This is a genomic window from Pseudomonas sp. SWRI179 (assembly GCF_014268705.1).
GTDB lineage: Bacteria > Pseudomonadota > Gammaproteobacteria > Pseudomonadales > Pseudomonadaceae > Aquipseudomonas > Aquipseudomonas zanjanensis.
The window spans coordinates 1-43,578 of the sequence record NZ_JABWRA010000054.1 but is presented as its reverse complement, the minus strand read 5'-3'; the positions used below and the strand labels follow the sequence as shown (position 1 = coordinate 43,578).

46 protein-coding genes and 1 pseudogene are annotated in these 43,578 nt (G+C 60.5%); 17 read left to right on the top strand and 30 right to left on the bottom strand.

The annotated features are described in order from the left end of the window. From HU767_RS29100 to HU767_RS24215, 5 genes and pseudogenes are all read left to right on the top strand, one after another. Positions 1-547: pseudogene (locus tag HU767_RS29100) on the top strand (type IV secretion protein Rhs); the annotation flags it as partial. Between the two features lie 11 nt (positions 548-558). Further along, on the top strand, positions 559-981 hold the full coding sequence (locus HU767_RS24230) for a hypothetical protein (protein WP_186710142.1): 423 nt from the start codon (positions 559-561) through the stop codon (positions 979-981). Positions 982-1,311: 330 nt separating this feature from the next. Continuing rightward, positions 1,312-1,563, top strand: coding sequence for a hypothetical protein (locus HU767_RS24225; protein ID WP_186730653.1), 252 nt, complete (start codon positions 1,312-1,314; stop codon positions 1,561-1,563). Further along, the gene (locus HU767_RS24220; protein ID WP_186730652.1) at positions 1,541-1,957 is read left to right on the top strand and encodes a hypothetical protein; all 417 of its coding nucleotides are present in this window, start codon (positions 1,541-1,543) and stop codon (positions 1,955-1,957) included. The genes HU767_RS24225 and HU767_RS24220 overlap by 23 nt, the downstream gene beginning before the upstream one ends. Before the next feature lie 102 nt (positions 1,958-2,059). Further along, the gene (locus HU767_RS24215) at positions 2,060-2,302 is read left to right on the top strand and encodes a contact-dependent growth inhibition system immunity protein (protein WP_186730651.1); all 243 of its coding nucleotides are present in this window, start codon (positions 2,060-2,062) and stop codon (positions 2,300-2,302) included. Positions 2,303-2,579: 277 nt separating this feature from the next. On the opposite strand, the gene HU767_RS24210 is transcribed toward HU767_RS24215, so the two are convergent. Next, positions 2,580-4,367, bottom strand: a complete 1,788-nt coding sequence (locus HU767_RS24210) for a bifunctional diguanylate cyclase/phosphodiesterase (protein WP_186730650.1) — start codon at positions 4,365-4,367, stop codon at positions 2,580-2,582. Positions 4,368-4,485: 118 nt separating this feature from the next. After that, entirely contained in the window at positions 4,486-6,564 is a 2,079-nt protein-coding gene (locus HU767_RS24205) for a carboxy terminal-processing peptidase (protein ID WP_186710148.1), read from the bottom strand. A 139-nt stretch (positions 6,565-6,703) separates the two neighbouring features. On the opposite strand from HU767_RS24205, the gene HU767_RS24200 reads away from it, so the two are divergent. The 3 genes from HU767_RS24200 to HU767_RS24190 all read left to right on the top strand — a co-directional run bounded on the left by HU767_RS24200 (position 6,704) and on the right by HU767_RS24190 (position 9,429). Next, positions 6,704-7,666, top strand: a complete 963-nt coding sequence (locus HU767_RS24200) for a zinc-binding dehydrogenase (protein WP_186730649.1) — start codon at positions 6,704-6,706, stop codon at positions 7,664-7,666. A 336-nt stretch (positions 7,667-8,002) separates the two neighbouring features. Beyond that, the gene (locus HU767_RS24195) at positions 8,003-8,638 is read left to right on the top strand and encodes a DUF1326 domain-containing protein (RefSeq protein WP_186710137.1); all 636 of its coding nucleotides are present in this window, start codon (positions 8,003-8,005) and stop codon (positions 8,636-8,638) included. 2 nt (positions 8,639-8,640) lie between these two features. Continuing rightward, positions 8,641-9,429: a DUF2182 domain-containing protein gene (locus HU767_RS24190; protein WP_186730648.1), complete on the top strand. Its 789-nt coding sequence runs from the start codon at positions 8,641-8,643 to the stop codon at positions 9,427-9,429. Between the two features lie 218 nt (positions 9,430-9,647). On the opposite strand, the gene HU767_RS24185 is transcribed toward HU767_RS24190, so the two are convergent. From HU767_RS24185 to HU767_RS24160, 6 genes are all read right to left on the bottom strand, one after another. Next, positions 9,648-10,301, bottom strand: a complete 654-nt coding sequence (locus tag HU767_RS24185; protein WP_186710133.1) for an HAD family hydrolase — start codon at positions 10,299-10,301, stop codon at positions 9,648-9,650. A gap of 45 nt (positions 10,302-10,346) precedes the next feature. Beyond that, entirely contained in the window at positions 10,347-11,336 is a 990-nt protein-coding gene (locus HU767_RS24180) for an ABC transporter ATP-binding protein (RefSeq protein WP_186710131.1), read from the bottom strand. Then, positions 11,333-12,133 (bottom strand): ABC transporter permease, encoded by an 801-nt coding sequence (locus HU767_RS24175; RefSeq protein WP_186710129.1) that lies wholly within the window; start codon positions 12,131-12,133, stop codon positions 11,333-11,335. The genes HU767_RS24180 and HU767_RS24175 overlap by 4 nt, the downstream gene beginning before the upstream one ends. Further along, a complete protein-coding gene (locus HU767_RS24170; RefSeq protein ID WP_186710146.1) occupies positions 12,120-12,956 on the bottom strand; it encodes an ABC transporter permease subunit in 837 nt (278 codons plus the stop codon). Before HU767_RS24170 ends, HU767_RS24175 begins: the two co-directional genes overlap by 14 nt. Positions 12,957-12,961: 5 nt before the next feature. Further along, complete coding sequence (locus HU767_RS24165) at positions 12,962-13,768, bottom strand: alkaline phosphatase family protein (RefSeq protein ID WP_186710126.1); 807 nt, start codon at positions 13,766-13,768, stop codon at positions 12,962-12,964. Positions 13,769-13,953: 185 nt separating this feature from the next. After that, the gene (locus HU767_RS24160; protein WP_186710124.1) at positions 13,954-15,021 is read right to left on the bottom strand and encodes an extracellular solute-binding protein; all 1,068 of its coding nucleotides are present in this window, start codon (positions 15,019-15,021) and stop codon (positions 13,954-13,956) included. A 349-nt stretch (positions 15,022-15,370) separates the two neighbouring features. Between HU767_RS24160 and HU767_RS24155 the strand changes: the two genes are divergently transcribed. Continuing rightward, positions 15,371-16,102 (top strand): UTRA domain-containing protein, encoded by a 732-nt coding sequence (locus tag HU767_RS24155; RefSeq protein WP_186710122.1) that lies wholly within the window; start codon positions 15,371-15,373, stop codon positions 16,100-16,102. A gap of 22 nt (positions 16,103-16,124) precedes the next feature. On the opposite strand, the gene HU767_RS24150 is transcribed toward HU767_RS24155, so the two are convergent. The 6 genes from HU767_RS24150 to minC form a co-directional block, all read right to left on the bottom strand. Further along, positions 16,125-16,307 carry a hypothetical protein gene (locus HU767_RS24150; protein ID WP_186730647.1) on the bottom strand — a complete coding sequence of 61 codons (183 nt, stop codon included), beginning with the start codon at positions 16,305-16,307 and terminating at the stop codon, positions 16,125-16,127. Positions 16,308-16,570: 263 nt separating this feature from the next. After that, the gene (locus HU767_RS24145) at positions 16,571-17,860 is read right to left on the bottom strand and encodes a M18 family aminopeptidase (RefSeq protein ID WP_072406529.1); all 1,290 of its coding nucleotides are present in this window, start codon (positions 17,858-17,860) and stop codon (positions 16,571-16,573) included. A gap of 207 nt (positions 17,861-18,067) precedes the next feature. After that, positions 18,068-18,703 (bottom strand): RluA family pseudouridine synthase, encoded by a 636-nt coding sequence (locus HU767_RS24140; protein WP_018612476.1) that lies wholly within the window; start codon positions 18,701-18,703, stop codon positions 18,068-18,070. A 105-nt stretch (positions 18,704-18,808) separates the two neighbouring features. Then, the gene (gene minE, locus HU767_RS24135; protein WP_003179111.1) at positions 18,809-19,063 is read right to left on the bottom strand and encodes a cell division topological specificity factor MinE; all 255 of its coding nucleotides are present in this window, start codon (positions 19,061-19,063) and stop codon (positions 18,809-18,811) included. Then, positions 19,063-19,875: a septum site-determining protein MinD gene (gene minD, locus HU767_RS24130; RefSeq protein ID WP_003179114.1), complete on the bottom strand. Its 813-nt coding sequence runs from the start codon at positions 19,873-19,875 to the stop codon at positions 19,063-19,065. The genes minE and minD overlap by 1 nt, the downstream gene beginning before the upstream one ends. Before the next feature lie 200 nt (positions 19,876-20,075). Continuing rightward, entirely contained in the window at positions 20,076-20,813 is a 738-nt protein-coding gene (minC, locus tag HU767_RS24125; RefSeq protein WP_186730646.1) for a septum site-determining protein MinC, read from the bottom strand. A gap of 118 nt (positions 20,814-20,931) precedes the next feature. Between minC and HU767_RS24120 the strand changes: the two genes are divergently transcribed. Both HU767_RS24120 and HU767_RS24115 read left to right on the top strand, forming a co-directional pair. Continuing rightward, positions 20,932-21,864 carry a lipid A biosynthesis lauroyl acyltransferase gene (locus HU767_RS24120; protein WP_186710116.1) on the top strand — a complete coding sequence of 311 codons (933 nt, stop codon included), beginning with the start codon at positions 20,932-20,934 and terminating at the stop codon, positions 21,862-21,864. A 36-nt stretch (positions 21,865-21,900) separates the two neighbouring features. Continuing rightward, positions 21,901-23,055: a patatin-like phospholipase family protein gene (locus HU767_RS24115; RefSeq protein WP_186710114.1), complete on the top strand. Its 1,155-nt coding sequence runs from the start codon at positions 21,901-21,903 to the stop codon at positions 23,053-23,055. A gap of 213 nt (positions 23,056-23,268) precedes the next feature. On the opposite strand, the gene HU767_RS24110 is transcribed toward HU767_RS24115, so the two are convergent. The 6 genes from HU767_RS24110 to puuE all read right to left on the bottom strand — a co-directional run bounded on the left by HU767_RS24110 (position 23,269) and on the right by puuE (position 29,027). Next, positions 23,269-24,054, bottom strand: a complete 786-nt coding sequence (locus HU767_RS24110) for an outer membrane protein OmpK (protein WP_186710111.1) — start codon at positions 24,052-24,054, stop codon at positions 23,269-23,271. A 492-nt stretch (positions 24,055-24,546) separates the two neighbouring features. Further along, positions 24,547-25,848, bottom strand: coding sequence for a urate hydroxylase PuuD (locus HU767_RS24105; RefSeq protein WP_186730645.1), 1,302 nt, complete (start codon positions 25,846-25,848; stop codon positions 24,547-24,549). A 51-nt stretch (positions 25,849-25,899) separates the two neighbouring features. Beyond that, positions 25,900-26,403, bottom strand: a complete 504-nt coding sequence (locus HU767_RS24100) for an ureidoglycolate lyase (protein ID WP_186730644.1) — start codon at positions 26,401-26,403, stop codon at positions 25,900-25,902. Between the two features lie 121 nt (positions 26,404-26,524). Continuing rightward, entirely contained in the window at positions 26,525-27,520 is a 996-nt protein-coding gene (gene alc, locus HU767_RS24095; RefSeq protein WP_186730643.1) for an allantoicase, read from the bottom strand. 68 nt (positions 27,521-27,588) lie between these two features. After that, positions 27,589-28,104: a 2-oxo-4-hydroxy-4-carboxy-5-ureidoimidazoline decarboxylase gene (uraD, locus tag HU767_RS24090; protein WP_039594512.1), complete on the bottom strand. Its 516-nt coding sequence runs from the start codon at positions 28,102-28,104 to the stop codon at positions 27,589-27,591. Then, on the bottom strand, positions 28,101-29,027 hold the full coding sequence (gene puuE / locus HU767_RS24085; protein ID WP_186710100.1) for an allantoinase PuuE: 927 nt from the start codon (positions 29,025-29,027) through the stop codon (positions 28,101-28,103). The genes uraD and puuE overlap by 4 nt, the downstream gene beginning before the upstream one ends. 413 nt (positions 29,028-29,440) lie before the next feature. On the opposite strand from puuE, the gene uraH reads away from it, so the two are divergent. Then, positions 29,441-29,794, top strand: coding sequence for a hydroxyisourate hydrolase (gene uraH, locus HU767_RS24080; RefSeq protein ID WP_186730642.1), 354 nt, complete (start codon positions 29,441-29,443; stop codon positions 29,792-29,794). 195 nt (positions 29,795-29,989) lie between these two features. Here uraH and HU767_RS24075 read toward each other — a convergent pair whose 3' ends face one another. The 3 genes from HU767_RS24075 to HU767_RS24065 all read right to left on the bottom strand — a co-directional run bounded on the left by HU767_RS24075 (position 29,990) and on the right by HU767_RS24065 (position 32,800). After that, on the bottom strand, positions 29,990-30,616 hold the full coding sequence (locus tag HU767_RS24075) for a LysE family translocator (protein ID WP_186710089.1): 627 nt from the start codon (positions 30,614-30,616) through the stop codon (positions 29,990-29,992). 62 nt (positions 30,617-30,678) lie between these two features. Then, the gene (locus tag HU767_RS24070; RefSeq protein ID WP_186730641.1) at positions 30,679-32,028 is read right to left on the bottom strand and encodes an NCS2 family permease; all 1,350 of its coding nucleotides are present in this window, start codon (positions 32,026-32,028) and stop codon (positions 30,679-30,681) included. A 334-nt stretch (positions 32,029-32,362) separates the two neighbouring features. Further along, the gene (locus tag HU767_RS24065; RefSeq protein WP_186710087.1) at positions 32,363-32,800 is read right to left on the bottom strand and encodes a MarR family transcriptional regulator; all 438 of its coding nucleotides are present in this window, start codon (positions 32,798-32,800) and stop codon (positions 32,363-32,365) included. Positions 32,801-32,880: 80 nt separating this feature from the next. Here HU767_RS24065 and HU767_RS24060 point away from each other — a divergent pair, with 80 nt between their 5' ends. Beyond that, positions 32,881-34,047 (top strand): PLP-dependent aminotransferase family protein, encoded by a 1,167-nt coding sequence (locus HU767_RS24060; protein ID WP_186730640.1) that lies wholly within the window; start codon positions 32,881-32,883, stop codon positions 34,045-34,047. A gap of 144 nt (positions 34,048-34,191) precedes the next feature. Here the strand turns inward: HU767_RS24060 and HU767_RS24055 are convergent, their stop codons facing one another. The 5 genes from HU767_RS24055 to HU767_RS24035 form a co-directional block, all read right to left on the bottom strand. After that, positions 34,192-34,563, bottom strand: a complete 372-nt coding sequence (locus HU767_RS24055; RefSeq protein WP_186710078.1) for a glutathione S-transferase N-terminal domain-containing protein — start codon at positions 34,561-34,563, stop codon at positions 34,192-34,194. A 104-nt stretch (positions 34,564-34,667) separates the two neighbouring features. Further along, positions 34,668-35,213 carry a GTP cyclohydrolase I FolE gene (gene folE / locus HU767_RS24050; protein WP_003204506.1) on the bottom strand — a complete coding sequence of 182 codons (546 nt, stop codon included), beginning with the start codon at positions 35,211-35,213 and terminating at the stop codon, positions 34,668-34,670. A gap of 77 nt (positions 35,214-35,290) precedes the next feature. Beyond that, a complete protein-coding gene (locus HU767_RS24045; protein ID WP_025214971.1) occupies positions 35,291-35,848 on the bottom strand; it encodes a Smr/MutS family protein in 558 nt (185 codons plus the stop codon). Between the two features lie 73 nt (positions 35,849-35,921). Beyond that, positions 35,922-36,242, bottom strand: a complete 321-nt coding sequence (locus tag HU767_RS24040) for a hypothetical protein (RefSeq protein ID WP_186710076.1) — start codon at positions 36,240-36,242, stop codon at positions 35,922-35,924. A gap of 130 nt (positions 36,243-36,372) precedes the next feature. After that, a complete protein-coding gene (locus HU767_RS24035; RefSeq protein WP_014339619.1) occupies positions 36,373-36,963 on the bottom strand; it encodes a cysteine hydrolase family protein in 591 nt (196 codons plus the stop codon). 254 nt (positions 36,964-37,217) lie between these two features. Here HU767_RS24035 and prmB point away from each other — a divergent pair, with 254 nt between their 5' ends. Further along, positions 37,218-38,126 (top strand): 50S ribosomal protein L3 N(5)-glutamine methyltransferase, encoded by a 909-nt coding sequence (gene prmB, locus HU767_RS24030; RefSeq protein WP_186710074.1) that lies wholly within the window; start codon positions 37,218-37,220, stop codon positions 38,124-38,126. 171 nt (positions 38,127-38,297) lie between these two features. On the opposite strand, the gene HU767_RS24025 is transcribed toward prmB, so the two are convergent. Together HU767_RS24025 and HU767_RS24020 are read right to left on the bottom strand one after the other, a co-directional pair. Then, entirely contained in the window at positions 38,298-39,086 is a 789-nt protein-coding gene (locus HU767_RS24025; protein WP_186730639.1) for a hypothetical protein, read from the bottom strand. A gap of 106 nt (positions 39,087-39,192) precedes the next feature. After that, entirely contained in the window at positions 39,193-40,158 is a 966-nt protein-coding gene (locus HU767_RS24020) for an alpha/beta fold hydrolase (protein WP_186730655.1), read from the bottom strand. Between the two features lie 143 nt (positions 40,159-40,301). Between HU767_RS24020 and aroC the strand changes: the two genes are divergently transcribed. From aroC to HU767_RS24005, 3 genes are read left to right on the top strand one after another with little or no spacing between them, the layout of a single operon-like run. Continuing rightward, positions 40,302-41,393 (top strand): chorismate synthase, encoded by a 1,092-nt coding sequence (aroC, locus tag HU767_RS24015; RefSeq protein WP_186710070.1) that lies wholly within the window; start codon positions 40,302-40,304, stop codon positions 41,391-41,393. Positions 41,394-41,427: 34 nt separating this feature from the next. Then, a complete protein-coding gene (locus HU767_RS24010) occupies positions 41,428-42,573 on the top strand; it encodes an MFS transporter (RefSeq protein WP_186730638.1) in 1,146 nt (381 codons plus the stop codon). Positions 42,574-42,607: 34 nt separating this feature from the next. Further along, positions 42,608-43,153, top strand: coding sequence for an acireductone dioxygenase (locus HU767_RS24005; protein ID WP_186730637.1), 546 nt, complete (start codon positions 42,608-42,610; stop codon positions 43,151-43,153). Positions 43,154-43,578: the final 425 nt, after the last annotated feature.

The window sequence follows — 43,578 nt, the reverse complement described above, 5'->3', positions numbered from 1 at the left end:
GGTGGATCCGTTGGGGTTGGTGGATTGTCCGGGGAAGGGTGGGTGTAGGCCGGCGGTTGGGGATCAGGATCCGGCGGCGAAGGTTGGGGTGGATGAGGGGGAGCCGGCGCTGCCCAAGCCGACCGCCGCTGAGTTGGCCGAAAAAGAAGTCAGGCGTCTAGATCGGGAGCAAGGCATGCATATGGTCAGTAAACATAGCCCTGCGGTTTCAGATCAGGTGTGGAAGAGGCGGGCAATTGACGGTACAGATCCCTTAACTGGTAGGACCCCTCCGCATAGGAAGGGGAATCCAAGTTCAAGGTTTAATAGCTGGGAGTTACAGCTAAAGGCCTATGAGTTAGCTATTGCAAAGAAAAATAGCGGGCATGAACTGCTGGTGGATAAAAATGGAAGCAAATATCTACGGGCAGATCTACCGGGTGCGGGGAAAGGATACATTCCAAACTCCAAAGATCCAAGCGATCCAAAACTGGTTGACATGAACCGTATAGAAATGAAATTTGATCGGGATACCGAAATTCCATTTACACTGTATCCAATAAAATAGGAAGTAATAAAGTGATCGATCCAAGCACCGGCCAGCCATATATACCCACGCCTGCGTATTTTTTGGGTTGTTTTGATATATATGATCGGGAAGAAACGCTAGGGGAAGAACTTGAAAAATATGACCCCAACAGCCCAGCGGACCGAGAGATATTAATCTTAAACTACTCGCTGTCTAAAAAATGGAAAATAACGTACAGGCAAAAATTTGCATTGTATAAAAGTTTAGAAGAAGCGTTGCAAGACAGCGATTATGATTTTCAGGCTTTACTAGAACACGATTGTCAGGAGTGCTCATCGCTACCCAACGGGTGGGACACAATGGACAATCCAAGAGTTTTTTTTGAAGATATATATAGACTGGCGAGTGAGCTGTGGGCGGATGATCTCCGTAAGGCGGAATCCGAGGATAGGTCTACTTGGTATTATGTATAGCTGAATTGACGAAAAGAGCTTTGGAGATTGGCGACACTTTCAATGATTTGTTTGAAGATATGGATACATATTTTGATCAAGAAATTCATGATCAGCGACACTTTATGGAAATATTGCTGAGCTGCCTCAAGCGCTATCAGTCATAGAATGCTCCAGAATCCTGAACTCATAGAGAAATTGCATTTGAGAAAGTCCAGAAGATACGGCTCGTATACACCTAATGGAAGTTCAACAGAAAGCCGTGCCGAAAACGTAAAGTCCCCCAAGCCGAGGCAGTGGTACGCTAACTGTAGTACAAAGTTCAATAGTTTTCGAATACAGCATCAAGCCATGAATGAAGCGCTGACCCGTGAAGCAAGAGGTCTCCCTCGTTTTACTGGCGAAGACAAAAGAGGGAATCCAGTCGTGCGTATGTATTTGCCAAAGGTTGGGCAAGGATACATACCAAACGTACATGACAGGGGAAATCCAATATTTCAAAGCGAAATTAATGTATTCGAAGTCAGATTCGATTACGAAACGCTACGTCCGGTCACCGCTTATCCCGTAGGAGGTTTTGATGTTGATGCATCCGTTTCTTGATCGTCCCTATGATCCTCAGATCGGACATTTTCTCGGCGGCTTCGAGATATATGATTGCGAAGAGACTCTGGGTGAGGAATTATCGCAGTATGATCTCGAGTGTGCCGAAGATCGGAAAAAGCTGATTTATAAGTACGTGGTTCATCGTTTTAGAAATTTAAGCTATCGTCACAAATTTTTATTTTTTTGTGTGCTCGCAATTGCACTCGACGATCCGGAGTATGACTTTGGTGAGGTGTTCGAACACGAAGTGGTTTCACATTCAGCCCTTCCGCCGGGATGGGATGAAATGGAAGATTTCAGAGTTTTCTTTGACGATGTCTATAAGTATTTAGCAGAAGCGTGGGACGAGGATCTTCATAAGGCCAGCCAGGAAGATCCAGCAACCTGGTAGTTCCCGGAAGCGGAACGTCCCTTGCGACATTCCCACGCAGGAGCGTGGGAACGATCAACAAAATCCAATGGGGATTTTTTTGCTAACACGTTTCCCGGAAATATGAATAAAGAACTTCCTGAACTACATGATTTTTTTGGGGCCTATTTTCATCAGGATTGGTCAGCCGAGCATGAGTCCGCAGAGCGAGTCCTCGAAGCCTTTCTAGCAGATTCGGACGTCGAGGTACTGAGAACCGTTCAGCAAGAACTCAGTGCCCTACTTGGAAAAAAGAAAAATGAATTGGAGTTGAGAGAGTATTTATTGAAAGAGCTAAGTTGCTATTACAGTTATTGGAATACATGAGGTGTCGGCGAGGTGTGGTTACGGCATATTGCGAGCAGTCTAAAAATTAGAATCGATAGTCTTTGCTGAGCTATGGCTAATCAATACACCACCAAACCGCTTTCGTGGCGAGGGAGCTTGCTCCCGCTGGGCTGCGAAGCAGCCCTAAAAACAACCCACTCGGTCAGTCAGGCACACCGAGGCGTCGGTCAGAAGAGGGGGCTGCTGCGCAGCCCAGCGGGAGCAAGCTCCCTCGCCACAGGGGTAGCGCCAGGCGTTGGGCCAATGCGGGACTCACTTACACCGACAACCCCAACTCCACCACAACCTCCCGCTCAGCCAAACCCTCCACCAAATACACACTCCCTCCCAAAATCTCCTTGGCATGGTGCTTGGCCTGCGAAGCCAATTCCGCCAACTGGCTGGCATCCAACTCCCCACAAGCCTCGGCACGCAAGTGCACCACGCCAATCGACAATGACAGCAACGCAAACTCCTGCCGAATCCCCTGCCGATTCAACGCCGTAAAACATCCCGCCTCCAAATGCTCGGGGCGGTAGAAGCGGCGGCAGTGGGTTTGGAAGTCGCTGAGCAGCTGGTCCAGGCGCTTGCGCCAGTCGTCCGGTCCGAGGACCAGCAGGAAGTCGTCGCCGCCGATGTGGCCGACGAAGTCGCGGCTGGGGTCGATGCGTTCGTTCAGGCATTGGGCCAGGCACAGCAGGACTTCGTCGCCGCGGCCGTAGCCGTAGATGTCGTTGAAGGGTTTGAAACTGTCGATGTCCACGTAGCAGATCACCGATTCCTGCCGTTGTTGCAGCAGGCGCGTGAGGCATTGCTGGATCGGCACGTTGCCCGGCAGCAGGGTCAGTGGGTTGGCGTAGCGGGCCTGTTGGATTTTCAGTTCGGTGATGAGCTTGAGCACGTCGATCACCCGGCCCAGGCCCAGGTAGCCACCGTTGAGGGTGATGATGAAATCTTCTTCGATGCGTTGCCGGGCGCGGCTGGTGATCAGGCGGCTGACTTGTTGCAGCGACTGGTTCAACTCCACCGCCAGGAAGTCATCGCTCATCAGCCGACTGATGGGCTTGCGGGCGAACAGGTCGGTGGCAAAGGGCTTGAGCAAGGCGTCCGAGAGTGAATGGCGATGGACGATGCCACAGGGCTGGTTCTGATTGTCCAGCACCGCCAGGGAGTTGAGATTGGCCTGGCGCCGGAACGCTTCCAGCACGGAGGCTGTCGGCGTGTCGTGCGCCACCGCCGGCTGTTCGTTGAGCAGCGCACTGAGGTCGTTGACCTCATCATTCAGCGCCACCACGCCGCTGTCCTGCCGGGGCATCAGTGCCCTGGCATCGCGCGACGGTTGTTCCTGTGGCCGGGCCAGCAGATAGCCCTGGACCAGGTCGACGCCCATTTCGATCAGCACCGCCAGCTCTTCCGGCAGTTCGATGCCCTCGGCAATCACCTGGGCGCGGGAAGCCCGGGCGATTTTCAGGATCGAGCCGACGAACTCGCGCTTGAGGGCGTCCTGATGAATGCCGTCGATGAAGTGCCGGTCGATCTTCACATAGTCGGGGCGCAATTCGGACCACAGCCGCAGACTCGAATAACCGGCACCGAGGTCGTCCAAGGCAATCGAGAAACCCATCGCCCGGTAATGATGCAGGGCGGTTTGCAAGAGCTGGAAGTCATCGATGGGGGTCTGTTCGGTCAGTTCGATCACCACCTGGCTGGGGGCGATGCCGAAGTCTTGCAGCAATTGCAGCGTGCGTCCCGTCTGGTGCGCGGATTCCAGCAGGGATTCGGGCGAAACGTTGAGAAACAGCTTGCCCGGCAGCTTTTGCTCATTGAAGCGTTGGCAGGCGCTGCGGCGGCAGGCCAGTTCCAGCTCGCTAAGGCGTCCGGCTTGGCGCGCTACCGAAAGCAATGCGATAGGGGAGTGCAGCGGGCTGTTGGAAGGGCCGCGGGTCAAGGCTTCATAGCCCACGATGCGCCGTTCGGAAAGGCAGATGATCGGTTGGAACAGGCTGTGCAAACCGCTTTGAGCCAGGATCGAACTCAAGGCACTCAGCTGTTCTGTCGTGGTCATGGCAATCTCTGGCGATAAAAAAAGGACCGGGTGCGGGGCACCCAGTCCTGTATTTCACGACAGACTGATGTCAGTTTGATGACACTCCGACGAGCATCACCATTAAATGGCCATCATCTTAGTGCTTGGCGATCGCCGTGTTGAGTTTCAGGTAATCCAGCAGGATCCGCCCGGTCTCGCTCAGGTAGGCGTCGTCTTCCGGCTTGGTTTTCTCCGGCTCGGTGATCAGGTCTTCGTCCTCTTTCTTCAGCTCTTTGAGCGGTTCTTCGCCCTTGGCCTTGCGACGCAGGTTTTCCATGGCCAGTTGCTTGGCCTCGATGTCGGCATGCTGCGCCCGACGGTCGGCTTCGTTGAGGGTGACGGTTTTTTCCATCATCAATTTCTGCGCCAGGGCCAGCTTGTCGCGGATAAACACGAACTCCGCGTCCTGGGACGAACGTGCGTCATGGTCCGACTTGAGTTGGGCCAGGAACGGCTTGAACGGGTCCACGGCCGGTTTGATCGCCGGCCGGATGGTGTCCCATGGCATGGCTTCGGGCAGGGCGCTTTCACCGATTTCCTTGGTGTCGATGATCGACGGGTAATCGATGTCAGGCAGCACGCCCTGGTGCTGGGTGCTCTGGCCGGACACCCGGTAGAACTTCGCCAGGGTCAGCTTCAGTTCGCCGTGGTTGAGCGGCTGGATGGTCTGCACGGTGCCTTTGCCGAAGGTCTGGCCACCGATGATCAACGCACGGTGATAGTCCTGCATGGCGCCGGCGAAAATCTCCGAGGCCGACGCCGACAGGCGGTTGACCAGCAAGGCCATCGGCCCCTTGTAGAACGCGCCCGGATTTTCATCTTCCAGCACATCCACTCGGCCATCGGCGTTGCGCACGAGCACGGTCGGGCCCTTGTCGATGAACAGGCTGGTCAGTTCGGTGGCTTCCTGCAGGGAGCCGCCGCCGTTGTTGCGCAAGTCGATGACCACGCCGTCGACTTTTTCCTTTTGCAGTTCGGTCAGCAGTTTCTTGACGTCGCGGGTGGTGCTCTTGTAGTTCGGATCCCCGGCGCGGAAGGCCTTGAAGTCCAGGTAGAAAGCCGGGATCTCGATGATGCCGAGCTTGTAGTCCTTGCCGTCCTGCTTGAGGTTGAGGACCGATTTCTTCGCCGCCTGTTCTTCCAGCTTCACCGCTTCGCGGGTGATGGCCACGATCTTGCTGGTCTGGTCGTTCGGCGCATTGCTGGCCGGGATGACTTCCAGGCGCACCACCGAGCCTTTCGGGCCACGGATCAGCTTGACCACTTCGTCCAGGCGCCAGCCGACCACGTCGACCATTTCCTTGTTGCCTTGGGCGACGCCGATGATCTTGTCCGCCGGGCTGACCTGCTTGGTCTTGTCCGCCGGGCCTGCCGGAACAAGGCGCACGATTTTCACCTGGTCGTTGTCGCTCTGCAGCACCGCACCGATGCCTTCCAGGGACAGGCTCATGTTGATGTCGAAGTTTTCCGCGTTATCTGGCGACAGATAATTGGTGTGCGGGTCGTAGGACATGGCGAAGGTATTGATGTACGCCTGGAAAATATCCTCGGCGCGGGTCTGGTCCAGGCGCGCCAACTGGTTCTTGTAGCGCTTGGTCAGGGTTTCCTGGATCTGCTTGGAGTCCTTGCCGGCGATCTTCATGCGCAGCACTTCGTCCTTGACGCGCTTGCGCCACAGGTCATCGAGTTCGGCCGTGCTTTTGAGCCAAGGGGCGTCCTTGCGGTCGACCTGCAAGGTTTCCTTGGCATTGAAGTCGATTTTGTCGACGCCTTTGTTCAGTTCGGCCAGGGTGTAGTCCAGGCGCGCCTTCACGCGGTCCAGGTAACGCTTGTAGATGGTGAACCCGGCGTTCAGGTCGCCGCTCTTGAGGAAGTCGTCGAACTGGGTTTTCCACTTGTCGAATTCAGCGATGTCGCTGGCCAGGAAGTAACTGCGCGATGGATCGAGCAGCTTCAAGTAGCTGTCGTAGATGATGACCGAGCGCGCGTCATCGAGCGGTGGCTTGCTGTAGTGATGGCGCTTGAGCAATTCGACGACGTTAAGGCTGGCAATCACTTCGTCGCGATCGGGCTGAAGCTTGTCCCAGCTGTTGGCTGCGAACGTATCGTTCGACAACGGTAACAGGCCGAGGCCAATGACGAGCGCGAGGGCGGTGCTGGGGAACAGGTGCTTCATGCTGATTCGACGCAGGGACAATTGATAACGCATATTAGGCCGTCTTTGAAGTCGCCGGTTCCATGTGGCCCGGGCGCATAATGCAAGAAAGCCCGGCGTTGAAGCAGCGGGCCCAGTCGAGACTCACTATGGAGGCACCGTGAAAGCATTGCAAGGCGTTGAAGGCCAAGTGGTATGGGCTGATGAGCCAAGTCCGGCATGTGATGTCGGGCAAGTTCGCATCCGTGTGGCGGCCGCCGGCCTGAATCGGGCCGATTTGTTGCAAAAAGCCGGACTTTACCCGCCGCCACCCGGCGCCAGCCAAGTATTGGGGTTGGAGTGTTCGGGGGTGATCAGCGAGGTGGGGCCGGGCTCGTCCTGGCAGGTGGGCGACCGCGTCTGCGCGTTGCTGGCCGGCGGCGGGATGGCCGAGGAAGTAGTCGTCGATGGCCGGCATGTGTTGCCGGTGCCGGAGGGCTTGTCATTGGCTGAAGCGGCCGCGCTGCCTGAGGTCTACAGCACCGCGTGGCTGAATCTGTTCCAGTTGGCGGCGCTCAAACCGGGCGAGAAAGTGCTGCTGCACGCCGGCGCCAGCGGCGTTGGTTCGGCCGCTATCCAGCTGTGCAAGGCCTTTGGCAACCCGTGCTGGGTCAGTGTCGGTTCGGCCGAACGGCTGGCCTATTGCGAGGCCCTGGGCGCCCAGGGCGGTGTAATTCGCACCGATGGCCTGGAGAGTCTGAACGACCTCGGTCCCTTCGATGTGATCCTCGATCCGGTGGGCGGCAGCTACGCCAAACTCAACGTGAAACTTTTGTCAGTTGACGGTCGCTGGGTGTTGATCGGCCTGATGGGCGGGCGCTCGACCGAGCTTGATCTGGCCCAGGTGCTGGGCAAGCGTATCCAACTGCTCGGCTCGACCTTGCGCAGCCGCGACGAGCAGTTCAAGGCCGACCTGATCAGCGAACTGGGGCAACACGTGTGGCCGCTGTTTGCCGACAAACGCCTGAGCCCGCAACTGGCCCGGACCTTTGCGATCAAGGATGCCGAGGCGGCGTTTGCCGAGCTGGCAACCAACAGGGTGTCCGGGAAATTGGTGCTGCTGATCGATGAAAGCCTGAGCTGATTCCCGAAGCTGGATGCGAACTTGTGGGAGCAAAGCTTGCTCGCGAAAACGATGGATCAGTTTGCATTGATGCTGAATGTACGGCCGCCATCGCGGGCAAGCCTTGCTCCCACATGAGGCTTCGGGTGCTCATAGAGTCGGTGTTCACTCCAAATTCCTTGTGGGAGCTGAGCCAAGGCCTCCTATCGACGGTGGCTTGCAACGCTCACCCGCGATCACGGGCAAGCCGACCTTCGGTCGGCAGCCCGTATCCGATGCGCGCGTCCTGCTAGCGTTAACTAATGGGGATGGGGTAACCGCAGCTTTCATTTCACCCGTGAGGTGAAGAGGTTGATCATGGCCATCGCCGAATGGCGCATGCAGGGCGTCGAATTCATTGCCTGCAACTGCAATTGGGGCTGCCCCTGCCAGTTCAATGCGCCGCCGACCCACGGCCACTGCCAGGCGGTGGCGTCGATGCGAGTGGAACACGGGTATTTCAATCAGGTGGCGCTGGACGGCTTGTGCTGGGCCGCCACCTTCGCTTGGCCGGGCGCCATCCACGAGGGCAACGGCAGTTGTCAGGTGTTCATCGACGAACGTGCCGACGAGGCGCAACGCCAGGCCCTGCTGACCATTCTTTCTGGCTTGGAGAGCGACCCTGGGGCCAACGTGTTCCAGGTGTTCAGCAGCACCATGACTGAAGCGTTCGATCCGCTGTTCGTGCCCATCACCCTATCCATCGATGTCGACCAGCGCTTGGCGCACCTGGACATTCCAGGTGTGTTGCAGGCCAGCGGCGAGCCGATCCGCAGCCCGATCGACGGCTCACCGCATCGCGTCCGCCTGTCTCTGCCCGAGGGTTTCGAGTTCCATGAGGCCGAAGTCGCCAGCGGCAGCTATCAGACGCATTCAGCCCTCAAGCTGCAATCCCAGGGCAGTCATAGCCACCTCGCCCACGTGCACTTCACCGGCCACGGCATAGAGCCGTAGCGATGGCAGAACCTCAGGCGGCGGCCCCGGGCAAGCGGCTGACAGGCGAGCAGTGGCTCCTGCTGCTCTGTCTGCTCGGGCTGACCACCCTGGCCTGGCTGACACTGCTGCGCATGGCCCACGACATGAGTGCGCCGGGCGGCATGGCGGATGCGGCAATGGCCGGCATGATCATGCCCTGGAGCCCGGCCGATGCGCTGCTGATGTTCGCCATGTGGACGGTGATGATGATCGGCATGATGCTGCCCAGCGCCCTGCCCATGTTGCTGATCTACCAGCAGATGCTGCGCAAGCGCATGCCGACACCGCAGCGACACCTGGCCCTGCTGCTGTTCTGCAGTGCCTATGGCCTGGTCTGGGCCGGCTTCGCCCTCGGCGCCACGGCGTTGCAATGGGCGCTTGAGCAGCTCGCCTTGCTCAGCCCGGGAATGCGCACCACCAGTACCGCGCTGGGCGCCGGCCTGTTGCTGGTCGCTGGGGTTTATCAGTGGCTGCCAGGCAAGGCGGCCTGCCTTGAGCATTGTCGCGGGCCGCTGCATTTTCTTCTCGGCTACTGGCGCCCCGACGTGCTCGGCGGGTGGCGCATGGGCCTGGCCCATGGCGCTTACTGCCTGGGCTGCTGCTGGGCGCTGATGGGCCTGCTGTTCGTGGTCGGGGTGATGAACCTGCTTTGGGTGGCAGTGATCGGCGCCTTCATCTTGCTGGAAAAAAACTTGCCCCAGGGACGCAGGCTCAGTCGTCTCTGCGGTGTGTTGTTGATCGGCTGGAGTTTTTGGCTGCTGCTAGGTTGAACCTGTGGGCGAGCAAGCTCGCTGCCACAGGTCTTGTATTCGCAGGCATGGATCGCCCCCGTGGCGAGGGAGCTTGCTCCCGCTGGGTGGCGCAGCCGCCCCAATCGGGACGACGCAACTATCCAGGTAGACCGCGTCAGCCGGTTTACGACTGCTTCGCAGCCGAGCGGGAGCAAGCTCCCTCGCCACAGGGGCCGGAGTTTTTTCCCGTCCGGTGTTTATTTCCAGGTATGAATCGGCCAGCCGGCCGATTCGGCATGGGCCTTCAATACCGGGTCGGGGTTCACCACGTGCGGATGATCGACCTTGAGCAACAGCGGCAAGTCATTGCGCGAGTCGGAATAAAAACTCGCGCCTTCCAGGTTCTCTTCCTCGGCATCCAGCCAGTCCAGCAGCCGGGCGATCTTGCCTTCGCGGTAGGTCAGGGTGCCGACGGTCTGGCCGCTGTACACCCCATGGGCCACTTCCAGTTCGATGGCCAGGATTTCGTCGATGCCCAGGCGTTCGGCAATCGGCTTGACCAAGTGTGTGCCCGAGGCGGAAATCACCAGGATCCGGTCACCAGCCTTGCGGTGCTCAGCGATGGCCTTGGTGGCGTCGCTGAAGATGATCGGCTCGATGAAATCTTCCACCCATGGCGCCACCAGATGTTCGATCTCCTCGGGCGTGCGGCCGATCATCGGCTCCAGGCTGAAATCCATGTACGTTTCCATGCTCAACTTGCCGTGGCTGTAGGCGTCCATCAGCTCGTTGTTGCGCCGCATGAACGACTCGGGATCGACCCAGCCCAGGCGTCCCATCTGTTCGCTCCAGAGGGTGGCGCAGTCGCCGTGGATCAGGGTTTCGTCCAGATCAAAAATTGCCAGGGCCATCAGCGCGTTTCCTTTTCAAAATCAGTTTCAAAATCAACAAAGCCGTCAGGCTACCTCACACAGCGCCGACGGATCGATGGAAAGTGACAACCGTGCGCCATCGGGGTGCAGGTCGGCGGCCGAACGATTGAGCACATCCACCACCAATTCCACGCCACGGGCCTCGACCCGGTAGCGGATGACGTTGCCCAGCAGACTGTGACTGCGGATCAGCGCATCGGCCTCGCCATTGCGGCTCAGCTCGATGGCTTCCGGGCGGATGGCGATGCGGCCACTCACCGGCCGCTGCAGCAGTTTGCTCGCGCTGTCGGCGTCCAGCAGGTTGTAGTTGCCGATGAAGCCGGCGGCAAAGACATCGACTGGCGCCGTGTAAAGGGTTTCGGCATCGCCGCTTTGTACGATCTTTCCCTGGTTCATCAGGAAAATCCGGTCAGACATGGTCAGGGCTTCTTCCTGATCGTGTGTGACGAAGATCGTGGTCAGGCCCAACTCACGCTGGATCTGTCGGATCTGTTCGCGCAAGTGCTTGCGAATCCGCGCATCCAGGGCCGACAGCGGCTCGTCCAGCAGCAACAGGCGCGGCCGTGTGACCAGGGAGCGGGCCAGTGCGACGCGCTGGCATTGGCCGCCGGAGAGTTGATGGGGATAGCGTGCGGCAAAATCATGCAGCTCCACCAGGCGCAGGATCTCCAGTACGCGCTGGCGGCTATCCCCGGCATCGACCTTCTGCATGCGCAGGCCGAAGGCGACGTTCTGCTCCACGGTCATGTTGGGAAACAAGGCGTAGCTCTGGAAAACCATGCCGATGCCGCGTTTCTGTGGGCTCAGCGGGACGATGTCTTGCCCGTCGAGGATGATCTGGCCGGCATCCACCGCAGTCAGGCCGGCGATGCAGCGCAACAGCGTGGATTTGCCGCAACCGGAAGGGCCGAGGAGGGTGACGAATTCGCCCTTGCCGATCTCGCAGTTGATGTCGCTGAACACCGGCGTGCCGGCGTAGCTTTTTTGCAGGTGTTGGACGCTGACGTAGCTCATTGGCTTTTGTCCTTGCTCAAGATGTTGGCCGCCCAGGTCAGGACCAGTACGAAGAAGAAATAGGAAATCACCAGCGCACTGGTGAAGTGACCGCTGCTGTTGCGCATGTTGTTCAGGTACACCTGCAGGGTTTCATAGCGGGTGCCGACGAGAATGTTGGCAAACACGAACTCGCCGAACAGGAACGAAAAGGACAGCAGCAGCGCCACCATCAGGCCCTTGCGCAGGTTCGGCAGCACCACCAGGAACGCGGCCTGGAAGGTGCTGGCGCCGAGCAGTTGGGCAGCGTCCATCAAGTCGCGCAGGTTGATCGCTTGCAGGTTGTTGGTGATCGCCCGGTACATGAAGGGCAGGGCGACGGTGAAGTAGCAACCGATCAGGATCCACGGCGTTCCGACCATCGCCAGCGGCCCGGAACCATAGAGTTGCAACAGCCCCACCGACGACACCACCGGCGGCACCGCGAAGGGCAGCAGGATGAGGATGTTCATCAGTGCGTCGAGCTTGGGGAAGTGGTAATGCACCACGAACAGCAACGGCAGGATCAACACCACCGAGAGCACCAGCGCACCGACACAGACCAGCAGCGACTGACCGAAGGCGTGGAGAAAACGCGGATCGCTCCACAACTGCACATACCATTTGAAGGTGAAGCCGCTGGGCAGCACGGTGGCCGACCAACTGCTGGCGATGGAGTAGACGAGTGTGCCGGCCAGGGGCAGCAGCAGGATGGCGAACAGCAGGTACACCACCACCCGATGATAAAGCCCGACGGAGCCCGGTTCAGCGCGAGACATGGTAGCTCCTCTTGAGCAGCAACTGATGGACGACGGTCACCACGGTCATCAACGCCACCAGTATCACGGCCAGGGCACTGGCCATGTTCGGGTCGAGGGAAATGTCGCCGGAGACCATGGCGGCGATGCGGATCGGCAGCACGTTGAAGTTACCGGTGGTCAGCGCGTAGACCGTGGCGTAGGCGCCGAGGGCGTTGGCCAGCAGGATCACGAAAGTGCCCAGCAGCGCCGGGGTCAGCACCGGCAAGCCGATGTGCCGCCAGAACTGCCAGCCGTTGGCGCCGAGCAACTCGGCGGACTCGCGCCAGTCTTCGCGCAGGGCGTCGAAGGCTGGATAGAGCAGCAGCACGCCCAGGGGAATCTGGAAGTAGGTATAGAGAATGATCAGCCCGGTTTTCGAATACAGGTTGAAATCCTCGATGATCCCCGCCTGCTTGAGCATGAGCGTGATGCTGCCGTTGAACCCCAGCAAGATGATGAAGGCGAAGGCCAGGGGCACGCCGGCGAAGTTGCTGGTCATGTTGGCGAACGCATTGACGAAATTGCGCAGCCGCGAATCCACCCGGCGCAGTGAATAACTGCCGAGCACGGCAATGACGATGCCGAACACGCTGGACCAGAAGCTGATCTCCAGGCTGTGCTGGATTGCCTGCCGATAAAACTTCGAACTGAAGATTTTGCTGAAGTTGGCCAGGCCCCAGCCGAACTCCTCCGATTCCAGGCTGTTGACCAGCACCCAGAGCAGCGGGGCGATCTGGAACACGATGAAGAAAATCGCGAAGGGCACCAGGCACAACGCTGCCAGCCATTTGCCGCGCGTCATGGCGTTCACTTGAGTAGCTCCTGGCAATAGGGTTTGTCGTGGTCGACGCCGAGCAATTGGCAAATCGTGCCGCACAGTTCGGTCTGCTTGGGCGCGGCAGTGGGATCGAAACTGAAGCTGTCACCCAGGACGAACAGCGGTACTTCCCGTTCTTCAGCCAGCAGGCCGTTGTGGGAACGGTCGTTGTTCATGCCGTGGTCGGCGGTCACCAGCACCTGGTAACCGGCGTCGAGCCAGCCTTGCAGGTAGACCGCCAGGTTGATATCGGCCGAGCGGGCGCTGTTGCGGTATTGCGGGGTGTCGAGGCCGTGCTTGTGGCCGGCGTCGTCGATGTTCATCGGGTGCACCAGCAGGAAGTTCGGCAAATAGCGCAGGCGCAGGTGTTCGGCGTCGGCGAACAGATGGGAATCGGGGTAGTGGTCATTCCAATAGAAATGCCCGTATTGGATCGGCAGGTCGGGGTTGTCGGTGTGCCGGTCGCGACCGGCGACGAAGGGGGACGCGTTGTAGAGTTCGCTGACCCAGTGATACGCCGCAGCCGCCGTGCTCAGGCCGGCCTGGGTGGCGTAGTGGAAAATGCTGCGCTGGTTCGACAGGCGCGAGACGTTGTTGTGCACGATCCCGCTGTCGATGGGCACGACGCCGGTGAGGATGCATTCGTAGAGCGGGCGGGACAGGGCGGGCAACTCACATTCCAGTTTATAGAGGGCCGCGCGTCCTGCGCCGACGTAAGCCTGCAAATGCCCCATGGCATGCCGGGCGACCTCATGGTTGAGACCGTCGAGCACCACCAGGATGACGTTGTGCTTCATGGGTACCGGGACTCCGGGCAGGTATCAATGAGGTCTCGGATTCACCTGGTTTCACTGTCGGAGCGAGCCTGCTCGCGATGGCGGCTGACCTTCAACAATGATGTTGACTGACATGCCGCTATCGCGAGCAGGCTCGCTCCCACAGTTGAATTTTCTCCAGATATCCGAATGGGGGGATTACCCCTTTATTGCATGTTGATGATCACTTCTTCCTGCCACTTCTGCGGCAGTGCCTTGGAAGTTTTCTCCCATGCATCCGCATCCTTGATCGGGGTCACGCCTTTGTACTGCTCGTTCGGCAGCAGTTTGGCCTGGACCTCTTCCGGCAATTTCAGATGCTCGGCGCGGATTGGACGGGCGTTGCCCTTGGCCAGGTTGATCTGGCCGGCGTCGCTGAAGATGTACTCACGGGCCAACTTGGCGGCGTTCGGGTGCTTGGCGTACTTGTTGATGATGGTGGTGTAGCCGGAGATCACCGAGCCGTCGGACGGAATCAGTACGACGTAGTCATCGGGGTTGGCCATCTTGGCCTTGTAGCTCAGGCCGTTGAAATCCCAGACCACGCCGACTTCGACTTCACCTTTTTCCATCGTGGCGATGGTCGGGTTGGCCATGGACAGGCGCCCTTGCTTGGCGATATCGGCAAACATCAACAGCGCCGGCTGGACGTTCTTCTCGTCGCCGCCGTTGGCCAGGGCCGCGGCCAGCACGCCGTTGGCGGCCTGGGCGGCGGTGCTCACGTCACCGATGGAGACTTTGTACTTGCCGGTCTTCAGGTCGGCCCATTTGGTCGGCACTTCGGAGCCGTGCAGCAGCTTCTTGTTGACGATGAAGGCGATGGTGCCGGTGTAGGCCAATGCCCAGTTACCGTCCTTGTCCTTGGCCCAGGCCGGTACTTGTTCCCAGGTGCTTGGCTTGTAGGGCTGGACCACGCCCTGCTTGACCGCGATCGGGCCGAAGGCCGCACCGACGTCGCCGATGTCGGCGCTGGCGTTGTCTTTTTCGGCGGCGAACTTGGCGATTTCCTGGGCCGAGCTCATGTCGGTGTCGATGTGTTTCAAGCCGTAGAGCTTGGCCAGGTCGTCCCAGGTGCCTTTCCAGTTTGCCCAGTCATCGGGCATGCCGACGCTGTTGACGGCGCCTTCCGCTTTCGCAGCGGCTTCCAACGTTTTCAGATCGGTGTCAGCGGCCATGGCGGCGGTGCACATGGCAATGGTCGAGCCTAACAGTGATGCCAGGAAAAGCTGTTTCATCCGAAGCTCCTATGGGCGTTTTCAACGCTGCGATTGCGGTTGTGTTGGTCTAGGTCAGCAATACCTGAGCCAATGTAGGCGAGCCCTGTGACATTTTGATGTCGGTGCCGCAGGCGGCCGGAAATGCCAGGCTCGTGGGGGTTGGCTGCGAATTAAGCGTAGACCATGGTTAAACGGCTGATCTGCAAGGACTTGGCCGTTAATTTGCACGCTGGCAAAACGACCGTTCGGCGGCCCTGTCATCTGCCAGTCATGTGCAGTGCCTAGGCTTGCTGGACTCAGAAGCGGATCGATGAGCCGTCGATCCTGCCCCGAAACAGTGCTGGTCTAGTCCAGATAGGTAACGTTGATGCGCATCGATGCAACCAAAGCGGTGACAGCCATTGGACAGGTGCTGCAAGAGCAACTCGACCACGGGTTGCTGGCGCCAGGCAGCAAGTTGCCGGCCGAGCGCAAGCTCAGTGAATTGTTCGGGACCACGCGGATCACCGTGCGCGAAGCGTTGTTGCAGCTCGAAGCCCAGGGGCAGATCTATCGGGAGGAGCGCCGGGGCTGGTTCGTCTCGCCGCCGCGCCTGGCCTACAACCTGATGCAGCGCAGCCATTTCCACGCCATGGTCGCGGCCCAGGGGCGTGTGCCTTCTACCCAAGTGATTTCTGCACGCCTGCAACCGGCTTCGGCGGCCGTGTGTGCCTGGTTGCAGTTGCCGGCGCTGTCCAGCGTGATCCAGATCTGTCGTGTGCGGCGTATCGATGAGCGGCTGGTGCTGTACGTCGAGCACTACCTGAACCCGCAGTATTTCCCGGACATCCTCGGGTTCGACCTCAACCAGTCCATCACCGAGCTGTACGCTCGCCATTACGACCTGCACTACGGCCGGGTGAAGTTCGAAATCGTGCCCACCTCGTTACAGCCGGAAGCGGCGGCGGCGTTGAGGGTCTCGGTGGGCAGCCCCGGGCTGCGCATCGCACGGGTCAACTATGACCAGCACCAGCGGCTGATCGACTGCGACCTGGAGTTCTGGCGCCACGATGCGATCCATGTCGGCGTGGATGTGCCGGAGCAACCTGTGCCGGAATAATCGCCGGTGGCCGGCACCAGGCTCAGAGTGATTCGTTGAGCTTGCTCAGGATCTTGATCACCACCGTGGCGAGGATCAGCAGCATGCCGATCCACATGGCGAAGACACCGACGTTCTTGTCACGGAAGTTGAAACCGATGGCCAGCAGGATCATGCCGGCGATGATGGGCACCAGCATGGCGTTGAGTGCAGACATCGAGATCATGACGACGGCCTTGTCGAGGGGGATAAGGACAGTCTAGTTGGGGTTTGGTTGGGGTGGGCTGATGTGTGTCACAGCCTCCCCAGAATTTGAGGTGGGCACGTTGTGGCGAGGGGATTTATCCCCGTTGGGCTGCGAAGCAGCCCTAGAATCCACCAAGCACCGCGATTATCCGCTAGGACGTAGGGGGTTGCTGCGCAACCCAGCGGGGATAAATCCCCTCGCCACAGAAGCCCGCATGCACCTGGCCCAGATAGGTTCGGCGGTTATGGCAACTCGCGACTGGCGTAGAACGCGCTCAGCACCTTCACCAAATGCGCCAGGTCATGGCTGCCACACAGTTCGCGGATCGAATGCATGGCGAAGGTCGGCAGGCCGATGTCCACGGTGCGTACGCCCAGCTGGCTGGCGGTGATCGGGCCGATGGTCGAGCCGCAGCCCATGTCGCTGCGCACCACGAAGCTCTGCACCGGCACTTCTTCGGCCATGCACAAATGGCGGAAGAACCCGGCGGTTTCGCTGTTGGTGGCGTAGCGCTGGTTGCTGTTGACCTTGATCACCGGGCCGGCGTTGAGCTTGGGGCCGTGGTTGGCGTCATGTTTGTCGGCATAGTTGGGGTGCACACCGTGGGCGTTGTCCGCCGAAACCAGCAGGGATTTCTGAATGGTCCGTACGAACTCTTCACCTTCGGGCAGCAGGCGACGCAGGGTCTGTTCCAGCATCGGACCGTCGGCGCCACAGGCTGAACATGAGCCGACCTCCTCGTGATCGTTGCACACCAGCACGCAGGTTTCTTCAGTGTCGGCGTTCAGCAAGGCTTGCAGGCCGGCGTAGCATGACAGCAGGTTGTCCAGGCGCGCGCCGGCAATGAAATCACCATGCAGGCCAATGACCGCGGCGCTTTGGGTGTCGTAGAAGCTCAACTCGTAATCGAGCACCACGTCGGCATTCAGGCCGTGTTCCCGGGCCAGTTGATCGGTGAGCACGGCACGGAAGTCGACGCGCTCGTCACCGGCGAACTGAGCGAGGATCGGCGGCAGCTCGTTCTGCGGGTTGATGGCCCAGCCCTGGTTGGCTTCGCGATTGAGGTGGATGGCCAGGTTCGGAATCGTGGCGATCGGCGCCTTGAAATCGATCAGTTGGCTCTCGACCTTGCCATCGCGGCGGAAGGTCACGCGCCCGGCCAGGGACAGGTCACGGTCGAACCATGGCGCCAGCAGCGCGCCGCCGTAGACCTCCACCCCCAGTTGCCAGAACCCGTGGCGTTGCAGTTCCGGCTGCGGCTTGACCCGCAGGCAGGGGCTGTCGGTGTGGGCGCCGACCAGGCGGATGCCGTCGTGCAGCGGTGAGTGGCGGCCGAGCTTGAAGGCAATGATCGAGGAGTCGTTGCGCGTGACGTAATAACGACCGTTGGCCTCGGTGGCCCAAGTCTCGCGTTCGTCAAGACGCTGGTAACCGGCCGCCTCCAGGCGCTTGGCCAGGCTGGCGGTGGCATGAAACGGGGTGGGGGAGGCCTTGAGGAAGTCGATCAGGCCTTGGTTCAACTCTGCGCGCATAAGTCACTCCAGACAGCGATGGGCGGGAGTTTACCGTATTGGTGACGGATGGGGAGGGTGGGAGGCAGGTGATATCAGTGTTGAATGTGCCTCCGTCATCGCGAGCAGGCTCGCTCCCACAGGGGGGGCAGGGTAAACACAGGATTTGTGTACGCCTGCAATCCAATGTGGGAGCGAGCCTGCTCGCGATGGGGGCGATGCGATGTCTCAGAACGGTGCCGGGCACTCGAAGCGCAGGCGCTCGCCGCTTTGCGGGTGGGTGAAGCTCAACATGCTCGCGTGCAGGCACAGGCGCGGCCAGGCGGCGAGGGCCTGCGGGTGGGCGTAGAGCCCGTCGCCCAGCAGCGGGTGACCGATGGAGAGCATGTGCACGCGCAGTTGGTGCGAGCGTCCGGTGATGGGTGTCAGCTCGACCCGGCACCAGTCGCCGCAACGTTCCAGTACGCGCCAGAAGGTCAGGGCGTGTTTGCCCTGTTCATGGTCCACCACATGCCGGGGTTTGGTCGGCGGGTCGTAGCGCAGGGGCAGGTCGATGCTGCCGCTGTCCAGCTCCGGTTGGCCCCAGCACAGCGCGGTGTAGGCTTTTTCGGTTTCGCGGTCATGAAATTGCCGGGACAGTTCGCGATGGGTGTCCGGGTCACGGGCCAGCAGGATGATGCCAGAGGTTTCCCAGTCCAGTCGGTGCACGATTCGCGCTTCCGGATAGCCGTTTTCCTGCAGACGGGTGATCAGGCAGTCCTTGTTGTCGTCGGCCCGGCCGGGCACGGAAAGCAACAGGGTCGGCTTGTCGACCACCAGGACAGCGGCGTCCTGATGAATGATGCGGATGTTGGACAGGGGCATTAAAAACAGTCTCGCTACAAACGCCAACGGCGGCTCGGGCCCTTTTTCCTTCTCTCACAGGGGAAGGATTTGGGACCCGAGCCGCCGTGGCTCCCGCCGGTGCGATCAGCGATCCGGCAGGGTGATGTTGAGTTCCAGGATCGAGCAGCTGCCCTGGCTTTCCAGCGCCACATGCACGTCATCGCTACCGATGTTGACGTATTTGCGGATCACTTCCACCAGTTCCTTCTGCAAGGCCGGCAGGTAGTCAGGGGTACTGCGTTGGCCGCGTTCGTGCGCCACGATGATCTGTAGACGCTCTTTCGCGACCGAGGCGGTACTGGGCTTTTTGTTGGCACGAAAGAAGTCAAAAAGGTTCATTACCTACCTCCAAACAGGCGCTCGAAGAAACCTTTCTTCGTTACATCGAGGAAACGATGCTCCACGGTCTTGCCCAGCAGGCGGTCGACGGCATCGCTGTACGCCTGGCCGGCATCGCTCTGGTCGTCGAGGATCACCGGCACGCCGGAGTTGGAAGCCTTGAGTACCGCTTGGGATTCCGGAATGACACCCAGCAGGGTGACGGCGAGGATTTCCTTGACGTCTTCGACGCCCAGCATTTCGCCATCGCTGACTCGTTGCGGGTTGTAGCGGGTCAGCAGCAAGTGTTCCTTGATCGGTTCTTCGCCTTTCTCGGCACGCCGGGACTTGCTCGCCAGCAGGCCCAGCATGCGGTCGGAGTCGCGGACCGACGACACTTCCGGGTTGGTCACGACAATCGCTTCGTCGGCGAAGTACATGGCCAGGTGGGCACCTTTCTCGATACCGGCCGGGGAGTCGCAGACCACGAACTCAAAGTCTTCCTTGAGCTGCATCAGCACTTTTTCCACGCCTTCCTGGGTCAGCGCGTCTTTGTCGCGGGTCTGGCTGGCAGCCAGCACGTAGAGGTTCTCAAGGCGCTTGTCCTTGATCAGGGCCTGCTGCAGGTTCGCTTCGCCGTTGACCACGTTGACGAAGTCGTAGACCACGCGACGCTCGCAACCCATGATCAGGTCCAGGTTACGCAGGCCGACGTCGAAGTCGACGATGACTGTCTTGTGGCCGCGCAGAGCGAGGCCGGTACCGATAGCGGCGCTGGTGGTGGTCTTACCCACACCACCCTTGCCGGATGTAACCACGAGAATCTTGGCCAAGGTGTTTCACCCCTAAGGAAAAAGGACTTTGTCAGCCCCTGAAAAACATCTCTGGAAAACCGCTGCAATTGGACAGGCTTGGCTGGAATCGGCTGTCGGGCGGGGTCTACCTCCGGTAAACACTGCCTGATCCTTTTTCCTACGTCGTTTAAGCCGTTTTCGCTCGTTTTAGAGATGCTTGGAAAATGCGGCAGTATCCGTTAAAGCCGAATGATGTTCAACACGTCGCCTGACAGGCTGATCTGGACGCCGGCCCCCCACAACGGGTCGCGGCGTAAATCCTCGGAGACCTTGTACTGCCCGGCGATGGAAACCAGCTCGGCGCTCAATTGCTGGCAGAAGATCCTGGCTTTGGTATCACCCTTGACGCCGGCCAGTGCTCGACCGCGCATCGGGCCGTATACATGGATGTTGCCATCGGCCAGAAGTTCCGCCCCCGGGCTGACCGAGGAGACGATGACCAGATCGCCACCCTGGGCATAAATCTGTTGCCCGCCGCGCACGGGCGAGGTGATCACGCGTGTCGGCTTGACGCTGGGCTCCAATGGTTTTTCCGGAATTTTCTTCGCTTCGACCGGATTCAGTTCCAGCACGCGTTCCCGGGCGCCGGACGGCGGCAGCACTGGGATGTCCACGGCGATGGCGGCGGCGATGTCTTCGATGCGGCTGGCGCGGATCGCCAGGGTGCGCAGGCCGTGCTGGCGGCAGACGCGCATCAGGCCCGGCAGGTCCACTGAGCCTTCGCCGGCCGGCAGCTTGTCCAGGGCCAGCACCAGGGGGGCATTGCTGAAGAAGTTCGGGGCCTGGGCGACTTTCGCCGCCAGTTGCCGGTCAAGGCTCTCCAGGTCGTTGCGGGCCAGTTCCAGCACCGTAATGGCGAGCATGCTGCCCTTCAGCTGGAACACGGGATCTTGGTCTAGCGGTTCGGTTTGGCTCATGGTCGGCGTACAACGGCTTGTCACTAAAAGTGCCGAGACTTATAACGAGATCGTCCGCCAGCCGCAACCCGGGTCGAACAATGTAGAATGCGCGGCCCATGTCTTAATGGAAGCTGTAATGGATCGCCCGCGTTTTCGAGCTGCATTTTTTCATCCGCGTTTCTGGCTGCTGTGGTGCGGCCTGGGGCTGTTGTGGCTGATCGTTCAATTGCCTTATCCGTTTTTGCTGCGGGTCGGTCGCGCATTGGGCGCACTGATGTATCGGGTGGCCGGCGACCGACGGCGCATCGCGCGGCGCAACCTGGAACTGTGCTTCCCGGAAAAATCCGCCGCCGAGCGCAAGCGTCTGCTCAAGGACAACTTTGCCTCCACCGGCATCGCCTTTTTCGAGATGGCCATGAGTTGGTGGTGGTCGCGTTCGCGTTTGGCGAAACTGGCCCATGTCGAAGGGCTGGAGCACCTCAAGCAGGCCCAGCGCGAGGGCAAGGGCGTGATCCTGATGGCGTTGCATTTCACCACGCTGGAAATCGGCGCGGCCTTGCTTGGCCAGCAGCACACCATCGATGGCATGTACCGCGAGCACAAGAACCCGCTGTTCGACTACATCCAGCGCCGGGGCCGCGAGCGGCACAACCTCGATTCCCTGGCGGTGGAACGTGACGACGTGCGTGGCATGCTCAAGCTGCTGCGGGCCGGGCGGGCGATCTGGTATGCGCCGGACCAGGACTACGGCGCCAAGCAAAGCGTGTTCGTGCCGCTGTTCGGCGTCCAGGCCGCGACGGTCACCGCCACCAGCAAGTTCGCCCGCCTGGGCAAGGCGCTGGTGGTGCCTTTCACCCAGGAGCGGCTGGCCGATGGCAGCGGTTATCGCCTGGTGATCCAGGCGCCGCTGACGGATTTTCCGGGCGAGACCGAGGAAGCCGATTGCATCCGCATCAACCAGTGGGTAGAGCGGTCGGTGAGCGATTGTCCCGAGCAGTACCTTTGGGCACACCGGCGCTTCAAGAGCCGTCCGCCGGGCGAGCCCAAGCTGTACGACAAACGCGGCTGAGTTTTTTTGATATCACCTTGAGCACGGAGCATTGCGATGACCCCAGCTGAACCGGTTACAGGTTTGATTCTTTCCGGCGGCGGGGCTCGAGCGGCGTATCAGGTAGGCGTACTGGCGGCCATCGCCGAATTGCTGCCGGATGGGGCGGATAACCCGTTTCCGGTGATTGTCGGCACCTCGGCCGGGGCGATCAACGCGGTCAGCCTGGCGAGCGGGGCGATGGACTTCAAGACGGCCATCGAGCGGCTGACCGCATTCTGGCAAGCGGTGCGCAGCCATCAAGTCATGCGCAGCGACTGGCGGGGCGTGCTGGCCCAATCGATGCGTTTCTTCTTCCACAGCCTGCTGGGCCTGGGGGCCAAGTTGCCAGTGGCGCTGATCGACAGTTCGCCGTTGCGCGAACTGCTCCAGGCCCAGTTCCACGCCTCGGGCATCGAGCAGGCCATCGCCGAGCAGCAGTTGCGGGCGGTGGCGGTGACGGCGTTCGGTTATGAATCCGGCCAGGCCGTTACGTTCTATCAGGGGCGCGGGACCATCGATGCCTGGTTGCGCCATCGGCGTATCGGTGTGCCGACGCAGTTGTCGGTGGAGCATTTACTGGCCAGTTCGGCGATTCCATTGTTGTTCGCGCCGGTCAGGATCGGCCCGCAATATTTCGGCGACGGCGCGGTGCGGCAATCGGCGCCCATCAGCCCAGCCCTGCACCTGGGGGCCAACCGTGTGCTGGTGATCGGTGTCAGCGGCAATCCCCGTGGCGCCGGCGGGCAAGATCCGCGCGAGCGCAGCTACACCGGCCTGCAACCGACCCTGGCGCAGATCGGCGGTCATATGCTCAACAGCACGTTCATCGACAGCCTGGAAAGCGACATCGAGTTGCTTGAGCGCCTGAACGGCTTCAGCCACTTGCTGCCCGATGACGTCCCGGCCCACGCCCTCGGCGCCGCACCGGTGGACGTGCTGGTGATTTCACCCAGCCAACCGATCGACGAAATCGCCGCCCGCCATCGCCAGGAGTTGCCCCGTGCGTTGCGCGTCTTCTTGCGCGGGCCGGGCGCGACCAAGACCAGTGGCGCAGGGGTGCTGAGCTACCTGTTGTTCGAGGCGGGGTATTGCAGCGAGCTGATCGAGCTGGGGCGCCAGGATGCGTTGGCGCAGCGTGAGGCGTTGAGTCGGTTTCTGGGGTTGGCTTAGAGCAGCTCCGCCGCGATCGCGAGCAGGCTCGCTCCTACAGAGGATCCGGGGTGGATGCTGAAACTGAACCCAATACACAAACCAGTGTGGGAGCGGGCTTGCTCGCGAAGGCGACTGAACATTCAACATTGATGTTGGCTGATAGTCCGCATTCGCGAGCAAGCCCGCTCCCACAAAAGCTGTGCGGTGACTTCTGGATCCCAATGAATCAGATCAGAAATGGTACTTCAGCAAAAAGCTGGTCGTGCTCTGGTTGGTCTTGAACCCGTCGCTGTCTTCGATCGCGTACTTGTTCTTCCAGTAGTCGTATTCCACCCCGACGTATAGCTGCTTGGCGCCGAGCTTCAAGGCCTTGCCCAAGTCATATTTGACCTGCGGGACGATGTGCAGGTTGGCGTGGTAGGTGCCCTTGGAATTGGTGTCGTTGTCCACCACCCAGTCGATGAACCCGTCGAACAGGATATCGGATGAACCCACCGGAAGGGTGTAGGCCCAGACCGGAGTGATCTGCCAGACGTTGTCGCCGGCGCGTGGGCCTTCGGTCTGGCGGTTGTAGATGTTCAGCTGGAAGTAGTCGAAGCCGGGAATCGCCAGGTCGAAACCCGGGCCGATCAGGTACGACTCGTTGTCGCCTTCCCCGAACTCATAGGTCATGGCCAGCAGCACATCCTTGATCGGCCCCAGTTCCAGCTTCTGGTCGAAGATCTTGCCGAACGACAGGCGCGGGCTGAACTCACCGTAGTAGGTGTTCGGGCCGGACTGGCTGTCGTCCTGGCCGTTATAGAAAATCCGATCGAGGAAGAAGAAGTTGTCCCCGTATTTCCAGGCATCGGCGTGTTCGAAGGTCACGGTCTGCTGGATACGCGGGTTGATCTGGAAATCCTTGCCATACAGGTAGCTCAGGCTGTTGTTCTGCCACTGGAACAGGCCGTCGGCCATCGCCTGGCCTGCGGCCAGCAAGGATCCTGCGAGTATCAGGCTGGTGCACGTACGTTTCATTCGGTTTGCTCCCAAAGGTAAGTGGTACCGCTTTTTTTTCGAGTCAGCGCTCTGGTGTGGCGCCTTTTTTCCACGGATGAAAACATCCGTTCGGTCAGCTTTTTGAGCGTGGCGAATGCTGATAGCAAGCGCTGAGCCAAGTCCGGAAAAAACCGGAAATGGCTTGCCCTGCCGTTATGAAACAGTCGGAAAGTTGTGTTCAGGGGCGCGTTGATGTCCGCCAGTGCCGCAATAAGCTGGCAGTTCGGTCAGGATCGGAAGGGATTTTGTTGTCGGCCCGTTTCGAACGGCCGCGCAGGATACGGGCTTGTCCTGAAGGGCTCAAGTGCCCTGTAACGGCGCGTGTATGGCGAATTTGGGGCGTGATGGCAGGGCTTGGTCATCAGGTGCTTTCCTCTTGTTTTTATTGTTGAGGCGCAGGCAGTCGCTGACGGGCGACCGGTCATTGCCGGTCGGCCTGTCAGCGGTAGGACTTTTATTGAAAACAGTGGCTCAGTTGGTGTGCGCGCCCTGATTGATCCAGGCGCCGATCAGGTCGCGTTCCTGCTGGGTCATCTGGGTGATGTTGCCCAACGGCATGATCTGGGTGGTTACGGCCTGGGCCTGGATGCGCGCGGCTTCTTGCTGAATCTGCTGCGGCGTGTCGAACATCACCCCGCCCGGCGCGGCGCTGAACAACGGGCTGGTGGGCTTGGCCGAGTGGCAGACCGAGCAGCGTTCCTGGATCACGCTGTGGACCTTCTCGAACGAAGGGCCTTGGGGGCTGGCGGCCTGGGCCGGTTTTTCCGCTGGCGCTGCCGGGGCCGTTGCGGGCTTGGCGCCACCGCCCACGGCGGTTTCCGGCAGGGGCTGGTACTCGATGGCGGCCGGCGCCTTTGCCACTTCCGGTGCGCTGGAGATGGGTTTGGGTCCGGTGACGTAGGCCAGGCAAATCATCGCCAGGGCGCCGACCGGCAGCGTCCAGGCAAACCGGTTGCTGTCATGGCGCGTGTTGAAGTAATGCCGCACCAACACCGCCGCCACGGCGATACCGGCCAGGATCAGCCAGTTGTATTGGCTGCCGTAGGTGCTCGGGAAGTGGTTGCTGATCATGATGAACAGCACCGGCAGGGTGAAGTAGTTGTTGTGGCGCGAACGCAGCAAGCCCTTGGCCGGCAGCGCCGGGTCGGGGGTACGGTTCTCGGCGATGGCCGCGACCAGGGCCCGTTGTGCCGGCATGATGATGCGGAACACGTTGCCCACCATGATCGTGCCGATGACCGCCCCGACATGCAGGTAGGCCCCGCGACCGCTGAACACCTTGCTGAACCCGTAGGCCGCGGCGATCAGCAGCACGAACAGAATCAGGCCGAGCAGGGCGGGGCGCTTGCCCAGGGCCGAGTCGCAGAGAAAGGAATAGACGAACCAGCCGACCAGCAACGAACCGATGCCCAGGGCCACGCCTTCAGCACCGCTCAGGCTGCTGCCGGGGGCCAGCAGGTAGACGGTCGGGTTCCAATAGAACACCACGCACAACAGGGCGATGCCCGACATCCAGGTGAAGTAGGCCTCCCATTTGAACCAGTGCAGGTTGTCCGGCATGGACGGTGGCGCGAGTTTGTATTTTTCCAGGTGGTAGATGCCGCCACCATGGATGGCCCACAGGTCGCCGGCCAGGCCGCTCTTGGGGTTGACGCGATTGAGGTTGTTTTCCAGCCAGACGAAGTAGAACGACGCGCCGATCCAAGCCACGCCAGTGATCATGTGAACCCAGCGAATGCTCAGGTTCAGCCATTCCAGCATATGTGCTTCCACAGTCTTTACCTCTCGCCCGTCACGCTTGTTTTCGCGTGATCGGACCTTCTCTTATTGGTGGGGGGCGAGGATCAAACACTCATCCTCTTTGAAAAAATGCTCATCGCAGTTATTGCCTGTGCCACTGCGATCAACCACCAGGAAGTCATCCCGCTTTTCGATCGTCAGCACCGGGTGGTGCCAGACGCCGCGATGGTAATTAATGCCCTGCCTGCCGTTGGTGACGAAGGCGCGGACCAAGCCTGATACAGGTGCATCGCCAAGTGGCGCGACCACGATCAGAAAGGGGTTGCCGAGCAGCGGAATGAAGGCCTGGCTGCCCAGCGGATGGCGCTCCAGCATGCTTACGGTCAGCGGCATGTCCAGCGCGTCGGCGCGGAAGATGCTGATGATCGCCTTGTCGTCCGGCGTGGCGGTTTCCACCGTCGCCAGGCGATGGAAGCGCATGGTCGAACCGTTGTTGATCATGAAGTGATCGCTGCCGTCGGTTTCGATCACGTCACCGAACGGGGCGAAGGCTTCTTTGGTCAACGGTTCGATCTTGAGAGTGCGCATGCTGGTCTTCTTATCCAAAAATTCTGTGTTGTTTGTTCTGGCGCCTTCGCGAGCAAGCCCGCTCCCACATTTGGAATGCATTCCCCTGTGGGAGCGGGCTTGCTCGCGAAGGGCGCGCCGCTTACTTCGCTACCTTGCCAAGCACCCGCAGGCGACTCACGCCACCGTCCGGGAACACGTTCAGGCGGATATGGGTGATCGGTCCCAGGGTCTTGATCTGCTCGGCGAAGGTGTGTTCGGCGTGCATTTCCAGCTTCTGGCTCGGCAGCAGTTCACGCCAGAACAGCGACTGGGTTTCGATCTGGCTGTCGGTGCCGCCCTTGACGAACGCGCCTTGGATCGAGCAGCTGTCGGGGTAGTTGCCCTTGAAGTGCAGGGTGTCGACGACGACCTGTTCAACGATGCCGGCATGGCCCAGGGCGACGATCACCCAGTCATTGCCCGGGGTGCGACGACGGGCGGTTTCCCAGCCATCGCCCATGTTCACGCCACGGCCCGGGTTGAGGATGTTGCTCATGCGCCCGAAGTGTTCGTCGGAGCAGGCCAGGGCGCGGCCACCGTTGAGGGCGGCGGCCAGGTCGATCTGTTCGTTGTCGCCCACGGCCGACCAGTCGCGGTACGGAATGCCGTAGACCCGCAGGCGAGCCACGCCGCCGTCTGGATAGATGTTGAAGCGCAGGTGGCTGAAGGCCTGGTCATTGCTGATTTCGTGGTAGTGGTGGCTGTTGCCTTGCAATTCGACGGCCGACAGTACTTCAGTCCACTGGGTGTTTTCGTCCGGTTCGCCTTCGCTCAGGAAGCAGGCTTCCAGGGAGGCCGACGGTGGGTAGTTGCCGGTGAAGAATGAGGTGTCGATGTCCACGCCCTTGATCGAGCCCGCCACGCCGAGGCGGATCACCGCGCTGTCGTAGCCTTCGAAGCGCTTGCGCCGCGATTCCCAGCCGTCCATCCACTTGCCATTGTCATCGAACACGCCCTCCTTCCACACGGCCGGGGTCGGCTGGAACAGGCGGTTGGCGTCGGCGAACCAGTCATCGGTGACCGAGATGATCTTGGTGCCCAGGCGGGCGTCGGCCAGGTTGACGAACTTCTCGAAAGGTACGGCGTAAGCTTTCATTCTTCTTGTCTGCCTTTAAATAGGTTGGCTGGGGATGCTTGCAGGGCCTCGGGTCGCAGGGCTGCTCGCTAAAGGGTCAGTAATCGGAACAACGCGATTTTGTTGATCTCTGCCAGCGCGCATTTGAATTCGGCGTCTGCCGAGTGATGGATGCGCGTTTCGAATGCCGCGAGGATCTGGTGCCGGTTGCTGCCTTTTACCGCCATGATGAAGGGAAACTTGAACTTGGCCTTGTAGGCGTCGTTCAGCTCGGTGAAGCGCTGGAACTCTTCGGCCGTGCATTGGTGAATACCGGCGCCGGCCTGTTCGTTCGTGCTGGCTTCGGTCAGTTGGCCCTGGACGGCGGCTTTACCGGCCAGGTCCGGGTGAGCGTTGATCAGCGCCAGTTGGCTGGCGTGATCGGCACTCAACAGGATGTCGCTCATGCGCTGGTGCAGGGTTTCGATTTCGTCGATCGAGGGATCCTGGCCCAGGTCGAAGGCCTTCTCGGCCACCCATGGCGAATGTTCGTAGATATCGGCAAAGGCTTTGACGAACGCTTCGCGACTCAAGGTGGAAGGCTTGAGGGTCTGGAACGCGGTCATTTGGACGCTCCCTGATACGGATGGGTTTGCTGCCAGTGGCGAGCGATGTCGACACGACGGCTGAACCAGACGTGATCATGGCCTTTGACGTATTCGAGAAAGCGCTTGAGGGAGGCCAGTCGCGCAGGGCGGCCGATCAGCCGGCAATGCAGGCCGATGGAAAGCATCTTCGGCGCCTCGGCCCCTTCGGCGTACAACACGTCGAAAGCATCCTTGAGGTACTGGAAGAAATCATCGCCCTTGTTGAAACCCTGCACCTGGGTGAAGCGCATGTCGTTGGTGTCGAGGGTGTAGGGGATCACCAGGTGCGGCTTGCCGGTGGGGTTGTTCGGCTCCCAGTAGGGCAGGTCGTCGTCGTAGGTGTCGCTGTCGTAGAGGAAACCGCCTTCTTCCATCACCAGCCGACGGGTGTTCGGGCCGGTGCGGCCGGTGTACCAGCCCAGCGGACGTTCGCCAGCGATTTCGGTGAGGATGCGGATCGCTTCGAGCATGTGCTCGCGTTCCTGGGCCTCATCCATGTACTGGTAGTCGATCCAGCGATAGCCGTGGCTGCAGATCTCGTGGCCGGCGGCGACCATGGCGCGAATCACGTCTGGATGGCGCTGGGCGGCCATGGCTACGGCGAAAACGGTCAGCGGGATATCGAATTCCTTGAACAGCTTGAGGACACGCCAGACGCCGGCACGGCTGCCATACTCGTACAGCGACTCCATGCTCATGTTGCGCTCGCCCTGCAGCGGTTGCGCCGCGACCATCTCCGAAAGGAACGCTTCGGATTCCTTGTCGCCATGGAGGACGTTGCGCTCGCCGCCTTCTTCGTAATTGAGCACGAAGGACAGGGCGATGCGAGCATTGCCCGGCCAATGGGGATGGGGAGGGTTACTGCCGTAACCGATCAGGTCGCGTGGGTAGTCAGCGCTCACTGCAGTTTTCCTTCTTGTTCGAACCATGTAGGTGGCGCCCCGGTGATGAGTTTCAGGCTGGCGTCACGACGATGGAGTGATTGTATACAACTTTATGCGCGATTTGTAAGCCTGAATTTTTGCCTTTTTCACTGTGGCCCTGGCAGGGTCTACACTGCAAGAAACCTGCCCAGTCGGTCAATGAATCGTCGGGAGGGTCTTGTATTCATTGGTTTGACTTAAACCTGGGGTTGACGTGCCGTCGCGCAGTCGAAGGGCTAAATATCTGTTTTTTATTGTGTACAATTTTCTTTTAAAGTGTCTTAATTTGCTCATCGCCGTGGCGTTTCGTGCTCCGAAACGGTGCGGCCTGTCTTTCAACTGAATCAGGAGGCGTCGGGCCGGACTGCACTGCAGCGAGGCGCGCACAAGCAATGGGACGTTTGACTACTCACGTTTTGGATGCCGCACATGGCTGCCCGGGCAGCTCGATCAAGATCGAACTGTACCGCGTGGAAGATTCGCAACTACATCTGGTCGCCTGTGCACTGACCAACAGCGACGGCCGTTGCGATGCGCCCCTGTTGCAAGGAGATGACTACCGTTCGGGCGTTTATCAATTGCAATTCCACGCCGGTGATTACTACCGCGCCCGTGGCGTGCAAATGCCCGATCCAGCGTTCCTGGATGTGGTGGTGCTGCGCTTCGGTATTTCGGCCGAGCAGGACCATTACCACGTGCCCTTGTTGATTTCGCCCTACGCCTATTCAACGTATCGAGGCAGTTGATCCCCCAAGCAACTGCCTTGTCCTGGAAGCGACTGCGCATTAGCTTCTTTGGTTTTTAGCCCGCTCACACTGCGGGCTTTTTTTCGTCCATGAAAAATGGGGTGTCTGGGAGGGTGCCTTCGCGAGCAAGCCCGCTCCCACACTTGAAATGCATTCCAATTGTGGGAGCGGGCTTGCTCGCGAAGCTTTTGCCTTTCAGCGACTCAACAACGAGGCCGCCCCCGCGCCACCAAACAACCCGGCGCTGACCCGGTTGAACCAGCCCTGGCCTTTACCCGTACGCAGATACCGCGCCGCGCCGTGGGCACCGAGGCCATAAGCCAGCTTGCACAGCAGGTCGAGTACGGTCCAAGTGGCGATCATGATCAGCAGTTGCGGCAGGAATGGCTGTTCGGCGCTCAGGAATTGCGGCAGGAACGCAGCGAAGAACAGGATGTCTTTCGGGTTGCTTGCCCCCAGCACGAACGCGCGGCCGAAGAGGGTGCGAAAGCGCGGGACGGCGACAGCCTGGGGCACTTCGGCGCCTTGGGCCGGTTGGCGCGATTGCTGCCAGCTCTGCCAGGCCAGGTAGAACAGGTAGAGGGCGCCGACGATCTTCAGGGCGCTGAACAACTGCTCCGAGGCCATCAACAATGCACCGAGCCCCAGCGCCGAAGCGCTCAGCAGGCAGATCGACGCGATCACGCCCCCCAGGAATGCCGGATAGGAGCGGCGCAGGCCGTAGTTCAGGCTATTGCCGATCATCAACAACGACAACGGGCCGGGGATGAGGATCACCACCAATGCGGCGCCACTGAACAACAGCCAGGTTTCCAGATTCATTGCTTTGCTCCTGATGTACAAAAGCCTCACCCAGGGGGTGAGGCGAGTGAATACGGTTGCGCTTACAAGAAGATGAACTTGGCGATGAAGATCGCGCAAAGCACCCACAGGCTGACGGAAATTTCCTTGTGTTTACCGGTGCCGGCCTTGAGCACCACATAGGTGATGAAACCCAGGGCGATGCCGTCGGCGACCGAGAACGTCAGGGGCATCATGATGGCCGTGACGATGGCCGGAATGCTGTCGGTTGCTTCGTCCCATTCGATGTGGGCCATGCCGCCCATCATCAGCATGGCGACGTAGATCAAGGCCCCGGCCGTGGCGTAGGCCGGGATCATCCCGGCCAGCGGTGCGAAGAACATGGCGGCAATAAATAGCACACCGACGGTCACGGCGGTAAGCCCCGTGCGGCCACCTGCCGCCACACCAGCGGCGCTTTCCACGTAGCTGGTCACCGGCGGCACGCCGACCATGGCGCCAAATACGCTGGAGGCACTGTCGGCTTTCAAGGCGCGGGACAGGTTCTCGATCTTGCCATCGGCTTTCACCAGGCCGGCGCGCTGGGCAACGCCCATCAGGGTGCCGGCGGTGTCGAACATGTGCACGAAAAGGAAGGCCAGCACCACGCTGATCATGCTGATGTTGAACACGCCGGCCACGTCCATCGCCATCCAGGTCGGAGCCAGGCTCGGCGGCGTCGAAATGACGCCGTTGTACTGCACCAATCCCAGGCCCCAACCGGCCAGGGTCACGGCGATGATGCTGATCAGGATCGCGCCGAACACACGGTGATAACTGAGCACGGCGATCATCAGGAAGCACACCGCGGCCAGCAACGGACCGGGTTCGCGCAACGAGCCGAGCTTGATCAAGGTGGCAGGGCTGTCGACGATGATCCCGGCGGTTTTCAGGCCGATCAGCCCGAGGAACAACCCGACCCCCGCGCCCATGGCGAAGCGCAGGCTCACCGGAATGCTGTTGAGCAGCCACTCGCGCACCCGTGACAAGGTCAGGAACATGAACAGCACACCGGAGATGAACACCGCGCCCAATGCGGTTTCCCAGTTGTAGCCCATGGTGCCGACCACGGTGTAGGTGAAGAAGGCGTTCAGACCCATGCCCGGCGCCAGGCCCACCGGCCAGTTGGCGTACAGGCCCATCAGCAGGCAACCCAGGGCCGCGGCGATGCAGGTGGCGACGAATGCGGCGCCGTGATCGATGCCGGCGTCGGCCATGATGTTGGGGTTGACGAAGATGATGTAGGCCATGGTGATGAAGGTCGTCAGGCCAGCAATCAGCTCGGTCTTCACCGTGGTGCCATGCAAGCTGAGTTTGAAGAGGCGTTCAAGCCAGCCACTGCGTAGTGGCGGCGAGAGGTCCAGCGTCCGGGCTTCGGGTTTGCGGCTTTCCACAGCGAGTACTCCTCAAGAGTCTTATTGTTATTTCCAGCACCGCACACGCCCTGGGGGTGGCCGCGATGCGCTGAGGCAGGTAAGGCTGGCGAGGGTATGTTGACCTGTTGGTCAGGAACTCGCACGAAGCGAATTATGCTTTTGTATACAAATAATGCAAATAATGTTTTCTGTGTTGTCGACGAAATGTTTGGCGATAGGGATATATCGCCTATGCGGACGCTATCGCGAGCAGGCTCGCTCCCACAGGGTTCATGGGTGAACACAAATCTTGCATTCATCACAGCCCACTGTGGGAGCGAGCCTGCTCGCGATGGCGTCGGATCAGACGCCGTCAGTCACTGGATTTCCCCAGTGCCAGGTTCACCGCCAGCCACCCATCCACCGCCGCTTCCCCGGCGTCGGCAAACACCCGCTCCAGCAATTTCACCTGTTCACGCCGCAACGCCTGCTCGAACCGCCCGCCCTCGGCGGTCAGTTCCAGCAGCCGTTTGCGTTTGTCGGTCTCGGACGCGACGCTGTTCACCAAGTGCATTTCCATCAACTGCCGCAACGGCATGTTCAACGCCTGCTTGCTCACCCCAAGCAGGGCCAGCAATTCCTTTACGCTCAATGACGGATAGCGGGCGATGAAAAAGACGATGCGCTGGTGGACCCGGCTCAAGCCACGACGCTCAAGCATTTCATCGGCCTTGGCGGTGAACGCCTGGTAACCGAAGAAAAACGCTTCCATGGCCATTTGTTGGGAGGCAGGGTTTTTAAGGTCAAGCATATTGACGTATCCACAGAGGTCGGCGTAATTTCGGTCAACCAGTTTGACTCATTATTCCAGCGACCGGCTACAGGTGACCCATGGCTTTTTCCGAACGTGTCTCGCGCCTCAAAAGTTCTTTGATTCGAGAAATCCTCGCGGCGGCGCAGCGTCCTGAGGTGATGTCGTTCGCTGGCGGCCTGCCGGCCGAAGCCATGCTGCCGAAAGTGGAATGGGCGGCCATGCCATTGTCCATGGGCCAGTACGGCATGAGCGAAGGCGAACCGGCCCTGCGTGAGGCCCTGGCAGCCCAGGCGCGGGCGCTGGGCGTGGCCTGTGAGGCGAGCCAGGTGCTGGTGGTCAGCGGCTCCCAGCAAACCCTCGATTTGGCGGCCAAGCTGCACATCGACGTGGGCACCGAAGTGATGCTCGAAGCACCGACCTATCTGGCAGCGTTGCAGATTTTCCAGCTGTTCGGCGCCGACTGCATCACCGTTCCCCTGGAGGCCGACGGCCCGGACCTGCAGCAGTTGCGGGCCCGGCTGGAGCAGCATCGCCCAGCGTTTATCTACTTGATCCCGACTTTCCAGAACCCTTCGGCGGTGCGCTACAGCGAGGCCAAGCGCGATGCGGTGGCGGCACTGCTGGACGAGTTTGGCGTCACCCTGATCGAGGACGAGCCCTACCGCGAGCTGACCTTCGATGGTGGCAGTGCCACGCCGATTGTCAGTCGCTTGAAGAAGGCCAGTTGGATCTATACGGGCACCGTGTCGAAAACCCTTCTGCCGGGGCTACGGGTGGGTTACCTGATCGCCAGCCCGGATCTGTTTCCGCACCTGCTGCGGCTCAAGCAATCGGCGGACCTGCACACCAATCGCATCGGCCAGTGGCAGGCGCTGCAATGGATCGGCACCGAACAGTACCGCAGCCATTTGAGTGAGTTGAGGGATTTCTACCGGGACCGTCGCGATCGGTTCCAGGCGGCGTTGCAAACGCATTTCGCTGATATCGCGGATTGGAACGTGCCCCAGGGCGGGTTGTTTTTCTGGCTGACCCTCAGGCAACCGCTGGACACCCGCACCTTGCTCGCCGCCGCCCTGGCGGCCGACGTGGCATTCATGCCGGGAGAGCCGTTCTTTCCTGAGCCGGACCAGCATCCGGGGCACTTGCGCTTGAACTTCAGCCACATCGACCCGGCGCGGCTGGATGAAGGGCTCAAGCGGCTGGCGGGCGTGGTGCGGGAGGCGTTGGCTGCAAAAGCAGCCTGATTTATGCGGTGGCTGGGCTGGCCCCATCGCGAGCAGGCTCGGCTCCCACAGGGGACTTGGTGAACACTGGATTTGTATTCACCACTGTTCTCTGTGGGAGCCGAGCTTGCTCGCGATGAGGCCAGTCGCCACACCATAAAACTATCAGGCCGCAGAAAACCGCTTATCCAAATAATCAATGATCACCTTGGACTCATACATCCAGGTGGTCTCGCCATTCTCTTCAATGCGCAGGCACGGCACTTTGATCCTGCCCCCTTGCTCCAGCAGCGTCTGACGATCCTGCTCGTTGTTTTTCGCATCGCGCAGGGCCACCGGTACGTTGAGGCGACGCAGGGTACGGCGAGTCTTTACGCAGAACGGGCAGGCATGGAATTGATACAGCGTCAGGCTGCGAGCGGCCTGGTCGACCTGCGCCTGGGCCTCGGCCGGGCGCTGTTTCTTGCCAGGGCGGGTGATGAAGTCGATGAAAATGATGAGCTGGCCCAAGCCAACTCGAAGCGCTTTGACGATCACGGTATTCAGCCTCGCGGCAGGGAAGAAGAGGGCGCGCAGCTTACCTGATTTTTCACGGGCGAAAAAAAACCGGCGATCAATGCCGGTTTTCTTCTTGCGACGCGTTACTTGATAAGGCTGAGGAATTCGCTGCGAGTGGCGGCGTTTTCACGGAACTCGCCGAGCATCACCGAAGTGATCATCGAGGAATTCTGCTTTTCCACACCGCGCATCATCATGCACATGTGCTTGGCCTCGATCACCACCGCCACGCCCAGGGCGCCGGTCACTTGCTGGACCGCGTCGGCGATCTGGCGGCTGAGGTTTTCCTGGATCTGCAGGCGACGGGCGTACATGTCGACGATACGCGCGACCTTCGACAGCCCCAGTACCTTGCCGCTCGGGATGTAGGCCACGTGGGCCTTGCCGATGAAAGGCAACAAGTGATGCTCGCACAACGAGTACAACTCGATGTCCTTGACCAGCACCATCTCGCTGTTATCGGAGCTGAACAAGGCACCGTTGGTGACTTCTTCCAGGGTCTGTTCATAACCGCGGCAGAGGTACTGCATGGCCTTGGCAGCGCGCTTGGGCGTGTCGAGCAGGCCCTCGCGGGAAACGTCCTCGCCCAGTTGGCCGAGAATCGCGGTGTAATTCTGTTCCAGAGACATGAAACTACCTGTGGGATTTTACGCAAAGGGCAAGGGTACGGTGGCGGACACGGCGCTGCAAGCTCGGCAAGCGAGGGCTATTCGTCGCGGCCTTCCATCATGGTGCGCTTGAGCATCACGTAGACCGCCCCGGCGCCGCCGTGTTTTGCCTGGCAGGAGGTGAAGCCCAGCACTTGCGGGTGCTGGCGCAGCCAGGTGTTGACGTGGCTCTTGATCATCGGCCGCTTGCCGTCCAGGCGCACGGCTTTGCCATGGGTGACGCGCACGCAGCGGATTTCGAACTTGGTGGCTTCGGCCAGGAACGCCCAAAGGGTTTCCCGGGCCTTTTCGACGGTCATGCCGTGCAGGTCGAGGCTGCCTTCGAAGGGAATCTGGCCGACCTTCAGCTTGCGCATCTGGCTTTCCTGGACACCGTCGCGGGCCCACATCAACTCGTCTTCCGGCCCGACGTCGATCACGAACTGATCGGACAAGCCGTCCACGGTGGTGGCGTCGGTGCGCACGGTGGCGGCCTGGCGCAGCTTGGCGATTTGCGCGCGATCGGCCTTGGGCTTGCCGGTCTCGGCACGGTCGTGTTTGATCGGTTTTACGCCCTGGATCGCACTCTTGAACAGGGAAAAGTCGTCGTCTTGCATGTCAGCCTCCGCGAAGCCGGCCAGTTTACCCAACTCTGGCGGGATCCGGCGCGACAAAACGTCGGGTGGCGAGTCAGTCGTGCTTTTTCATCAGGTGCGGAGCCATGGCCAGCTCCAGGGATTGGCGGGCGCGACGGCGGCAGCGGCGCCAGAGCCAGACGCCCAGCAACAGTACGAAAAGCCCGACTGCCAGGATGATCGTCGAACCCATTGGGGTGGCATTCAACTCGCCCAGTGCGGGAGGGCGGCCCAGCAGGCTGGCGGCACCGGCCATGGCCAGCAGTACACCGAGTGTTGCCAGCAGCGCAGCGATCGCCGCGCCGAAACGAAACCGCCAGTTACTTGGGCCCTTGGGCCGCAAGCGACGTGCGTCAAAACCATCGGATAACTTCATTCCGACCTTCCTCAATGGGTATCGGCCCTTCGACCGGAAGATATTCGGGTTGTTCCTGAAGGTAGGGCAATTGCGGCAAATGAGAGGCTTTTGCGGATGAGCGGCGGGAGTGGCCGCTCATCAAGGCGCATCAGATGAAGTCGCGGGTCAGGGCCAGGGTGGCGAAGTTGTCGGCCATGATCGCCATTTCGGTCTGCTGCACGTGCTCGGCGCTGAGGACACCGCCCTTGTACGGCAAGTCGCGCGTGGCGCAGGCGTCTTCCACCAGGGTGCAGCGAAAGCCCAGGTTCTTGGCGGCGCGCACGGTGGTGCTGACACTGGAATGGCTCATGAACCCGCACACGATCAGGTCCAGGGGGCCGAAGTCTTCCAGGCGTTTTTTCAGCTCGGTGCCATGGAAGGCGCTGGGCAGCAGCTTTTCGACCACGGTTTCGTCGCCCTGGGGTTCGAGGCCGGGGATGAACTCCCCGCGTTCACCTTGTGGATCGAACAGCCCGCCATGGGTGCCCAGGTGGCGCACATGCACGATCGGGCGACCGGCTGCGCGGGCCGCGCCGAGCAATTGCTTGATGTTCGCGACGGCTGCATCCATGCCGCTCAGGGCCAGGGGCCCGGCGAGGTATTCTTTCTGGGCATCGATGATGATCAAGGTCGCTTGACTCAGGTTGGCCGCTGCATAACCACGGCCGCTGAGTTGAAACATCGTTTTTGGAACGGACATTCTGGGGCTCCTTCGAGTGGGGCTTTTGCGACATTCTCCTCTGGCTGAGCGGTTCTGTGAATCGCTTCCATCGCAAGGGCCGCCGTTGCTGGCCTACAGCCTTGTCAAGATGCTCGTCTCGTTCAATAGGCGATGCAAAAAACGGATGATTCCTACGGTTGGTCCGGCGCTTTTCGTTCGTCATCGGGGCGCGTTTGGGTGACGCCGCGTTTGACTGGTAGACTCGCCCGTCGATTTTTCTGGAGTTTGCCGCCGTGATCACTTCCCGTCTCCGTACCCTGCGCGACCATATCCGTTGGGCCGTCAGCCGTTTCCATGGAGAGGATCTGTTTTTCGGCCATGGCACCGATAATGCGTGGGACGAAGCCAGGCAACTGGTGTTGGGCGCGTTGCATCTGCCGTGGGAAATCGCCGACAGCTACCTGGACTGCCGTCTTGAAGACGAAGAACTGGTCCATGTGCAGCGTCTGCTGCGCCGACGCATTGCCGAGCGCATTCCGACGGCCTACCTGTTGGGTGAGGCCTGGTTCTGCGGGATGTCGTTCATTGTTGATGAGCGCGTGCTCATTCCGCGCTCGCCCATCGGTGAGCTGATCGAAAAGCGTTTCGAGCCTTGGTTGGGCCAAGCGCCGGCACGGATTCTCGATCTGTGCACCGGTTCCGGCTGCATCGGCATCGCCTGTGCCTATGAATTCCCGGAAGCCGAAGTGGTGCTGGCCGACCTGTCGTTCGAAGCGCTGGAAGTGGCCAACCAGAACATCGAGCGCCACGGTGTCGATGAGCGCGTGTTCACCGTCCAGGGTGATGGTTTTGAAGGGTTGCCAGGGCAACGTTTCGACCTGATCGTGTCGAACCCGCCCTACGTCGATGCGGAAGATTTCGCCGATATGCCCCAGGAATACCAGCACGAGCCGGAATTGGGCCTGGCCTGTGGCGATGACGGCCTGGACCTGGTTCGGCGGATGCTGGCCGAGGCGGCCGATCATCTGACCGAGAAGGGGCTGTTGATTGTCGAGGTGGGCAACAGCCAGGTGCACGTCGAGGCGCTGTACCCCGAAGTCGATTTCGCCTGGCTGGACTTCGAGCGCGGCGGGCATGGCGTGTTCATGCTCAGCGCCGAGCAGTGCCGCCAACACCAGGGGTTGTTTGCTTCGCGGGTTTGATCTCTGTGACCGCTTTTGTGGCGAGGGAGCTTGCTCCCGCTGGGCTGCGAAGCAGCCCCCGCTTTAATGGCTCAAAATGATATTTGCCAGATTTACGACTGCTGCGCAGCCGAGCGGGAGCAAGCTCCCTCGCCACGGGATTGGATGTGGTCATCTCATTCAACGTTGGGATCAGTGCCGCGTCGCAATCCAGATCAGCAACCCCGCCTGAAACATGGCGAAGGCCACCAGGCAGGTGATGGTGAAGCGCAAGCCGGTGTCTTCGCGCTTGAACTTGGTGACCTTCTCTTCCTGCTGCTTGAGTTTGACTTCCTGTTCCGCCAGGTTCTGCTCGGCTTGTTGCAGCATCTGCGCGGCTTCGAGGATGGTCACGAACTGCAGCTTCTCGGTGTTCCAGTCGCCGACCAAATCGCCAACCTGGGCCGACTTGATACTACCCTTGAGGTGCTGGGCGTCGGCGTAGGCCACCTCGAAACCCTGGGCCTTGAGGAAGCGATCGCGGCGCAGGCGCGTGTCTTCGTTCAGGGCGTCCTTGTTATCCAGGTCGGTGCCGTCTACCTGATAGGCCGACCAGCGTTTCTTGGCCCAGGTAATACCCTGGGCCGCGAGGAAACGGCCGATGCCACGGTTCAACGGCTCGACTTGCAGGTTGTCCGGGGAAAAAGTCAGGCGTTTCTCGACGTGATCGGCCCAGACGTCCAGATGATTCTGTTCCTTGCGCACCCGCTGGTTCGGCAGCTGGAGGGTCATGCGCAGCAGGCTGCGTTCCTTGCTGTGGCGCTCGACATAGCTGAACTCGACAAACCGCAACGGCCGAACACCGGTGGCACGGTCGGTCTTGAGCGGCGCCAGGCGGAGCATTTTGTGATGCTCGGTATGCACGTCGGCCCACGGCAGCTCCACCGCAGGCGAGGCGGGGGCTTCGGCAGCGGTGTCGGGGGAAGCTTGAGTTTCAGTCATAACGGCAAAATCCTGTCCAGGCCGGCGGGTCGGTAGCCATTGCGCTATCCGACACCGGGTTATCGGCCATTTTTGCCATTACTGAAATTAAATCGACTAAAACCGCCTAACGCGCGGCTAACGAGTCAATAAAACGCAGAATCCGCGCACCGAGTTCGGCCGCCAGGGGCAAGTTGGGGTCCTTATAGGAGGCCAGTTGCCGTTTCACGTCGTTGGGCACGATGCGCATCACGTGATTCATGCCCTCGATCAGCGCCAGTTCGGCGTCGGGCTTGGCGGCTTTCAACTGCCGGGCATCATCGACGCTGACCTGGATGTCGTTGCTGCCCTGGATGATCAAGGCCGGCATCTTCAACGCGGCGAAGGCCCGGGCCGGGTCCTGGCGGAACAACGAGATCAGGTAGGGTTGTACGCTGGGGCGGAAAATCACTCGCAGTTGCGTCGGCACGTTGTCGTCGAGTCGCCCGGCCTTGAGGCTGTCGAGCAGCTCATTGCTGCGCAACATCAGCGGCGGTGGCAGGCGGTTGCTCAATTGTTGGCGCAGTACCTGGTCGATTGGTCGGGCACTGCCGGACAGGGAAATGACCGCCGCCGCGTTGGCCTGGGGCGCGGCGAGGCTGGCGATCAACGCGCCTTCGCTGTGGCCCAGCAGGATCAACGGGCCCAGGCGTGGGTCGGCGGCGAGCTTGCGGCTCCAGGCCACGGTATCGGCGACATAGGCCTCGACGCTCAGGTTGCGCTCGTCCGGCGTCGCTGCGAGGCTGGCGGCCACGCCGCGTTTGTCATAGCGCACGCTGGCAATGTTGTGCCTGGCCAGGACCCAGGCCAGGCGCTTGAGGCTGTCGTTGCGCCCGCCCTCGGGGTTGTTACCGTCGCGGTCTGTAGGACCGGATCCGGAAATGATCAGGACAACCGGCACGGGCGTGTCGGACTTGGGCAGCAACAATGAGCCGAATAGTTCGCCATTGCCGGTGTCGAGGCTGATCGGGCGTTGCAGCACCGTGGCCTGGGCCAGGCAGGAAAACAGGCCGGTGAACAAGGTAAGGCTTAGGGCTAGCAGCTTTAACATCATCACGCCATTAGTTGCGAGGGTGCCGGTTGGACTGGTGGCCGCCGATAAGGTTCGAGGATGAACTACGCGGGGAGCCTGCGTATACTGGCGCCCACTACGAATCCAAGGTTGAGTCTCTCAGCGTTTTTCACGGAGCACCCTGCATGTCCGGCAATACCTACGGCAAGCTGTTCACTGTCACCACCGCGGGCGAAAGCCATGGCCCGGCGTTGGTCGCCATTGTCGACGGCTGCCCGCCGGGCCTGGAGATTTCCCTGGACGACCTGCAGCGTGACCTGGACCGCCGCAAGCCCGGCACCAGCCGCCACACCACCCAGCGCCAGGAAGCCGATGAAGTTGAGATCCTCTCCGGCGTGTTCGAAGGGCGCACCACCGGCTGCGCCATCGGCCTGTTGATTCGCAACACCGACCAGAAGTCCAAGGACTACTCGGCCATCAAGGACCTGTTCCGCCCGGCCCACGCCGACTACACCTACCACCACAAATACGGTGAGCGCGACTACCGTGGCGGCGGTCGCAGCTCGGCCCGGGAAACCGCCATGCGCGTGGCGGCCGGGGCGATTGCCAAGAAGTACCTGGCCAGCCAGGGCATCGTCATCCGTGGTTACATGAGTCAGTTGGGCCCCATCGAAATCCCGTTCAAGACCTGGGACTCGGTGGAGCAGAACGCCTTTTTCTGTCCCGATCCGGACAAGGTGCCAGAACTCGAGGCCTACATGGACCAACTGCGCCGGGACCAGGACTCGGTCGGCGCAAAGATCACCGTGGTCGCCGAAGGCGTGATGCCGGGCCTTGGCGAGCCGATCTTCGACCGCCTCGACGCCGAGCTGGCTCATGCGCTGATGAGCATCAACGCGGTGAAAGGCGTGGAAATCGGCGCCGGTTTTGCCTGCGTCGCCCAGCGTGGCACCGAGCACCGTGACGAACTGACGCCTGAGGGTTTCCTCAGCAATAATGCCGGTGGCATCCTCGGCGGCATTTCCTCGGGCCAGCCGATCGTGGCGCACCTGGCCTTGAAGCCGACGTCCAGCATCACCACGCCGGGGCGCTCCATCGATATCCATGGCAACCCGGTCGATGTGATCACCAAGGGCCGTCACGACCCCTGCGTCGGCATTCGTGCCACGCCCATCGCCGAGGCGATGATGGCCATCGTGCTGATGGATCACCTGCTGCGTCATCGCGGCCAGAACGCCGACGTGCGCGTCAGCACCCCGGTGCTGGGGCAGCTTTGATGGTCGGCCTGCCAGTCGCCGTGGCCTGACGACCGTGGCGGCACTGCCGTACTGGCGGCTTTCCAGCTTCTATCTGTTCTATTTCGCGCTGCTCGGTTCGACGGCGCCGTTCCTGGCGCTGTATTTCGATCACCTGGGGTTCAACGCGGCGCGCATCGGCGAGCTGGTGGCCATCCCCATGCTGATGCGTTGCGTGGCGCCGAACATCTGGGGTTGGCTGGGGGATTACACCGGCCGACGCCTGGCAATCGTGCGGTTTGGCGCGATCTGCACGCTGTTGGCCTTCTCGCTGATCTTCATCGACAAAAGCTACGCCTGGCTGGCGATGGTCATGGCGTTACACGCATTTTTCTGGCACGCGGTGTTGCCGCAGTTCGAAGTCATTACCTTGGCCCATCTGAGCGGGCAGGCCTCGCGCTACAGCCAGATCCGCCTGTGGGGCTCCATCGGTTTCATCATCACTGTGGTCGTGCTCGGTCGCTTGTTCGAATGGCTGAGCCTGGACATCTACCCGGTGGCCCTGGTGTTGATCATGGCCGGCATCGTCCTTGCCAGTTTCTGGGTGCCCAATGCCCAACCATTGCAGGGGCCGCGAGTCGCGGGGGAGGGCTTCCTGCGGCAACTGCGCAACCCTGGCGTACTGGCGTTCTACACCTGCGTGGGCCTGATGCAGGTGAGTCACGGGCCGTATTATACCTTCCTGACGTTGCACCTCGAACGCCTGGGCTACAGTCGCGGTTTGATCGGCCTGCTCTGGGCGGTCGGCGTGGTGGCAGAGGTGTTGGTCTTCCTGCTGATGAGCCGGATCCTGGCGCGGTTTTCCGTGCGCCGGGTACTGCTGGCGAGTTTCCTGCTGGCGGCGTTGCGCTGGTTGTTGCTGGGTTCGCTGGCCGAATTTCTCTGGGTATTGTTGTTTGCCCAGGTGTTGCACGCGGCGACCTTCGGCAGCTTTCACGCCGCCGCCATCCATTTCGTGCAACGCAGCTTCGGCCCTCGCCAGCAAGGCCAGGGGCAGGCGCTGTATGCGGCGCTGGCCGGCACGGGCGGGGCCTTGGGCGCGTTGTATTCCGGCTACAGTTGGAATGCCCTGGGCGCCAGTTGGACGTTCAGCCTCGCCAGCCTCGCGGCCTTTGCGGCAGCCGTTATCATTGCGACACGTATGCAAGAGGACCGGCCATGAGCCTTCGAACCGTTAATTTGCTGGAGCCATTTTCATGAGTAGCCTGTCCGTCTATCACGTTTCGAGCCCTGAGATTCCGAACAAGGTGTTGACCCACTTCGAGGACATTGCCGCGACGTTGGCTGAGCAAGGTGTTCGTTTTGATCGTTGGGAAGCGGCGGTGAAAATCCAGCCGGGTGCCAGTGAGGAGGAGATCATTGCGGCTTACCAGGTTCAGATCGATGGGTTGATGACTGAGCGGGGGTATGTTGCGGTCGATGTGGTTAGCGTTAGAAGCGATCACTCGGAACAGGCCGAGCCGCAGGCTGAGTGGCTTGATGAGTATCGCCATAGCCAGGACGAGGTACGGTTTTTCGTCAGTGGTCGAGGGTTGTTTAACCTGCACATTGGCGATTATGTCTTCGCTGTATTGTGTGAAAGGAACGATTTGATCACGGTGCCTGCTGGTATGCCGCATTGGTTTGATGGGGGGGAGCGGCCGTATTTCGTTTCGATTCGGTTGTCTGGTGATTTGCAGGGGGCGGTTGCTGAGCTTACTGGAAATGATATTGCTCGACGGTTTTCTCGTTTGGAAGATTGACCGCGTTCTTAGGGTTGGTGTGTATATCCATTGCTGCGGTAACGGCGATGAGGCCGCCACATCCAGCATCACCGCAAACTGATCCACCGCCTTCGCGAGCAAGCCCGCTCCCACAATGGATCTGCGGTGAACACAAGACTCATGAACACCCAAGATCCCCTGTGAGCGAGCCTGCTCGCGATGAGGTCGGCACATCCAACATCACCGCCAACTGACCCACCGCCTTCGCGAGCAGGCTCGCTCCCACAATGGATCTGCGGTGAGCACAAGACTCATGAACACCCAAGATCCCCTGTGGGAGCGAGCCTGCTCGCGAAGAGGCTGGCACATCCAACATCACCGCAAACTGATCCACCGCCTTCGCGAGCAAGCCCGCTCCCACAATGGATCTGCGGTGAACACAAGACTCATGAACACCCAAGATC

What these genes read in the sequence shown, in the direction of transcription:
- HU767_RS24225 (WP_186730653.1), top strand. Translation starts at nt 1,312, where the DNA reads ATGAATGAAGCGCTGACCCGTGAAGCAAGAGGTCTCCCTCGTTTTACT.
- HU767_RS24220 (WP_186730652.1), top strand. Translation starts at nt 1,541, where the DNA reads ATGTTGATGCATCCGTTTCTTGATCGTCCCTATGATCCTCAGATCGGA.
- HU767_RS24215 (WP_186730651.1), top strand. Translation starts at nt 2,060, where the DNA reads ATGAATAAAGAACTTCCTGAACTACATGATTTTTTTGGGGCCTATTTT.
- HU767_RS24210 (WP_186730650.1), bottom strand. Translation starts at nt 4,367, where the DNA reads ATGACCACGACAGAACAGCTGAGTGCCTTGAGTTCGATCCTGGCTCAA.
- HU767_RS24205 (WP_186710148.1), bottom strand. Translation starts at nt 6,564, where the DNA reads ATGAAGCACCTGTTCCCCAGCACCGCCCTCGCGCTCGTCATTGGCCTC.
- HU767_RS24195 (WP_186710137.1), top strand. Translation starts at nt 8,003, where the DNA reads ATGGCCATCGCCGAATGGCGCATGCAGGGCGTCGAATTCATTGCCTGC.
- HU767_RS24190 (WP_186730648.1), top strand. Translation starts at nt 8,641, where the DNA reads ATGGCAGAACCTCAGGCGGCGGCCCCGGGCAAGCGGCTGACAGGCGAG.
- HU767_RS24185 (WP_186710133.1), bottom strand. Translation starts at nt 10,301, where the DNA reads ATGGCCCTGGCAATTTTTGATCTGGACGAAACCCTGATCCACGGCGAC.
- HU767_RS24180 (WP_186710131.1), bottom strand. Translation starts at nt 11,336, where the DNA reads ATGAGCTACGTCAGCGTCCAACACCTGCAAAAAAGCTACGCCGGCACG.
- HU767_RS24175 (WP_186710129.1), bottom strand. Translation starts at nt 12,133, where the DNA reads ATGTCTCGCGCTGAACCGGGCTCCGTCGGGCTTTATCATCGGGTGGTG.
- HU767_RS24170 (WP_186710146.1), bottom strand. Translation starts at nt 12,956, where the DNA reads ATGACGCGCGGCAAATGGCTGGCAGCGTTGTGCCTGGTGCCCTTCGCG.
- HU767_RS24165 (WP_186710126.1), bottom strand. Translation starts at nt 13,768, where the DNA reads ATGAAGCACAACGTCATCCTGGTGGTGCTCGACGGTCTCAACCATGAG.
- HU767_RS24160 (WP_186710124.1), bottom strand. Translation starts at nt 15,021, where the DNA reads ATGAAACAGCTTTTCCTGGCATCACTGTTAGGCTCGACCATTGCCATG.
- HU767_RS24155 (WP_186710122.1), top strand. Translation starts at nt 15,371, where the DNA reads ATGCGCATCGATGCAACCAAAGCGGTGACAGCCATTGGACAGGTGCTG.
- HU767_RS24150 (WP_186730647.1), bottom strand. Translation starts at nt 16,307, where the DNA reads ATGATCTCGATGTCTGCACTCAACGCCATGCTGGTGCCCATCATCGCC.
- HU767_RS24145 (WP_072406529.1), bottom strand. Translation starts at nt 17,860, where the DNA reads ATGCGCGCAGAGTTGAACCAAGGCCTGATCGACTTCCTCAAGGCCTCC.
- HU767_RS24140 (WP_018612476.1), bottom strand. Translation starts at nt 18,703, where the DNA reads ATGCCCCTGTCCAACATCCGCATCATTCATCAGGACGCCGCTGTCCTG.
- minE (WP_003179111.1), bottom strand. Translation starts at nt 19,063, where the DNA reads ATGAACCTTTTTGACTTCTTTCGTGCCAACAAAAAGCCCAGTACCGCC.
- minC (WP_186730646.1), bottom strand. Translation starts at nt 20,813, where the DNA reads ATGAGCCAAACCGAACCGCTAGACCAAGATCCCGTGTTCCAGCTGAAG.
- HU767_RS24120 (WP_186710116.1), top strand. Translation starts at nt 20,932, where the DNA reads ATGGATCGCCCGCGTTTTCGAGCTGCATTTTTTCATCCGCGTTTCTGG.
- HU767_RS24115 (WP_186710114.1), top strand. Translation starts at nt 21,901, where the DNA reads ATGACCCCAGCTGAACCGGTTACAGGTTTGATTCTTTCCGGCGGCGGG.
- HU767_RS24110 (WP_186710111.1), bottom strand. Translation starts at nt 24,054, where the DNA reads ATGAAACGTACGTGCACCAGCCTGATACTCGCAGGATCCTTGCTGGCC.
- HU767_RS24100 (WP_186730644.1), bottom strand. Translation starts at nt 26,403, where the DNA reads ATGCGCACTCTCAAGATCGAACCGTTGACCAAAGAAGCCTTCGCCCCG.
- alc (WP_186730643.1), bottom strand. Translation starts at nt 27,520, where the DNA reads ATGAAAGCTTACGCCGTACCTTTCGAGAAGTTCGTCAACCTGGCCGAC.
- uraD (WP_039594512.1), bottom strand. Translation starts at nt 28,104, where the DNA reads ATGACCGCGTTCCAGACCCTCAAGCCTTCCACCTTGAGTCGCGAAGCG.
- uraH (WP_186730642.1), top strand. Translation starts at nt 29,441, where the DNA reads ATGGGACGTTTGACTACTCACGTTTTGGATGCCGCACATGGCTGCCCG.
- HU767_RS24075 (WP_186710089.1), bottom strand. Translation starts at nt 30,616, where the DNA reads ATGAATCTGGAAACCTGGCTGTTGTTCAGTGGCGCCGCATTGGTGGTG.
- HU767_RS24065 (WP_186710087.1), bottom strand. Translation starts at nt 32,800, where the DNA reads ATGCTTGACCTTAAAAACCCTGCCTCCCAACAAATGGCCATGGAAGCG.
- HU767_RS24060 (WP_186730640.1), top strand. Translation starts at nt 32,881, where the DNA reads ATGGCTTTTTCCGAACGTGTCTCGCGCCTCAAAAGTTCTTTGATTCGA.
- folE (WP_003204506.1), bottom strand. Translation starts at nt 35,213, where the DNA reads ATGTCTCTGGAACAGAATTACACCGCGATTCTCGGCCAACTGGGCGAG.
- HU767_RS24045 (WP_025214971.1), bottom strand. Translation starts at nt 35,848, where the DNA reads ATGCAAGACGACGACTTTTCCCTGTTCAAGAGTGCGATCCAGGGCGTA.
- HU767_RS24040 (WP_186710076.1), bottom strand. Translation starts at nt 36,242, where the DNA reads ATGAAGTTATCCGATGGTTTTGACGCACGTCGCTTGCGGCCCAAGGGC.
- HU767_RS24035 (WP_014339619.1), bottom strand. Translation starts at nt 36,963, where the DNA reads ATGTCCGTTCCAAAAACGATGTTTCAACTCAGCGGCCGTGGTTATGCA.
- HU767_RS24025 (WP_186730639.1), bottom strand. Translation starts at nt 39,086, where the DNA reads ATGACTGAAACTCAAGCTTCCCCCGACACCGCTGCCGAAGCCCCCGCC.
- HU767_RS24020 (WP_186730655.1), bottom strand. Translation starts at nt 40,158, where the DNA reads ATGATGTTAAAGCTGCTAGCCCTAAGCCTTACCTTGTTCACCGGCCTG.
- aroC (WP_186710070.1), top strand. Translation starts at nt 40,302, where the DNA reads ATGTCCGGCAATACCTACGGCAAGCTGTTCACTGTCACCACCGCGGGC.
- HU767_RS24005 (WP_186730637.1), top strand. Translation starts at nt 42,608, where the DNA reads ATGAGTAGCCTGTCCGTCTATCACGTTTCGAGCCCTGAGATTCCGAAC.